Below are 48,822 nucleotides of genomic sequence, written 5' to 3'. Positions count from 1 at the left end.
ACCGGCCCAGATCCACCAGGTTTCGAGCCGGCTCCACATAACGAGGCGTCAAACACTGATTTCTCACGTATACCTTCTCATCTCGCTCAACAGGCACGCACCATCTGGCAGTACTGGCACGCCCCGCCTTTGTCAGGGCCGCTTCCCACCCAAACCCCAACACTCCCAACAGGATTCAGGCTGCCCTCAGCTTCACCAGATCGCTGCGACGACCCAGCGACGAAGGTCTCCCACCTCCGTTCGATACAACAAGCGCCTCATGGCGCACCCAGGCGCTGTGGTGGATGAGCCGATGATGGTGGTGGCACAACAGTGTCAGATTCTGGAGCGAGGTGGGGCCGCCTACGGCCCAGTGGGCGACGTGGTGTGCATGTGTCCACTTGGGACGTTTCGTGCAGTTTGGAAAGGTGCATCCGCGATCTCGCTGGTTAAGCGCGCGTCGGATGCTGCGGGGAACGACGCGGGCGGCGCGTCCGATGTCCAGTGGCGTCGAGCAGGCCTCACCCGTGCACGGCCGGCGCGGGTTCAAGCCGGGAGCCGGCGGCGTTGATCAGCAAACGGCCGCTAACGCGATAGGGCATTCGGCGTAATGCCGGCTGGTCAGATTCCAACCGGGTATGCCTTCCCGCGTCGCGTGATCGCGGCTAAGGTCTGGATCGTGGGAACTGCAGACGATGGCGATCCGGCCGGATGGTGAGCCGGGTTTCGGTTCCCAGGATAGTCGTCACGGGCAGTGGCTCCCTGGCGCGATCGGTGTGCTATTCCCTTGCCACGGAATTGACCACACCGGCAACGGTCAGCATTCTGGCGCGTGCCGGCGGTAAAGCCGCCGAGCTCGCGTTCGTCGCCAGCGTACGGGCGAGGGTGAGCGAGCGGGCGGTCGTCTTCTACGGCCGCGGCGTGGATTTTGCCGACCTGGACGGTGTGCTGGGCGAACTGGCGCCCGATCTGGTCGTGCATTGCTTGTCGCACCAGTCGCCGTGGGAGCGCGGCACGGCGCCCTCGGCATGGACGGAATTGCTCCGTATGACCGGTTTCGGCCTTACCTTGCCACTGCAGGCCGAACTCCTGATCGACGTCGCGGAATCACTGCGGCGGGTGGCGCCCGACTGTCTGCTGATCAATGCCTGCTTTCCCGATGCGGTCAATCCGGTCGCGCACGCGCTGGGTTTTCCGGTGTTTTGCGGCATTGGAAACATTTCGACCATTTCGGCCGCGATCGCCGCCACGTTGGACTGGAAAGACCATCGGTCGTTGCACCTTTTGGCTCATCATTTGCATCTGCATGCGCCGGCCGACACCGCCGACGAGGCGCGCGTCTGGTGCGAGAACGTCGAACGAGACGACGTGCGCGCGCTGCTCGCCGGCATGCGGTCCACTGCCCGCGCAGAGTTGAATCAGATCGGCGGGCATGCCGCCGCCCGGCTGATCGACAGCCTTCTCACCGGTGGCACCACCGACACCCATGTGCCGTCCCCGCTGGGGCTGCCCGGTGGCTACCCCGTGCGGATCCGGGACCGGAGCATCGAACTGCGCCTGCCCAAGGGGATCGACGCCGAGGCGGCCATCGCGTGGAACCAGCGGATGGCACTGCTCGACGGTGTCGTAGTCGACGGTGGCCAGGTCCGCTTCGCGCCGTCGGTCGGTGAGCACGTGCCGGAATTCGCCGAACCGTTTCCGGTCACCGAGATCCGTTACGCCTGCGCACGGCTGCTCGCCCTGCGCGAGCGACTCCGCGAGGTGGCGCCGTGACCCGGCGTGCCCCGCATTTCGAATCCACCGCTGACGACGAAAGAGGCGCCACCCATGCCGAACGCCACTGCCGACACCGCCCGCACGGCCACGCGCAACCTGATCCTCGACTACTACGACCGGCTGCCCGCGGTGATCGACCGGTACGTCCCGGACCCGGGGCCGGTCGAGCAGGCGGGCGCGTTCACGCCGGGCTTCGCGTTACCCGAACTGGACGACGGCGTGCGGGAGTACTTCTCGGTGGCCGGGGCGGACCTGCATCACCTCGGCGAGTACGGCGACAGCAGGCTCATGCTGCTGGACCTCATGCGCAACCCCGGCACCAACACGACCAAGACGCTGGCCTCGCTGCTGATCGTGGCGCGCGCCGTCGAGTACATCCGGCGAACCGGCAACTCCGTGCTGATCTTCTCGCCGACCTCCGCGAACAAGGGCACGGCACTGCGTGACGCCGTGTGGCGCGCGATCTCCACCGGCTTGGCCGGCCGTGAGCAGTTGCGTATCGTGACGCTGGCGCCGAAGTCCTGTGTGGACAAGCTGCGGAGTAGCCCGCTGTCGGCCGAGGACGACCTGCGGGAGCTCAATCCGGTACTGGTCTACGACGGTGCGCAGCCCGAGGACGTCAAGCTGCTGGGTAAACGGTTCGTCGAGCAGCACGGCGCGTGGCTGGCCGAACGGCACGGCAGCCGTATGTGGTTTTCCTTGGAGCTGCGCAACTACGTCATCGCAGACGCGGCGCGGGCGTTCCTGGAACAGGACATCACTCCTGCGCGCGCGGGCCAGGGGCGCGTCCACGCGCACGCCGTGTCCAGCGCGTTCGGCCTGCTCGGCTATTCGCTGGGCCGCGAAGTGTTGGAGGAGCAGGGCATCGCGCGGGCCGAGGACCGTGCCGGGTACCTGCTCGTGCAGCATCTCGGCACCCCGGACATGGTGCTCAGCCTGCACTACGGAAGCCACGACCGGTCGGCCATGCCCGAGTACACAGTGGACACCGAAACCGGGCTGTACGTGCAACACGCGTCGCCGCACTTCCCGCAGGTCACCTTCGATCCCGAGGAGGTGCTCGACCCGACCTTCTACACCCGGGCGCCGGTCACCTCGGCGGAGATGAACCCGCTGATCGAGACCTACGGCGGCGCCGGCATCGTGGTGTCGCTGGCGGAATGCCTCCGGCGCTACCCGGTGCTGCGGCCGTGGTACGCGGGCACCAGCCGGCCGCTGCCCGGCGACTTCCGTACGGTCCGCGAGTGGTCGCTGGTCATGGCGACCACCGGTGTGCTGAACGCGCTCGACCGCGGCCTGATCAAGAGCGGCGGCGAGGTCGTCGTGCACGGCTCCGGCTTCTACACCACGGCGGACTACATGCCACTGGAGCGCGAGGCGATGACCGTGGTGCGCACCGTCGACGACATCGTGGCGGCGCTGACATGACCGTCGAGGTGCCGGCGGGATCGGCGGCCGACCTCGCGGCCGCGATCGAACATCTGGTGCGCCGCTACACCGGCGGCGCCGACGTGTGGCGGCACTACGGCAAGGTGGACCTCCGCGCCGGTGGGGGCGGGGTGACGGTCGACTGCGAGGACGAGCGGCTGGAGCGGTGTTTGGCGCGCGACCTCGCCAGGGTTCTGGCCGGCGAGGCGCTTACCCGGACCACGATGGAGCCCGAGGTCGAGGAGCTGGACACCAGCACGCTCGGACAGTCCATTCCGGACCGTTTCGTGCGGGTGGCCCAGGTCTGGCCCGATCGGCCGGCCGTGCGGGCGGACGACGGCGAGCTGACCTATCACGAGCTGTATCGGATGGCGTCGGGTATCGCCGCTGCTGTCGAGGCCGCCATCGGGGGGACCGGCGGGCAGGTCGGGATCATGCTCGGCCACGGCAGGCGCACTCCCGCGGCGATCATGGGTGTGCTGTTGTCGGGCAACGCCTATGTGCCGCTTGATCCGGGTTATCCCGCGGGACGACTGCGCTACATGGCCGAGCACGCGCGGATCGGCCTAATCTTGGTCGAGCCCGGCACGGCCGGACTGGCCGCCGAACTCACCGGCGTGCCTACGGTGGACGTGACCACCGTGCAGGCACGGGACGGCGCGGGCACGGGACCGTCCACAGCGGACAGTGTCGCCTACGTGTTGTACACCTCCGGCTCCACGGGCCGCCCGAAGGGCGTGTTGCAGAGCCACCGCAATGTCCAGTTCCAGGTGCGAAACCACGTCACCCGGCACGAGATCACGGGCGACGACAAGGTGAGCGTGCTGTCGTCGTTCAGCTTCGACGCCTCGGTGACGGACCTGTTCACCGCGCTGGTGACCGGCGCGACGGCGGTCCTCGTGGACATCCGCACGCACGGCCTCGGCCATCTCGCGCGCAGACTCACCGAGACCGGCGTGACGATCTACCACTCCACGCCCACGGTCTACCGGTACCTGCTCGGCTCGCTCGGGCCGGGGGACAAGCTGCCGAGCATCCGCGTCATCCTGCTGGGCGGTGAGGAGCTGACCGCCCGCGACGTCCGGCTTTACCGGGAGCACTTCGAGCCGCACTGTGTCTTCGTCAACGGCTATGGCGCCACGGAAGTCAGTTTCGCGTGCCAGAACCATGTGACGATGGCGGGCGAGGTGCCGGACGGGGTGCTGCCGATCGGGCGGCCGCTCGACGGCGTCGAGGTCGTCCTGCTCGCGCCGGACGGTGAACGCGCCGCCTTGCACGGCGAGATCGTCGTCCGCAGCAGCCACGTTTCCGTTGGCTACTGGGAGAACGACGAGGCGAACGCCGCGAAGTTCCTCGAGGTCGACGGCGTCCGCGCTTACCGCACCGGCGACGTCGGCAGACGATTGCCGGACGGCCGGATCGTGTTCGCCGGGCGCACCGATCGGCAGGTCAAGATCCGCGGGTACCGGGTCGAACTGGGTGAGGTCGAGGCCGCGCTGGCCGATCACCCGGCGGTCGGCCAGGTGGCCGCGGTGGCCCGGCCGAAAACCGACGGCACCAGCGAGATCGTCGCGTATGTCGCACCCGCGGGTGGCCAGCAGATCGACGCGATCTTGCTACGCAAGCAGGTCGGCACGACGTTGCCGCACTTCATGGTCCCGGCCGCGGTAGTGGTGCTCGACGCCCTGCCGCTCACACCCACCGGCAAGATCGACGCCCGCGCCTTGCCCGAGCCCACGCACCGTGGCACAGCGCAGGCTCCGCGCACCGACACCGAACGGCTCGTCGCCGGCGTCTGGTGCGACGTGCTCGGCGTTCCGTCGGTGGGCCTCGACGAGAACTTCTTCGACGCGGGCGGGCACTCACTGCTGATGGCAACGGTCGCGCGACTACTGGAGGAACGGCTGGGCAGGGAGATTCCCTTGCACCGCCTGTTCCAGTACCCGACCGTCGCGAGCCTCGCCGCGCACCTCGCGGAAGAGACCGCGGCGACCGGCGGGCTGACCGCGGTGGCCGACCGGATGGCGCGCCGCCGGATTGCCCGCAAGCCCGGGAGGCAGCCGTGACCGAGTACGTGGGTGACGAGATCGCGGTCATCGGGATCGCGGCGCGGTTTCCGGGCGCGCCGGATGCGGAGACGTTCTGGCGCAACCTGCTCGATGGCGTCGATTCGATCCGCGACTACCCCGAGAACGAACTGCGCGCCGCGGGCGTCCCGGACCGCCTGCTTACCGACCCGGACTACGTCCGCTCCGCCGGACACCTTGACGACCTCGACCGGTTCGACGCCGGCTTCTTCGGTTACCCGCCGGGCGAGGCAGAGCTGCTCGACCCGCAACACCGGCTGTTCCTGCAGATCGCGTGGACCGTGCTGGAGGACGCCGGCTACGACGTGACCCGCTACGCGGGGTCGGTCGGCGTGTTCGCCGGCGCGGCGGTGAACAAGTACCTGCTGCGGCACCTGCTGCCGAACCCGGCGAAGTCGCCGCTGCGGGCCGACGGGCAACTCGATCCGGGGCACACGCCCGACTACCTGCCCACCCGCGTGTCCTACAAGCTCGGGCTGACCGGGCCGAGTGTCGCGGTGCAGACCGCCTGTTCCAGCTCGCTCGTCGCGGTCGCGTTCGCCGCGCAGGCGCTGCAGGATTTCCGCTGCGACATGGCGATCGCGGGCGGCGTGGCGGTCACGTCGACCACGCCGTCGGGCTACCTCGCCACCGAGGCGGGCGTGCTCTCCCCGGACGGCCGCTGTCGCAGCTTCGACGCGAGCGCGGCGGGAGCGGCACCGGGCAACGGTGCGGGTGCGGTGCTGCTGAAGCGTCTGACGGACGCGCGGGAAGACGGTGACCACGTCTACGCGGTGTTGCGGGGCTGGGCGGTCACCAACGAAGGCGCCGCGCGGGCCGGGTTCCTCACTCCGGGCGTGGACGGCCAAGCCGCCACCGTGACCGAGGCCCTCGCCGCGGGCGAGCTCGCGCCGGAGACGATCGGGCTGATCGAGACCAGCGGTGGCGGCACGGCGGTCGGCGATGCGATCGAGGTGGAGGCGCTCGCCCGCGCGTTCGCCGCGGCCGGCGGGGCGCCGTCACGGTGCACGCTCGGCTGCGTGAAGGCGAACGTGGGCAACCTGGATGCCGCCTCCGGTATCGCCGGGCTGATCAAGGCGGTGCTCGCGGTGCGAACCGGAACAATTCCGGCAAATCCGAATTTTGTCGTGCCGAATCCCGGCATCAATTTCACGCCGACCGGTTTTTCGGTCGCCGAGAAGACCATGGCCTGGCCCACCACGCATGCCGTTCGGCGGGCCGGTGTCAGTGCCATCGGAATGGGTGGAACGAACGCGCATGTGATCGTGGAACAACCACCGGACCGGCCGTCGTCCGCACCGCACGATTCCGTGCACGACTTGACACTGAACGGCCGAACGCCGGAGGCCGTTCGCGCCGCCGCGCGCCGGCTCGCGGCCCACCTGACGGAGCATCCGGAGCTGTCACTCGCCGATGTGGCCTACACGCTGCGGGTGGGGCGGTCCGCGTTCGCCTACCGCGCAAACGTTGTGGTATCAACGATTTCTCAGGCATGCCAGGCACTTACCGGTGAGTTGACGGTGGTTCCCGCCGGGCAGGCCGCTGCGCGGACAGAAACGACTGCGCCCGGCAGGCGGGTTCCGCTGCCGGGTTATTCGTTCGAACCCGAACGGCTCTGGGTGGAGCCGCCGTTCACCGTAGCCAGCATTGGGCCGAATGGTCCTGATGAATAGTCCTGCCGGCTATTCTGCAATCGCGTTAACCGGTGCTAACTTTATGAAGCTCCCGGTGTGTTCGGCAGGAAGATTTCGCCGGTCCGAAAGCACCTTACATGTTCGACGGAACTGGGGTTGATGCGCCTTGACCGTGCCGGACCACGCGACGCCTATTCCGGGAACTTCGTGGCTGGTCTGGCGCGCCGGCCTGCTCCGCTCCGCGGGATTCGGCGCCGACGTCATCGAGTCCTTCGCCGCGCCCTCGCTCGCCGCGGCCGCCGACGCGCTCCGGGCGGGCACCGGCAGCCGGGATGCCTTCGACGCCGCGTTCGATGAGGCATCCGCCGAACTCGGCCGCGCGGTCTACGACGTGTCGGCCGATCCGCGCTTCCGCGAGGCCATGGCGTGGCAGAATCTCGGCGCGCTCAACGCACCGGAGGCCATCGTCCGGGACGGCCCGGACGCGCCGCGCAATGCGAACCGTCGCAGACGCGAGGAACTCGTCGCGAAGTATGCCCAGCGCTACACGGTGAAGAACGACAGCATCGGTTTCTTCGGCCCGATGTGCTGGGTCACCGTCGATGCGCAGGCTCCCGCCATGACCGGTGGGCACGGCCCGTCGCTCACCCGCATGCGCAAGGTCTTCTTCGAATGGTGGGCACTGGTCGCGCTCGCCGCGAGCATCGCGGAGGACGAGGGAGTCAAGCCCTGGTTGCCGGTCGCGCTGCAGCCCCACCTGTGTGTACGGGGCCGCAGGCTGCTCGTCCCGGGCAGGCCGCCGCGTGAGCTGTCCGCCGGTGAGGCCGCCGTGCTCGAGCGCTGCGACGGGCGCCGGGTCGCCGCGGAAGTCGCGGCGGAGGCCGCCGCCGTGCCGGGGTCTGGGGTGCGCCGACCCGACGACGTGTACCCGTTGCTCAGCCGGTTCGTCGAGCAGGATGTGTTGCGCTGGGAGTTCGTCCTGCCCATGAACCTGTCCGCGGAGGACGCGCTGCGCGCGCAGGTGCGGAGGATCGAGGGTGCGGCGGGCGAGCGTGCGCGGGGCGTCTTCGACCGGCTCGTCGCCGCGCGGGACGCGCTGGCGGACGCGGACGGCGCGGAGGCCGTCGCCAAGGCCATGGAGCAGCTCAACAACGATTTCGCCGAGGTCACCGGTCGCGCGGCGCACCACCGCGACGGCCAGACCTACGCCGGGCGCACGCTGGTCCACCTCGACACCGCGCGGGACGCGGAGTTCACTTTCGGCGGCCCCGTGCTCGCGGCACTCGCGCCGATGGAACCGGTGCTGCGCTCATGCCGCTGGCTCACCAGCACGCTCGCCGAGGTATACCGCGACACCCTCCGCCGGCTCCACCAGGAGCTCGCCGCCGAACTGTCCACCGACGAGGTGCCGTTCGACCAGCTGCTGTTCATGGCGCAGACCGCGCTGTTCGGCGAAAACCTGCCCGCCGCCGAGGTGGTGGACGAGTTCGGCCGTCGCTGGGCGGACATCCTCGGCATCAACGACCTTCCGGCGGAGGCCGAGTGCGTCCGGATCTCCACCGCCGAGCTCAGCGCGGCGGTCGACGAGGCGTTCCCCGCGCCGCGACCCGGCTGGCCGATGGCCCGGTTGCACTCGCCGGACGTACACGTGTGCGCGTCGAGCGCGGAGGCGCTGGCCCGCGGCGAATTCTCCGTCGTGCTCGGCGAGCTGCATGTCGGGATGCCCACGCTGGACACTGATTTCTTCCGGGTCGGCGTCGAGCGTGAGGACGACCTGATCGCCGCCATGCGCGCGGACGTGCCCGCGGGCCGCGTGCACCCGCTGGTGCCCGACGAGTGGCCGAGGCAGTGCGCCCGTAATGCCGACTGGATGTTCGGCTGGGACGACATCGAGCTCGGCTTCACCGCCGCGCCCGGTGCGAACCCCGACCGGTTGGTGCCGATCACCGCGATCACCGTGTCCGAAGTGGACGGAGAGCTGATCGCGTTCCTGCCCGGTCACACCCGCCGCCCGCTGCTCGACCTGGTCTCGGACTTCCTGGGCATCCACGCGTTCGACACCTGGAAGCTCACCGGCGTGCGCGGGCACACACCGCGGGTCATGGTCGACGACCTGGTGCTGCTGCGCCGGTCGTGGCGGTGCACGGTGACGGAGACCGGCCTCGCCGACATCACCGGTGAACGCGAGCGCTACCTCGCGGTACGTGCCTGGGCGAGCGGCCTTGGCCTGCCGGAACGGGTCTTCGTCCGGGTGAGCACCGAGATCAAACCGTGCTATGTGGACTTCACCAGCCCGGTCTACGCCCGGGTGTTGTGCACGATGCTGCGTTCGGCGCAGCGCACGGGCGGCGGCGACGCCGGGGTGACGGTCAGCGAGATGATGCCGACGCCCGACCAGGCGTGGCTGACCGACTCCGGCGGCAAGCGCTACACCTCCGAGTTGCGGCTGCACCTGGTCGACCCGGTGGAACCGCAAGGGGCCGGCCGATGACCGTGCGCGCCGCCGGTCATCTCGTCGGGCTGCCGGGCACCGGCTGGCGGGTCTGGCGGGACGCCCTGCTGCGCACCACCGGATTCCCGGCCGAGGGGCTGGACCGGTTCGCGGCACCGGCCGCGGCCGAGGCGGCGGACGCGTTCCTGGCGGGGGCCGGCGGGCGGTCCGAGTTCGACGAGGCGTTCGCGGCCGCGGTCGCCGATGCCACCCGCACCGCTTGGGAGCTGGCCGGCGACCCGCTTTTCCGCGAGGCGGTCACCTGGCAGAACCCGGCCATGCTCGTCGCGCTGGACGGCCTGCGCAAGGCCGGGCCCGCGCCCGATCCGGCGCGGCAGAACAAGAAGTCGCGCTATCGCCAGCGGATCCGCGAGGAGCTGGTCGCGCGCTACTGGCAGCGGTACTGCGCCAAGAACGAGACCGTCGGGTTCTTCGGCCCGGTCACGTGGTTCACCCTCGACCCCGACGCCCCGGCCGCGCAGGTGAAACCGGGCTCGGGGCTCGTCCGGGAGCGCCGGGTCTGGTTCGAGCGGTGGGCGCTGGCCGCGTTCGCCGCGAAGCTCGCCGATGACCACGAGGTGCGGCCGCATCTGCCCGTGAGGTTGCGGGCGCCGCTGTCCCTGGACGGCACGCGCGTGCTGCGGCCCGCGCAACCGCCGCTGGCCGTGACGCCCACCGAGGCGGCGGCGCTCGCCCGCTGCGACGGCCGGCCGGCCGTCGCGCTGACCGCCGAGCTGGCGGACGGCCCGGATGCGGTGCTGCACAAGCAATCCGACGGGTACGTGCTGCTCGCTCAGCTGGCCGAGCGCGGGCTGGTGACCTGGGGGATCGACCTGCCGGTCAGCCCCGACGCCGAGGACGTGCTCTCCGATGCGCTGCATCGGATCGGCGAGGACACCGTCCGGCACCGAGTGCTCAGCGCGTTCGAGAGTCTGCGCGCTGCCCGCGACGAGGTCGCCGCGGCCGCGGGCCGGCCGGATCGGCTCGCCGCCGCACTGTCCACACTGGATTCGGAGTTCGTCCGCCACGCGGGCGTGCCCGCTCGGCAACGTGACGGCGAGATGTACGCGGGGCGGGCGCTCTGTTACGAGGACACCGTGCGCGACCTGGACGTCGTGCTCGGCGGTCCGGTGCTCGAGGCGCTCGCCGCGCCGATGGAACTGCTGTTGCGCTCGGTGCGCTGGCTTTCGGCCGCGATCGCCGATGCCTACCGCTACGCGTTGCGGGAGCTGTACGACGACCTGGCCACCGAACTGGGCACCGCCACGATCCCCGCCGGTCCGTTGTGGTACCTGGCGCAGGGGCCGCTGTTCGGCAGCGTGGACCGGCCCGCCGACCAGGTGACGGCCGAGTTCGTGCGCCGCTGGGCCGCGGTGTTCGCGGTGGACGCCATGGGCTCCGAAAACACCGAGCATGTCGAGTTCACCAGTGCCGAACTGGCGGCGGCGGTCGCCGAGCAGTTCCCGGCGGAGGCGCCAGGGTGGTCGGGCGCGCGGCTGCACAGCCCCGATCTCACGATCTGCGCGGCGAGTGCCGAGGCGGTGAACCGAGGCGAGTTCACCATCGTGCTCGGCGAACTGCACGCGGCGTGGGCCACCTTCAACTGCGCGGTTTTCGTGCTGGGACACGAGGATCCGCAGCGGTTACGCGCCGCGTTGCGCGACGATCTCGGGCCGGGCCGTTCCCTGCTGCTGTATCCGCCTGATTTCCCACGCCTGACCGGCCGCATCGCCCGCTACCTCGACGATGACAGCGACATCCAGCTGGCGTTCACCGACGCGCCGGGCATCGTGCCGGACCGGCTGCTGCCGTTGACCGCGCTCACGGTGTCCGATGTGGATGGTGAGTTGGTCGCCGCGGCGGCGGACGGGCGGAGCTGGCCGCTGATCGAGCTGTTCGGCGAACTGGTCGCGATGCACGCCGTGGACGCGTTCAAGCTGGTGGCCGCGGCATCGCACACGCCGCGCATCACGATCGACAAGCTGGTGGTGTCGCGCCGGACATGGCGCTGCACCGTGGCGGAGAGCGGACTGGCGCGGGCACGCGAGTTCGCCGACCGGTTCCTCGCCGCGCGGCGCTGGCGAGCGGCGCTCGGCCTGCCCGAGCGGGTGTTCGTCAAGATCGCCACCGAGACGAAGCCGGTGTACGTCGACTTCACGGCGCCGCGGTACGTGTCGTCGTTCTGTGCGATGGTCCGCGCGGCGCGCGATGCGGGCGGCGATGACGTCCTGCTGACGGTCACCGAAATGCTGCCGGCGCCGGAGGAGGCATGGGTGCCGGACGGCCAGGGCCGCCGGTACTTCTCGGAAATGCGCCTGCAGTTCCGTGATCCGGAGGCGGCGCGGTGAAGGGGGAGCCGATGTCCAAAGTGGTCCCGGCCGAGTGGATGGCCGCCGATCGCCCCGGCGTACCGGGCGGTACCGTTCCCGGTCTCATCGCACGCCACGCCGCCGAACGCCCGGACACGATCGCGGTGCGGCAATGGGACGTCCGGCTCACCTACCGGGAGCTGCTGGGGTTGGCCTCCCGTCTCGCGGAGACCTTGCGTGACAACGGAGTCGGACCGGAGAGCCGGGTCGGCGTCTGTGTCGGGCGGCACCCGTCGTTGCTCGTGGCGCTCCTCGGCACGCTGCTTTCCGGTGGCGCCTACGTGCCGCTCGACCCCGACCTACCGCCGGTGCGCCTCACCGAAATCGCCGCCGACGCGGGTGTCGTGTGTGTAGTGGCCGACGACGCCGGGCGCGCGATCTTCGCCGGCACCGGGCTGGCGCTGATCGACCTGCCCCGGGAGCGGGCCGAGCCGTTCGCCTGCCCCGTGCTCGCGGACAACGCGGCCTACGTGATCTACACGTCCGGCTCGACCGGCCGCCCCAAGGGGGTCGTCGTCTCGCACGCCAACATCGCGGCGTTCATGACCAGCATCCACGACCGCGGCCGCATCCGGCTCGGTGACCACGCGCTGGCGATCACGTCGATCGCTTTCGACGTGTCCGTGCTGGAGCTGCTGGTGGCGCTCATGGTCGGCGCGTCGATCCAGCTGGCCGCCGAGTCCGACCGGGCGGACCCGGCCCGGTTACGCCGCTTCATGGTGGAGCACGAGGTCACCTGGGCCGACCTGCCGCCCGCCCTGCTGCCCCTGCTGTCGCCGGGGGAGCTGCCGCTGCTCCGCTCGATCGTCACCGGTGCCGAGGCGCCCGGCCCCGAGCAGGTGGCCCGCTGGACCGCCGACGGACGACGGCTGATGAACGGCTACGGCCCGACCGAGACCACCGTCGCGGTGGCCGGGTTTCCCGCGTCCGGCGAGTGGACCACGCCGATCCCGATCGGCCGCCCGATGCTCAACCACCGCCTGTACGTGGTGGACGAGAACTTCGCGCTGGTGCCACAGGGGGTTCCGGGTGAACTGCTGATCGGTGGCCCGGGGGTGACCCGCGGCTATCTCGACCGGCCCGGGCTGACCGCCGCGCTGTTCGTGCCGGACCCGTTCGGCGACGAGCCCGGCGCGCGGCTCTACCGCTCGGGGGATCTCGTGAGCTGGGGCGTCGACGGTGAGCTGCGCTTCCACGGCCGGGTGGACCGGCAGGTGAAGGTTCGTGGCCAGCGGGTGGAGCTCGGCGAGATCGAGTCCGTGCTGCGCGGCCACCCTGACATAACTCACGCCGTCGTGGCCGCCGTACCGGTTCGCGATGACGTCACGCTGGCCGCGTTCGTCACGCCCGCTGACGCGCCGGACGCCGCCGCGCTGCGCGAGTACCTGTCCGAGCGGCTGCCCGCCGTCATGGTGCCATCCAGGTTCCAGCGCCTGGATGTGTTGCCCCTCAACAGTTCCGACAAGGTGGACCTGGCCACGCTCGTCGCCGGCCTGACCGTCGACGAGGAAGCGGTCGTCGACATCCCGGGCGTGCCGCGCGAGCTGGCGGTCCTGTGGTCCGAGGTGCTGGGTGCGCCCGCACGATCCGCGGCCGACGACTTCTTCGTCCATGGTGGACATTCGCTGGGCGCGATGCGCCTGGTCGCGGCGATCCGGTTCGAGCTTCGCCGCGACGTCGCGGTGGAGGACGTGTTCGCCGCGCGTACCCTGGGTGCCCTTGCCGAACGGGTCGCGCGGGCCGATGAAGTGTCCGGAGTGGACGTCGAAACCGGTCACCCACCGGCCTTGTCCGCCGCGCAGCGCCGACTGTGGTTCCTCGACCAGCTCGCCCCGGACGCCGCCGCCTACAACATCGCGCTCGCACAACGACTGCGCGGCCCGCTGGACACCGGCACGCTGGCCCGCGCGCTGACCGAGGTGGTCACCCGGCACGACGTGCTGCGCTGGCGGGTGCCGCACGAGGGCGGCCGTCCGTACGCGGTCATCGACCCGCCCGCCGAGGTGCCGATGCCGCTCGACGACCTCAGTGGCCTGGCCGCCGGGGAGCGAGACCGGGTCATGCGGGAGCGCCTGCGCACGGAGGCGACCGGACGGTTCGACCTGGCGACCGGGCATCTGCTGCGCGCCCGGCTGTTGCGTCTTGCCGAGGACGACCACGTGCTCGCGATCACCGCGCACCACGCCGTGTTCGACGGCTGGTCCGAGCGCGTCCTCTACGCCGACCTCGCCGCGGCCTACGCGGGCAAGACCCGGGAATCCGCCACGGCTGCCACGTTCGCCGACTACGTGGCCTGGCGGGAGGAGCGGGAATCCCGGCGGGGCAAGAACGACCTGGCCTGGTGGACCGAGCACCTGGCCGGCGCGCCGACGGTGCTCGACCTGCCGCGCGACCACCCACGCCCGGCCGAACAGAGTTATGCGGGCGCGTTCGCGGGCACCGAGCTGAGCGCGGCGACCGACGCCGCGATCCGCGCGCTGGCCGCCGAGCTGGGCGCGACACCGTCCACTGTGGTGCTAGCCGCGTTCGGCGACCTGCTTCGCCGGATCGCCGGGCGTGCGGAGGTCGTGATCGGCGCCCCGGTGGCCGACCGCCGGCACGCCGCGTTCGCCGACCTGATCGGCTTCTTCGTCGATATCGTGCCGTTGCGGCTCGGCAGCACCGATCAGCGGACGTTCGCCGAGGTTGTGGTCGCGTGCCGCAACGAGCTGTTCGATGCGCTGGCCCACCCGGACGCGCCGTTGGAGCGCGTGGTCGACGCGCTGGCGCTGCCGCGTGATGCGTCCCGTGGCGCGCTCGTTCAGGTGCTGTTCAACGTGTTCAACTTCGCACAGTCCACATTGGAACTTCCCGGTATCGAGGCGCGCATGGTGCCCGCCGGCCTGCCTGGTTCGCCGTTCGACCTCACCACCTATTTGGTCGAGCGCGACGGCCGGATGCGCTTCGAAGTGGTCTACAACCCCGATCTCTACACAGCGCCCCGCATCGATGCCTTGCTCGCCGCGCTGGTGTACGTGCTCGACGCGGCCGTTGCGCACCCGAGACGTGCGCTGGGCGAGATCACCCCACCGAACCTCGACACGTTGCGCGCCGGCCTGGTGGAGCCACAGCCCGTGCCGCTGAGTGACCTGCCCGCGGACGTCGTCCCTCCCTCGACCGACACCGAGCACGTGGTGGCCGCCGCGTGGTCGGCCGTGCTGGGCAAGCCCGCGGTGGGGGTCACACAGAACTTCTTCGACCTGGGCGGTACCTCGATGGACCTGGTGTCCGTCGCCGAGCAACTGCCCGGCAGGCCCAGGGTGGTGGACCTGTTCCGCTATCCGACCGTCCGCGCCCTGGCCAGGTTCCTGGACGGCGATACGGACAGCTCCGGGCTGACCAAGGCGGCACAACGCGGTGCCGCCCGGCGGGAACGCGCACGACGCCGCACCGCGACAAGACGAACCGGGTTACCAAGCCAGGAGGGTCGAGGATGACCAGCAGCGAGAGCGGGACTGCGGGCGCGGCAGCGGGCATCGAGCCGATCGCGATCATCGGCATGGCCGCCCGCGTGCCGGGTGCCCGCAACGTGCGGCAGTTCTGGCGCAACCTCGCCGATGGCGTGGAGTCGGTGCGCCGGTTCAGCCGCGAGGAGCAGGTGGCCGCGGGTGTGCCCGAGCATCTGGTCGACGACCCGAATTTCGTGCCCGCGGCACCGGTGCTGGACGACGTCGAGTACTTCGATGCCGCGTTCTTCGGCATGACCTCGCGCGAGGCGCAACTGTCCGACCCGCAGCAGCGGCTGTTCCTGGAGCTCGCGCATACCGCGCTGGAGGACGGCGGCTACGACCCGGCCCGCTACGACGGCCAGATCGGCGTTTACGGCGGCATGGGCAACGAGGACTACCGCTGGCGGCACCTGCGCAGCAACCCGAAGATCATGGCGTCGTCGGGTGCGCTGTCGGTGTCGCTGGGCAGCAGTTCGGATTTCCTTGCCACATTCACCTCCTACAAGCTGAACCTGCGCGGCCCGAGCTTCACGGTGCTGACGGCGTGCTCCACCTCGCTGGTCGCGCTGCACCTGGCGTGTGAGTCGCTGCGCAACGGCGAGTGCGACATGGCGCTCGCCGGTGGTGTCTGCATCGAGTTGCCGCTGGGTGCGGGTTATCTGGCCACCGAGGGTGGCGTGCTGGCGGTCGACGGGCACTGCCGCCCGTTCGACGCCGAGGCCACCGGCACGCTCTGGGGCAGCGGCGGCGGCGTCTTGCTGATCAAGCGGCTCTCCGACGCGTTGACCGACGGCGACGACGTTCGCGCGGTGATTCTCGGCGACGCGATCAACAACGACGGCGCCACCAAGGTCGGGTTCACCGCGCCGAGCGTCGAGGGTCAGGCGGAGGTGATCGCGCAGGCGCTGGGCATGGCGGGGGTCGACCCGCGCACGATCGGCTACGTCGAGGCGCACGGCACCGCGACCGCACTCGGTGACCCGATCGAGGTGGCGGCGCTGACCAGCGTCTTCGGTGCGGACACCGATGAACACGGTTGGTGCGCGATCGGCTCGGTGAAGTCGAACGTCGGACACCTCAGCCAGGGTGCGGGCGTCGCGGGTGTGATCAAGGCGGTGCTCGCCATGCAGCACGGGCTGATCCCGCCGACGCTGCATTTCGAGCACCCCAACCCGCGGCTCGACCTGCCGAACAGCCCGTTCTACGTCAATTCGACACTGTCCAAATGGGACGCCGAGGGAGCGCCACGGCGGGCAGGCGTCAGCTCGTTCGGCATGGGTGGCACCAACGCGCACATCGTGCTCGAAGAACCGCCCTCGCTCGACGAGCCGAGGACGCACCGGCGCCCGGCGAGCCTGTTGCGGCTCTCCGCACGCAGTGAAACGGCGCTTGCCGCGATGCTCGACCAGCTCGCCGGTCACCTCACGGACCACCCGGAGCTGGACCTCGCCGACGTCGCGCACACCTTGCGGGTCGGCCGCGCTCGGCACGCTCATCGCGTCGCGGTGGTGGCCGGCGACCCAGCGGACGCCGTGCTCGCGTTGCGCGACCGAAAGCGCCGCCAGCCGGGGATCGCGGGCACCGAGCCGCCGAAGGTGGCGTTCCTGCTGTCCGGGCAGGGCTCGCAGTACGCGGGTATGGCGGCCGAGCTATACGAACACGAGCCGGTGTTCCGGTCCGCTGTGGACGAATGCCTTGCCGCGTTCGGCGAGGTCGGCACCACCGTGCGCATCGCACTGCTGGCTACCGGCGAGCAGCGCGCCGCGGCCGAAGAGGCATTACGTGGCACGGACATCACCCAACCCGCGCTGTTCGCCGTCGAGTACGCGCTCGCGCAGCTGTGGTTCTCCTGGGGTGTGCGCCCGCAGGCCATGGTCGGGCACTCCATCGGTGAACTGGTAGCGGCGACGCTGGCCGGTGTCTTCAGCCTGGCGGACGCCGCGCGGCTCGTGGTCACCCGCGGCAGGCTGATGCAGGCGATGCCGCCGGGCACGATGCTCGCCGTCCGCGCGGATGAGTACGACGTGGCCGGCATGCTGCCCGAAGGGCTGTCGATCGCCACGGTCAACGGTCCCGGCACCTGTGTGGTGGCCGGTGCCACCGAACTGGTGGACGCCTTCGCCGAGCGGCTGAAGGAGCGGGGGATCGGGGCGAAGCGGCTGAAGACCTCACACGCCTTCCACTCACCGACCATGGAGCCGGTGCTCGAGGAGTTCGCCGCCGCGGTGGCCGCCGTGCCACGCCACGAGCCGAGGATGCCGTTCCTGTCCAACGTGACCGGCACCTGGATCACCGCTGAACAGGCGACCGATCCACACTACTGGGCGCGGCAGGTGCGCGAGACCGTCCGGTTCGGACAGTGCGTGGCGACGATGCTCGCGGACGGCGCGTGGGCACTGGTCGAGTGCGGCCCCGGAAAGCAGCTCATCGGCCTCGCCCGCATGCAGCTGCCCCGAGGCAACAAGGACGCGCTGCCGCCGCTGCCCAGCCTCCCGGCGCAAGGCGAGAAGGCTCGTGCGCTGGACCTGCTCTACACCACCGCAGGTCGGTTGTGGACGGTCGGCGTGGACCTCTCCGACGACTCCTGCGGAGCGCCCGGAAAACGGGTCTCCCTGCCCACGTATCCCTACGAGCGCAAGTACTTCTGGATCGACCCGGCGCCGGTGAACGCCGAGCCGGAGCCGCCTGCCCGGACCGGTCCGCTGCCCCTCGACGAGTGGTTCTCGGTGCCGACCTGGCGGCAGTCCATTGTGCCCGCACCGGCCGATGCGCCCGGCCGGTACCTGGTGCTGGGCACTGCTCCGGAGATCGTGACGGCCCTGCGCGACGCCGGTGCCGAGGTGATCGAGGCGGACGACCGGCGCGACTACCCGGCCTTGATCGCCGAGCTCGGTGCCGGGCTTCCCGCCCACATCGTGCACGCCCGGACGCTGGCACCCGTCGATGACGTCATGGCCGCGCAGGACAACGGGTTCTTCGACCTGCTCGCCCTGGTGAAGGCGCTGGCCGCGGCCGGCATCGAGGACAAGCTGCACCTGGACGTGGTGACCCGCGGCACCCAGGACGTCACCGGGCACGACCTGGTCAACCCCGAGCACGCGACGGTCGCCGGCATCGTGAAGGTGGTGCCGCTGGAGATCCCCACGCTGAGCGTGCGGCACATCGACCTGGACCCGGCCGGTGGTTCGCGTGCGGACAGGGACGTGGACGCAGAAATCCGGCGGGCGCCGCGGGACGAGATCGTGGCGCTGCGCGGGAGGCGGCGCTGGGTGCCGGACACCGAGAGCGTGCCGCTGCCGCCCGTGGACGACGCACTGCGCGACGAAGGCGTCTACCTGATCACCGGTGGCCTCGGCGGCATCGGCATCACCCTCGCCGAACACCTCGGCCGGCAGCACCGCGCCAAGCTGGTCCTGCTCTCCCGGTCGGGCCTGCCACCACGCGAGGAATGGGACAACCACCTCGGCCCGGACCGGGTGGGCCGCGCCATCGCGGCGATCCGGCGCACCGAGCAGGCGGGCGGCCAGGTGCTGGTCGCCGCCGCGGACGTGACCGACGTGGCCGCCCTGCGCTCGGTGCGGGAACAGGCGCTGGCGCGGTTCGGCCGCATCGACGGCATCGTGCATGCGGCCGGCGTCCCCGGCGGCGGCATGGCCGAGGTCAAGGAGCGGGACGTCGCACTGCGGGTGCTCGCCCCCAAACTGGCCGGGACGAGCGCGTTGCGCGCCGCGTTCGGCGATCTCTCCCTCGACTTCGTGGTGCTGTGCTCGTCGGTCACCGCGCTCGCGGGCGGCTTCGGCCAGGTCGACTACTGCGCCGCGAACGCGTTCCTCGACGCCTACGCCCGCGCGGCCGACGGCTGGCCGGCCCGGGTGGTCTCGGTCAACTGGGGCGGCTGGCTCGAGGTCGGCATGGCCGCCGAATCCGGCGCACCCGCCGTACTGGGCGGCCGGGCCGGCACACCGATGACGCATCCGATCCTGCGCACCGCGCACGACACGTGGTGCGAGGGCGTGATCTCGCCGGACACGCACTGGGTGCTCGCCGAGCACCGGATCTCCGGAGTGCCCGTCCTGCCGGGCGCCGCCTACCTGGAGATCGCCAGAGCGGCGGCCGAGCGACTGCTGCCCGGCTCCGGCTCGGTGGAACTGCACGACGTGGCGTTCGTCGAACCACTGTCCGTGCCGGATCACACGTCCGTCCGGCTGCGCGTGGACGTCGCGGGAGATGAGTTCACCATCAGCAGCACCGCGGGCGGCCCGGCCCGCACGCACGTGCGCGGCACCGTCACCCGCGTCGCGCCCGGCATGGAAGCCACTGTGGACATCGCCGCGGTGCGGAACCGCTGCGAGCAACGGCAAGTGGCCGGCAGCATGATGGACTCCCGCCTCACGCCCGGCGCCGACGGCCCACCGGTGCTCGGCTTCGGTGATCGCTGGCGCAGCCTCGAGAACCTCTACGTCGGCAAGGACGAGGAACTGGCCCACCTGGCCGCGCCCGGCCAGGTCGCCGGCGAGCTGGCCGACTGGGGCCTGCACCCGGCCCTGCTCGACATGGCCACCTCGTTCGGCACCCCCGGCCAGGGCGCCTACCTTCCCTTCGCCTACGGCAAGGTGACCGTGCGCGGGCCCATCCCGGCCGCCGCCTGGAGCCACCTGCGTTACCGGGGGACCGGAGCCGAGGTGGTCACCGCCGACGTGTCCGTTGTGGACGCCGACGGCCGGGAACTGTTGTCGGTCACCGAGTTGGTCCTGCGGCGGGTCGACATCGGCGCGATGACCACGACCGTGCATGAGGCGTCGGGCGAGCGGGTGCCCGACGAGATCGGTATCCGGCCGGCGGAAGGCGTCGAAGCGTTTCGGCGGGTGCTCGGCACGGACTCGGGTCCGCAGCTCGTGGTCTCGGTCAAGCCGCTGGCCGAGGTCTTCGCCCGCACCGCGGGCCTCACCACCGATTCGATCTCCGACGCCGCCGTCGAGGACACCATGGAGCGGCCACAGCGGATCGCGGGCAGCGACTACGTGCCGCCGTCGACCGAGCTGGAGGCGAAGCTCGCGGCACTCTGGCAGGAGGTGCTCGGCGCCGATCAGGTGGGCGCCGAGGACGACTTCTTCGACCTGGGCGGCAACTCGCTGGTCGCGGTGCAGTTGATCGCCCAGGTGCGCAGCGAGCTGGGAGTCAAGTTGCCCATGCAGACCCTGTTCGAGGGCGCCACGGTCGCCCGCATGGCGGCCAGGGTCGAGCAGGTACGGGCCGCCGAGCCACCTGCCGAACCGGCACCCGCCAGCACGATCAAGCGCTTGGCGCGCAACGAGTAGGGGATGGGGATGACACAGCGGTTCGCGGTCGTGATCAACGACGAGGAGCAGTACTCGATCTGGGACGCCGGGCAGGAGCCGCCCGCTGGCTGGCGGCGTACCGGCTTCACCGGCGAGAAGGACGACTGCCTCGCCCATATCGACCAGGTGTGGACGGACCTGCGGCCACGGTCGCTGCGTGAGGCGATGCGCGGCCGATGAAGGAGGTCCTCACCCACCGGGCATCGCGGGCCCAGCAGCGGCTGTGGTTCGTCGAGCAGCTGGTGCCCGGCGAGCCGGTGCACAACATCAGCTGCGAGGTCACCTTCGCCGACCGGCTCGACGAGGCCGTGCTGCGATCGGCGGTGGCGGACGTGGTGGACCGTCACGAGTCACTGCGCACGAAGCTCGTCATGCGGGACAACGACCTGTGGCAAGTAGTCCTCACACCGCCCGAGGAGCAGCCGCTGGCCTTTGTGGACCTTTCCGGCGAGGCCGAGATCGACCGGTCCTACCGCGACCTGTGCGCACGGGTCGGCACGGAGGTGTTCGACCTCGGTGCCGCACCGCTCCTGCGGATGGTGCACGCCCGGCTGGGTGGCGCCGATGCGCTGATCATCGTGCTGCATCACGCCATCGCGGACGCGGTGTCCGCGGCAATCCTCATGCGTGACCTGATCATCGCCTACGACTGCCGGATCGAGGGACGTACGCCGGACTGGCCAGACCTGCCGGTGCAGTACGCCGACTTCACCGCATGGCAGGAGGAGCGGTCCAACAGCCCGGCGGCACGCCAGGATTTGGCGTACTGGCGGGACCAACTCGCTGAGGTGTCCACACTGGACCTCACACACGGGCGGCCGCGCCCGCAACTGCTGAGCCAGCGCGGCAAGCGGATCGACGTGGTTGTCGACGAGGACACGGCGAAGACGCTCGACGCGTTCGTGCGGACCGAGCACGCCACTACCTTCATAGCCATGCTCGCCGCCTACGCGGCCGCGCTCGGCCGGGTGTTCGGCAGCGATGACGTGGCCGTGAGCAGCAGCGTCGCGGGACGTCCCCTGCCCGAGGTGCGGGAGGTCGTCGGCATGTTCGTCGACCGCGTGGTGCTGCGGCTCGACCTGTCCGAAGGCCCGACGTTCCGCGAACTCGTCGGCATGGCGCGCCGGGTGGTCGCCGAGGCGCACGACCACGGCTCGGTCACGTTCGACCAGATCATCGAAGCCGTGGCGCCGGACCGCGAGGTCGGTGTCACGCCGCTCGCGCAAGCCGCGATCAACCTGCAGCCGAAGAGTGACACGTACTCGGCGGGCACGGGCGGCATGCCGAAGAGAACGACCGGTTCGTTGATCGACACCGGCATGGTCGGCCACGACCTGTCCCTCGACATGCTCGAGGACTACGGCTATATGGGGACGGTGCGCTACCGTTCTGACATCGTCAGTGACGATGCCGCCCAGCGGGTACGCACACTGTTCCTGCGTTTCCTGCGAGATGGTCTCGCTGAACCGGACCGGCCACTGTGGACGATTGACCCCGAAGAGAAGCCGGGCGTCGAGCCACCGATCCTCGACGGCCCGGTCCTGCTGCACGAGGTCATCGGACAGTGGGCGCACCGAACCCCCGGCGCGCCGGCGCTGGTCTGGCCGGGCGGGTCGATCACCTTCGCCGATTACGGTGCGGCGGCCAACCGGCTCGCGCACGCGCTCCGGGAGCGCGGGGTGGGGCCGGAGGTGCCGGTGCTGGTCGGCATGGAGCGGTCGCCGGAGCTGTTCGTCGCGATGCTGGCCGTGCTCAAAGCGGGTGGCGTGTACGTGCCGGTGGACCCGGCGGCACCATCGGCCCACTTGTCCACTGTGGTCGATCAATGTGGAGCGAAGCTGGCGCTGGTCGGCCTTGACCCGCCGCGACTGCCGTCCTCGGTTGCGACTCTGCCCGTGACGCTGACGCGGGCCGAGGATCCGGGAGCGCCTGAGGTGCCGGTGCGCCCGGAGAACGGCGCCTACCTGCTGTTCACCTCCGGCTCGACCGGCGTGCCCAAGGGCGTGGTCGTCGAGCACCGCAACGTCGTTGCGTACCTGCGAGGCCTGCTGACCCTGTTCCCGGCCGCGGCCAGCCATGTCACCGTGCAGCCGCCGACCTTCGACTCTTCCATGACCTCGACGCTCGGCGCGCTGGCGAACGGTGGCGCTCTGCACGTCGTGGACGACGACACCGCACGCGACCGGCGGGCACTGGCCGAGTTCTTGGCCACGCACCCGGCCGACTTCATGAAGATCACGCCCTCGCACCTGGCGGCATTGCTGGCCGGCGGTGACACCGCGGGATTGCGGCCACGCAAGGCCGTGATCCTCGGCGGCGAGGCAGCCGGGTCCGCGTTGACAACGCGACTGGTCCGGGACGGCTGGGGCGTGATCGTCCACTACGGACCGACTGAGACCGCCATCGGCGTATGCGCGCAGTGGCTCGACGGCGAGACGGATTCTCCTCCGCTCGGCAGGCCGCTGCCCGGCGTTGGTGTGTATCTGCTGGACCGCTGGGGCCGTCCGGTGGCGCCGGGCTGCCTTGGCGAGGTGTACATCGGCGGGCCACAGGTCTCCCGCGGTTATCTCGGCGCGCCAGGCACGACCGCGGCCGCGTTCGTGCCGGACCCGTTCCACGGTGGGCGGATGTACCGGACGGGCGATCTCGCGCGGCGTTCGCCGGACGAAAGGCTGTGGTTCTGCGGGCGCGCCGACCGGCAGGTGAAGATCCGCGGGTTCCGGGTGGAGCCGGGTTCGGTGGAGGCCGCACTCGACACGCATCCGGACGTGCGGCACAGCGCGGTGGTCGCGCGAGATGGCAGGCTCGTCGCGTACGTCGCGCCGGCTTCCGTGTCGCCGTCGGCGCTGCTGGAGTTCGCCGCGACCGTGCTGCCCGCGCACGCCGTGCCCGCTGAGGTGGTCGCGCTGCCGGAACTGCCGATGACCCGGCACGGCAAGCTCGACGTCGCCGCTCTGCCCGACCTCCCGGCGCGGTCCGAACGCGGCCCAGAGCCGGAAACACCGGTCGAGGCGGCGCTGCTGGAGTGCTGGCGGCAGGCGTTGCCGGGCCGGAGTTTCGGCGTCACGGACGGGTTCTTCGACTTGGGTGGAGACTCGATCCGCGCGATCCACGTGATCAGCGAGGCACGGCGCCGGGACCTGCCGCTCACCCTGCGGCAGCTGTTCGGGTTGCGCACGATCCGCGCCATCGCCGCCGCGCTGGACGTGCCGGAGTCGCGCGGGTCGAAGGCCCCGCTGGGCATCACCGGCCCGACCGTCCTGCGCCTGCCCGCCGGTGCGGAGGTGACCGAGCGCCCGGGTGTGTCGGTGGCCGGCTCGATCGTCACGATCGATCCCGCGCGCGTGGACGACGCGGACATCGCGGACCTCGTGTCGGCGGACGGTGATGTCGCGGACGCGCCAGGCGTGTTGCTTCCGTCGTCCACTTTGGATGCTTTGTACGGTGAGGCGAACGAGACGTACGGTACGGCGCCGCTCGACCTGGTGGTCGCCGCGGTCATGCGTGCCCTCGACACGACGGCCTTGGCGGTTGGAGCAGGCGTGGTCCGCGCGGCCGCGTCGGCCGATGACGCGCAACTGATCAGGGACGTCAAGGCTGCCTTGCGTGCGCCGTCCGCGGAGGACGGGTCGCTGCCCGGCGTGCGGATGATCCGCCTGCCCCGCTCGGTCGCGGTGACCGAGGTCGGCGCGGCGGGGGACCGGCTGGTCATCACCGTCGCGGGTGCTCGCGTGCTGGGGCCGGCGGACGTGGCGGAGCGGGTCCGTGACCGGCTGGTGGACCTGGTCACGCATTGCCTTGGTACAGAGGCGAGTTACGCGGCCGCTGACTTTCCCGACTCTGGTCTCGACGACGAGACGATCGCGCACCTGCTGGCCGGACTCGACGACGACTCGGAGGTGACGTCGTGAGTTTTCAGAGCACCGACGTCGTGGTCAAGGAGATCCGGGCGGTCCTCGCGGGAGAGCAGGCACGCGGGTTGTTCGCCGCCGTGGCCGCCGACCGGAGCGCCGGACGCGAGCCCGATCCGCGCCCGCTCTACCGGCTCCTGGGCGATCGGGGGCTCCTGGCCGTCAACTGGCCTGCCGCCTACGGTGGCCGGGACCTGCCGGGCCGGTGCGCGGCGGCGGTCGTCGGCGAGCTGATCGCGGCCGGGGTGCCCGAGGTGCTGCACACGCTGTCGGTGCAGATCTGCGGGAACTTCATCCTCGCGTCCGGCACGGACGAACAGCGTGCCGCCCTGCTGCCCGGGCTCGCGTCGGGTGCGATCACCATGACCGTCCTCTATTCCGAGGCCGATGTCGGCTCCGACCTGTCTACTTTGGAGACTCGTGCCGAGCGCGCGGGCACCGGCTGGCGGATCACCGGCCGCAAGGTCTACAGCGTCAAGACCGCCTTCGCCGACTACGGCCTCGTTGCCGCCCGCACCAGCACGGAAGTCACGCCCTATCAAGGGATCTCGCTGTTCCTGGTCCCGCTGGACGCGCCGGGAATCACGATCGGCACGCTCGACTCGCTGGCCGATGAGGACTTCGCGGATGTCCGCCTGGACGGGGTCGAGGTGCCCTCCGTCGCGGTCGTCGGCCCGGTCGGCGGGGCATGGCCGTTGATCACCGAGGCGTTGGCGCTGGAGCGCACCGGTGTCGACTATGTGGCGAAGGCCGACCTCTGGCTGCGCACGGTGAAGGTGCCGGACGCCGCCCGCGCCGATTACGGGCGGTTACGCACGCGCGTCGCCGCCGCCCATGCGCTGGCGGCGAGATGTGTGGACCAGTTGGATTCGGGTCGTGTCGACCCGGTCGGCGCCGCGGCCACGAAGTACTGGACGAGCGAGACCGCCCGCGCCGTGGCGTGGTGGTGCACCGACGTCGGCGACCCGGCGGCGTTGCGGCCGGGCCGGTTGGACTCGGCATACCGGGAGGCGCCGGGGTTGACGCTCTCCGCCGGGACCTCGGAGATGATGCTCGAACTGGTCGCGAACTCGGGCCTGCCGGCCCCGGACGCGGACCTGCCCGCGGGCGAGGAGCCCCTTGCCGTGGAGCTGCGCAAGGCCGTCCGGGCGATCGCCACCGCCTACGACGAGCGCGACCCGGCCCGCGCGTGCTGGCCGGAGCTGGCCAAGCTCGGCGCGTTCCAACTGGGCGCGCTCGGCCTCGGGTTGCGCGCGCAGGTCGTGTGCTGCGCCGAACTGGGCCGTGAGCTGCACGACGACGGTTTCCTGGACACGCTCACCGCGCTGGACGGGGTGGACGAACCGGAAGCCGACTCGGACTTGAGTCGATTGTGGACGGACGAGCGCGAGGTGGTCCGGACTGGCCGGGACGCCGCGGCCGTGCCGGCCGCGGCGAGGATCAGGCGCGCCGCGTGGCTGTGCGGGCTCGCCGCCGGGTGCCTGGCACGGACCGTCCAGCGAGCCCGCCTCCGCGAGCAGTTCGGCCGCCCGCTGATCGCGAACCAGGATGTCGCGTTCCGCCTGGCCCGCCTCAAGATCCAGCACGATGCAGCCTGGGCACTGATCACCGAACTGGCCGGGCGCCAGGACGACGGCACACTCCAGGAGAGCCTGGCCGCGGGTGTCCTGGCCGAGGCCGGCACGCTCGCGGTGACCACGACCCGCGAGGCACTCCAACTGCACGGTGCCTTCGGCATGACGGCCCAGTCGCCGGTGAGCCGTTACTATCTGGCGGCCCCGGCCGCCGTGGCCGCCGACGCACCCGCGGCCGACCTCTACGCCGAGGCGGGGGAACAGGCATGACCAGCCTGGCGAAGTGGCGGCGCCGCCCGTTTTCGGCGGGGGTGTGGCGCAACCGCAACTTCGTCCTGCTGTGGGCGGGTCAGACGTTCTCGCAGTTCGGTGCCTACGTCAGCACCGTAGTCGTGCCATTGCTGGCGATCGAGACCCTGCACGCCGGCGCCACCGAACTCGGCGTCATCGGGTTGATGAGCAAGCTCCCCGCCCTCTTCTACGTCGTCGCGGGAGTTTGGGTGGACCGGGTGCGCAAGCGGCCGCTGCTCGTCGGCGCCACCGTGATCCGCAGCGTGCTGCTCCTGCTGATTCCCGTCGAGGTCGCGTTCGGCTTCCTCACCGTCGGGCTGCTGAGCGCGACCCTGTTCGTCTCCGCCGTGCTCACCGTCTGGTTCGACACCGCCTACATGAGCTATCTGCCCGCGCTCGTCGGCCGCGAACACCTCGTCGAGGGCAACAGCCGGATGGAGTCCGCCCGCGCCACGGCGCAGGTCACCGGCCCGAGCATCGGCGGCCTGCTGGTCCAGGCGGTCACCGCGCCGGTCGCGGTGCTCCTCGACGGCCTGTCGCTGCTCGGCTCCGCGGTCACGCTCAGCAGGATCAAGCACGCCGAACCCAAGCCGGCGCCGGACCAGCGTGGGTTCCGCGGAATCAAGGACAACCTGATCGAGGGCTTCCGCTTCCTCGCGGGCCACGCCGTCCTGCGCCCACTCGCCCTTGCCATCGCGGTCAACAACTTCGCGTGGGCGGCCGAACTCACCCTCTACGTGATTTACCTGGTCGATGTGTTGCACCTACCGGCGTCCCTGGTCGGTGTGACGCTGATCGGCAGCGGACCCGGCGCGCTGGCCGGCTCGCTCGCCGCGGCCGCCGTCGCCCGCAAGCTCGGACTCGCCGGCGCGATCGTCTCCGGTCTGACGCTGTTCTGCCTGGCCACGTTGCTGATCCCGCTCGCGCCGCCCGCGCTGGGCGCCGCCATACCGATGCTGGTCGTCGCGGGATTCCTGATGTCGGCCGGCGGGCAGGTCTGCGCGATCAACGTGCTCAGCCTGCGCCAGGGCGTGACGCCGGATCGCCTGCAGGGCCGGGTGAACGGCTCGTTCCGGTTCCTTTCGCTCGGCCTCGCCCCGCTCGGGGCCCTCGCCGGGGGCCTGCTGGGGACGTGGCTGGGCACGCGGACCGCGTTGTTCGTCTCGGTCGGCGCGATGGCCATCGGCCCCCTCGTGGTGCAGTGCTCGGCCGCCGCCCGCGCGATGCGCACGCTGCCCACCGACACGCCGACCGAAACCGAGCCGGAGGTGGCTTCTTGAGGACCAAGCGGCGGATTCGGGATATCTACCCGCTGACCGCGATGCAGCAGGGAATGCTCGTGCACGCGCTGCGCGCGCCCGGTGAACCGGTGTACCACCAGCAGTATGTACTCGCGATCAGCGGTGTCGCCGAGGAAGACGTGCTGCGCCAAGCAATTGCGGACCTCGTCGCCCGGCATATCGTGCTACGCACCGGTTTCGCGTGGGAGGGCGTCGACGCGCCCGTGCAGATCGTGTTTGCCGAGGCCACCGTCCCGTTGACCATTGTGGACGGACGGAATGAGCCGGCCGAACCCGTTGCGCGTGCGCTGGCAGCCCATCGGCGGGAACGGTTCGACCTGCGAAAGCCGCCGCTGATGCGGGCACACGCCGTGCGGGTCGCGGACGACGAGTGGCGGCTGGTCACCACCATGCACCACCTGGTCGTCGACGGCTGGAGCATGCCGACCATCCAGGCCGACCTCGCCGAGCTGTTGACCGCGCGGATCGAGCGCAGGCCACCGCGCCTGGCCCCGGCCGCGCCGTTCCGCGAGTTCGTGACCTGGTTACGCGCCAACGACAACAGTGGCGCAGCGCAGCAGCACTTCAAGCGCTTGCTCGGCGACCTGCGCCATCCGACACCGCTCGGTATCGACCGGGTCGGCCGGGTGAGCGCCGAAGCCGGCCCGGCCGGCCGCGTGGTGCGGTTCCGGGAGGTGCCAGACGATCGGCACCCGGAGCCGCTGGCACGCGCGCGCGGCCTGCTGCCGAGCACGATCGTGCACGCCGCGTGGGGTTTCCTGCTCGCGACGTGTGCGGATGCGCCGGACGCGGTGTTCGGCACCACGGTGTCCGGCAGGCCCGCGGAACTGCCCGGCGTGACCGAGCGGGTCGGCATGTTCGTCAACACGGTCCCGGTGCGGGTCTCGGTCGACGGTGAACTCCCGATCGGGCCGTGGCTGGCGGACGTGCAGGAGCAGTTGATCGCGGGGCGCGAGTTCGAGCAAACGCCGGTGTCGGTCGCGCAGCGGTGCAGCGGCGTGCCCATGGGCGAGCCGCTGTACGAGACGGTGCTCGGGTTTCAGAACTACTTCCGCGACGATCCCGGGGGAACGCCGGCCGGGCCCGTGACGGTGAGGGCGGTGGAGCAGCAGGAGCAGACGGGCCTGCCGCTCGTCGTGTCGGTGGCGTTCCCGCCCGGCGCCGTCTGGACCCGGGTCGAGTACGACCGCGGCCGCATCGACGAAGCGGTGGCCGAATGGATCGCCGAGGAGTACACGACCTTGTTGAGCGAGATCGCCGCGGCCGAAGACCGCACGCCGCTGTCGTCGCTCTCGCTCGCCGACGAATCCGAGCCGGTGACGGCCGGGGACCTGCCGGCGGATCTGCCCTTCGGCCAACGGGTTCCGATCGCCCACGCGCGGTCTATGCGGCGGGTCGACCGGCTCGGCCGGCCGGTGCCCGGCCCGGTGCCCGGCGAGGTCGTCGTCACCACCGGCGAGGGCGATGTCCACACCGGACTGTGGGCCCGCCGCCGGCCGGAAGGCACCATGGAGTTGCTCGGCGACCGGCCCGGCAGCCACGACTGGTGGATCGCGGCCCGGTTCGCCGCCGACCCGGCCGTCGCGCAGGTGGTGGTCGACGACGGACATGCCTGGATTGTCTCCGCCGACGGGCGAGACCTCGACATTCCGGCGTTGACCGCACGTCTGGGCAAGGTCGTGCCGCGCGGCCTCATGCCGGGCGAGATCCACCAGGTGCTCCGGCTCCCGCCCACGCGCGCCGCGCTGCGCGGCGCAACCAGCACCCGTCACGTGCCGGACCGGCCGCTCGCCGAACGCCTCGCCGCGCTGCCCGCCGCGCGCCGTAGCGCCTTTCTCGACGCGTTGCGCGCGGCCCAGCACGCCGTCCCGCCGATCCGGCCCGGCCGGTACACCGGCACCCCGCCGCGGTCCGTGCAGGAGGAGTTCTACGACGAGACCACCCCGCTGCGGCCGCCGCATTCCCACGTTGAACCGGCCGAGGGGCTGACCTACGCGGACTATGCCGCATGGCAGCGGGACGACCGCCGTGCCGGCGAACGCGACCGGCAGGCCGCGCACTGGCGCACCGTGCTCGCCGGGGCGCCCGCGTCCGGCATCCCGGCCGACCGGATCGCGCCCGGAGCGCCCGAGCGCGGCGAGTTGACCATCACCGTCCCGGTGGCGGGCACCCGCCCCGACTGGCTCGCCGCGGTCGCCATCACCCTCGCTCGATGCGGCCGCGACGACGACGTGGTGTTCGGCGTCGTGACGGAACCGCACCTGCCCGGCGAGTTGACCGGCGTCCCCGGCCCATTCGCCCGGATGTTGCCCCTGCGCATCCCGGTCGGTCCGGACGTGTCCCGCCGGGAAATCGCCCGTGGGGCTGAGAAAGCCCTGGACACCGCACGCCGCAATGCCGACGTGCCGTGGTCGGTGCTGCGGCCCATGCTCGCCGAGGACCCGATGGTGAGCATCGCCGTCCATGACACGCCGGGAACCCTCGCACCGCACGCCGCCGCGACCATCGGCATCGACATCGCGCCGAGCGCGCACGGCACCGATATCACCGCCGTGTTCGACGGCACCAAGGTCACCGAGCGCACGGTGACCGACCTGCTCACTCGCTGCGCCGCCGTCCTCGAACATGACCAGCCGATCACCGCCGCGGACCTGGTGTCCGGCGCCGAACACGCCGAGCTGATGGCTCTGGCGGACGGCGGCTCCACCGCCGACGAACCGTCCACAGTGCACGCTTTGGTCGCCGGATATGCCGTGCGGACGCCGGATGCCGTTGCGGTGCAAGCGATCGACGGCGAGCTGACCTACCGCGAACTCGTCGGAAAGGCCACTGCCCTCGCCGGCCACCTCGTCGCGAACGGCGTCCGCTTCGAGGACCGTGTCGCGGTCTGCCTGCCACGCACCTCCGAACTGGTTTGGGTGCCGCTCGCCGTCATGATGGCGGGCGCCGCATACGTTCCGGTCGATCCCCAGTACCCCGAGGCCCGCATCGCCGTGTTGTGCGATGGCGTCTCGGCCGTCGTCACCACCGACGAACTGGCCACCAAGTTCCCGGAGGAGTTGACCCGGATCGACCCGCATGACGCCCACGACGGCGTCTTGCCGGACGTCCGGCCGGACATGGCCGCCTACGTCATGTACACCTCGGGCAGCACCGGAAAACCCAAGGGCGTCGTCGTCGAGCATCGGTCCGTTGTGGACTTCTCCCGGCACATCGCCACGGCATACTCGATCGAGAAGGACACCCGGCTGCTGGCCTTCGCCGCCATCACCTTCGACGTGTCGGTCTTCGACCTCTGGTCCGCGCTCTGTGCGGGTGCCACGGTCGTGCTCGCCGGCGACGAGGAACGCCTTTCCGTCGACAAGCTGCAGCGCCTGCTGGAGGACCGCAAGGTCACCGTGGCCGAGTTGCCCCCGAGCCTGATGCCGCTGCTCGACCCGGGCCGCCTGCCGGATTTGCGGCTGGTCTCGGTCGGCGGCGAAGCCCCGGCCGGCGGGCTCGTCGACGACTGGGCGACACCGGCCCGCGAGTTCTGGAACGGTTACGGCCCCGCGGAGACCACGGTCGCCGTCACGCTCATGCGCTGCGAGCCCCCGTCCGGCGGCCGCGTCCCGCCGATCGGCAAGCCCATGCCGAACCACCGTGCCTACGTGCTGGACGAGCGGCTGCGACCGGTGCCGATCGGCGTGCCGGGTGAACTGTGCATCGCCGGCACCGGCCTCGCCCGCGGCTACCTGGACAACCCAGGGCAGACCGCCGACCGGTTCGTGCCCGACCCGTTCGCGACGGCGCCGGGGCAGCGGCTCTACCGCACCGGCGACCTGGTCCGGTGGGCGCCCGACGGCGTGCTGGAGTTCCTCGGCCGGGTGGATCGTCAGGTCAAGATTCGCGGGTTCCGGGTCGAGCTCGGCGAGGTCGAGACGGTGCTCGGCGCCGACCCGCGCATCCGCCAGGTCGCCGTCGAGGTGTGGGACGACGGCGAGACCAAGCACCTCACCGCCTATGTCGTGCCGAGCGGGGAAGCGCCGACCTTGGCCGAGGTACGCGAGATCGCGGCCGCGAGACTGCCGGACTACATGACGCCGACCCGCCTCGCCGTGTTGGCCGCGCTGCCGCGCACGCCGAGTGGCAAGGTCGACCGCCGTGCCCTGCCCGCCCCCGCCGCGCCCGGCGGCGGCGCCGGCTCCGACGAGGACTGGACCCCACTGGAGCGCACCATCGCGGCCGAGGTCATCGGGCCGCTGCTCCGCCTGTCCGATGTGGACCGCGAGCAGGACTTCTTCGAGCTGGGCGGCAACTCGCTGCAGGCGACGCAGGTCACCTCCCGGGTGCGCGACCGGTTCGGCGTCGAGATCGGGCTCGCCGACTTCTTCGCCGAGCCCACGGTCGTGCGGCTCGCCTCGCTCGTCGAGCAGGAACAGCGGCGCGCGGCGGTGCGTGAACGCGAGGTTTACGGGGACAAACCGGCGACGCCGACCATGAAATCGGGCACGGTCCTGCCGCAGTCCTTCCCGCAGATGGCGTTGTACCAGGCCGAGGAGGCCGATGGCGCGAACCCCCGCTACAACGCGCCGTTCGCCCTGCGCATGCGCGGCCCGCTCGACCTCGGTGCGCTGCGTAAGGCGTTCGCCTCCATGCTGCGCCGCCACCCGACGTTGCGCGTGTCGCTGCGACGCGATGGCGACAACTACGTGCAGCAGGTCCGGGACGACTGTGACCCGCCGTTCGTACTGTCCGATGTGGACGGCGAAACGATCGAGGACCGGTTGCGGACCGTGCGCAGGCTGGTCCGTGAGGAGGGCGAAGGCGGCTTCGACCTGGCCAGCGGGCCCCTGATCCGGGTCCGGGTACACCGGCTCGCCCAGGACGATCACGTCGTCCAGTGGACGGTCCACCACCTCGCCACCGACGGCTGGTCCATCGGCGTCCAACTGCACGAAATCGGCACCGCCTATCACGCCTACGCCCAAGGTAGCGAGCCCGAGCTTGAGCCGCTCGACGGCGACTACGCCGAGTTCGTCGCCTGGCATCGCGAGTACGTGGCGAGCCCGCGGTACCCGGAGCACATCGCGTGGTGGCGTGACCAACTGCGCGGCGCCTCGGGAATCTTCTTGCCCACCAAGGCCGAACGGGCGGGGCACACGTACCGCCCCGGCTATCTGAACCTGCGCATCGAGCCGGACCTGGCCGCCCGGGTGCACGCGCTCGGCAAACAGGTCGGCACGTCGCTCTACATGACCACGTTCGCCGCTTATGCCACGGTGCTCGCCGCTTTCTCCGGCCGCGACGACATTGCCGTCGTGACGCCGAACGCGCTGCGGGTGCGCTCGGCGTGGGAACGTCTGGTCGGCTGGTTCGTCAACCGGGTGATCGTGCGGGTACGGATCGAGGACGGCGCCACCTTCGCCGACCTGTTGCGCGCCACCAGGCAGGCGAGCACCGCCGCGTTCGCCCACCAGGCCGTGCCGTTCGAGTCGCTGCGCGCCGAACTCGCGCTGCCGGACGACGTGCTCGCCGCGTGCTTCTCCGTGCAGAACGCGCCGATGGCCGGCGGGGCCTTCCGGTCGAGCGAGTTCGACATGGACGTGGTCGGCGACGACAGTGGCCTTGACTTCACCCCGATCGGGGAGGTGTACGCGCCGCTTCGGCTGCGCTACGAGAGCTCGGTCGTACTGCGGCAGCGCGAGGATGGCGCGGTCGCGGGCGGCTGGGAGTACGACGCCGCGCTGTTCCCCGAGGACACCGCGCGGCGCTGGAGCTCCGGATTCCTTGCCGTGCTCAGCCGCGCGGCCGAGAACCCGGAGGTCGGAGTGCGTGAACTGCGCACCATCGCGGCGGAGACCCCGCCGCAACAAACTGTCGGATGGGCCGATTCGTGAAGGAGTCGCCGATGACTCAGCTGGAAGTTGACCCCACCACCGTGTCCGCACCGGCCGGGCTGGCCGGTCTCGTTCGCTCGTGGGGTGCCGACCCGTCGGCCGACACCCTGCACGAGCTGACCCGCCGCGCCGACGAGATCATCCCGCTGGCGTTCGAGCAGGGTGACGACGCCGCCGAGCTGGAGGCGCAGCGGTTCCTGTACGAGGTGCACGCGCACCGGATCCTGCCGCCGTGGTCGCCGCACTGGCGCGACTACGAGCACCCCACGATCGTGGACGTGCACCGCAGGGCCGGCGACGCTTGGTTGGCGAGGGACCGCCGGGCCTACGGCGCGGACCTGGAGGTACCGACCACGCCGAAGGGTTTCGGCGAGTGGGCCACCGAGGTGTGCGAGGGTCACGCGTCCGGCGTGACCCACCCGCTGTTCGATTTCCTCGCCGAGAAGGCGACGTTCGATCAGCTGGCTTCCTTCCTGGGCCAGGAGACGCCGTTCGACATCCACTTCGGTGATCTGGTCGCGCTGCTGCTGCCCGGCATTCACGGTGGCCAGAAGATCGAGCTGGCACACAACTTCTGGGACGAGATGGGCAACGGCGCGGTGGAACGCACCCACCGCCGGCTGCGGCTGGACATGATGGCCAGGGTGGGTATCCACGGCGAGGCGTATCTGTCCGATGTGGACGGATACTGGGTCGAGGAACTGCGCATGGCCAACATGTACTTCCAGACCTCGTCGGCGCGCAGCCTCGCCCCACAGTCGATCGGCATGCTGCAGGCCACGGAACTGGTGGTCCCGGGCAGGCTCGAGCGGCAGATCGAGGGCTGGCGGCGGGTCGGCCTGGCCGACCAGGAAATGGTGTACCTGCTGGAGCACGTGACCGTGGACGTGGAACATGCCGAAGGCTGGCTGAACCATGTCATCGCCCCGCTCGCCGCGGAGCGGCCGGACATGCTGCTCGAGGTCGGCATCGGCATCATGCGCCGCCTCGACTGCGCGCTCGCCGTGTGCGACCGCGCGATGCGCGAACTGCCCTGAGCCAGGTGGTGGGTCCGTGAGTGACGCCCACGTCACTCACGGACTCATTGCGCCTCGGGCAGTCACCATGACGGCCTGCCGCGTTCTCGCCGACCAGACAGCGAACTCGGTCAGCGCGTCGAACGCCAGGCAGCGATTCGATCCTGTCAACGGCCGGATGGTTCATGGTGCTTCGAACCTCCCGTACTCCGCGTCGACGTGCAAACGCGAGAAACCGGGCCACCGCATCCTGCTTGGTGAGCCATTTCATTGCCCTGATCCCAGGTAATGCTGTTCTTGAACAACTCGGCAGGGTGTTCATCTTGCCCGCCAGCCGACGCGCCACCTGCTCGGCTGTCCGGCTCCCAGGAACACGCGCGGTCGCCGCTGGACACGGCCCCGCCGCAGGCCCTCCCGCACCTCCGACCGCAACGTCCCCTTCGCCTGGATGAACAACGTCCGATAAATCGTTTCGTGCGACACCCACCAAGAATCATCCTCGACCACGCCCCACCAGCCAACTCCTCCCACCCACAATCAAGATCATCTTCTCAGGCGGTGCACTACCAGTTGAACCTGCCCGAAACCACTCGAACGTGTATCGAACGTACGTCTGAAAATAAGTTAGTATGGTGGCATGTCCGAGCCGAATCTCGCTTCCCGGTTGTGGCAGGTTCCCGATGGGGACCTGGCCGCGATCGGGTTGGTGTGTGAGGAAAAGCTGCGGATCGCCTATGCGGAGATGCTCGAGTTCGTGGCCGAGAGCGAGCAGCGCGGACTGGGGAAGTCTCTGGGGTTCAAGGACACGTCGGCGTTCCTGACCGATACGTTGCGGATTTCCGCGCGGGAAGCCAGACAACGCATCGAGCATGCCGCGGCCACCATGGCGTCCTCGTCGCTGACCGGGGTGCCGCAGCCCCCTCCGCAGGCCGCCACCGGTGAAGCCCTCTCCGCCGGGGACATCAACGCAGAACACGTCCATGCGATCACCACGACTCTGCAGGCGTGCCCGGCCGGGATTCCGGTTGAGCAGCGCGAGGCGGATGAGCGGATTCTGGTGGAGCTGGCTCGACAGGCCGGACCGGAGGCGGTGCGCAAAGCCGGCCGCAGACTGTGCGCGCTCTGGGAGCAGGACACGGCGCCACCGGCGGACAAGGAACGCGAGCAGGCCCATCCGCTGCGGCGGTTGGACATCACGCGCCGCAAAGACGGCAGCATCCGCTTCAGTGGTGAGCTGGACGCCGAAACCGCCGAGGAACTTGACGGTCTGCTCGGGCCGCTGGCGAAACCACACAAGAACCCCGAGACCGGCGAACACGATACCCGCTCCGCCGCCGAACGCGCCGGAGACGCGCTGGCCGAGATCATCGCCCTGGCCGCCCGGTGCGATGAGTTGGCGACCCAGGGCGGTGAGCGCGCGGTGATGATCGTGTCCGTCACCCTGGCCGAGTTGGAGAACCGTGCCCGGCAAGCGTTCCTCGACATCCCCGGGATATCGAGTGTGGACGGGCTTCGCCGTCTGGCGTGTGAGTCGAAGGTTGTGCCCGCGATCTTCGGCAACAACGCCGCACCCCTCTACGTAGGCGATGCTTCCCGGTTCGCCACCCCGGCCCAACGCCGCTATCTGGCCGCGCGAGACGGCGGATGTGCGTTTCCCGGCTGCACTCGCGGTCCTAAATGGACGACACCACACCATGTCGTGCTGTGGTCGATGGACAAACGCACCGACGCCGACAATCTCGTGCTCCTGTGCGCCCGGCATCACCGGGTGATTCACCACACGCAGTGGGAGATAAGGATGAACGGGCATCTGCCCGAATTCATCCCACCACCCTGGATTGACCGCGAGCGAAAACCCATGCGCAACCTCGCGCACACCACCCCGCCCCGGTACCAACAAGCCGCATAACCCCACAGCGTCAGCACCTGGACACACCGCACCGTCGCCCGGGCGCTGACCCTGCCATGCGGCTCGGCTCGCACCGAATCAAGGGGCGCCAGACCCCGAATCATGACAAGGTCAAAGTTCGGCTGCCGGACTGGGTGTTGCGGGTCGTGACGTTGGTTAACCGCTACCGCATGCATGGGGAGTTCGGGTTGGTCGATCGCACGCCGACCCCGCGTCGACAGCCCACCGCCACATCAGCCGAGGTCGTGGCGCGGACCGAGACCATGCGGCGGGAACATAAGTGACCAGCGGCCGGCGTCGCGTCGGAGTTGCAGGCCGAGGGCGTGCAGGTCAGTCGCGCACCGTGGCGTCCTACAACTACCATCGGCCCCACGCTGCCGCCGGAAACAAAGCCCAGCCACATTGCTGGCATCTTCCTCTGGTCCGACCTGTGATCCGTTAGCTCAAGTGATGTTGTGCCCAATCGGAGACGCGGCTCAGCCGGGCGGCGGCTTTGGCAGGGTCACCGGTGCGGGTCGGCTGGTCCACCTCAAAATCGTGCCCGGTCAATCCGCTTTCGTCCTCGACGATGCGAGCGATGCGATAGGCCAGTTCCATCACTTCCAACGCCGCCGGACCCGAGTAGCGGTAAGTGACCTCGATGTGGGCTGTGTCCCCGTAGTAGCTGAGGTGCACGCGTCCCGGCGGACCAACCGTGTCAAGGGTGAGGCTGTACAGGTACTCCTCAGATTCGACTGTACCAATGTCCCGCGAGACTCGGCGCAGGATCCGGTCCCACTCGTTCCATTGCGCGTCGGTAAGTCGCAGCAGCGGCAGGTCGGCATCGGGATCAAAGCCGGCGTTGAGGCGGTCGAGCGTTTCCTGAAGCGTCAGGCCCGGCTGCACCCGCACGAGCACGATGTCGTAGGTCACCGGGTGAATCTACGCAACCTTCCGCACCTCGGCGACGGAATTAACCCAGCTTCCAGGCCTGACTCGCTCGTGGTGATCCATACGAGATCGCCTGGTCGTGCCGCAGGGCGACTATCCCGAACGCTGGGGCCAGGCGATGGTGGCGAAGAACTCGTCGTACTGGGCGTTAACGAGTTCGCGGGCCTCTTCGAGTACTTTTTCGGTCAATTCGTGGACACGCTCGGCGGCGTCGGGCGGGGCTGCACCAGAGATCCGGATCACGCCGAGTTCCCACCGCGTCAGCAGAGCGGTCATGGCCGTGTCCTGGGACCGGTACAGGCGCCACCGGCGATCCCACAGGTAAAAGGCCCGTAGCGCCGAGAGCCCGGCGATCAGTGACGCCAGCGTCGTGATCAGCACATTACGGGCCGGGATGTCGATATTCGTCACCGCCGGCAGCGCGATGCTGAAGACGATAACCGCCATTCCGGAGGTGCGGAACCATATCCGGTGCCGATAGGCCAGCCTTCGGCACCGGTCGCGATGCGTTCGTAACTCACGGTCGACAAGCTTCGCGTACTCCTGATAACGGCCGCTGCCGGTGTTGCTCCGGTCGCTATCCGGCGTGTGATTCATGTCAACACCGTAGAGCACCCGGGAGTGATCGGAGGCGCGTTCGTAAGCTTTCCGGAGTTGATCGGCTACCGGATACTTCGACGACGTTCGGGTCGCCGGCCGCCCCGTTACCGAACGTGCCGGGGCCGGGACTTTTGGGGTGGTCCGTCGATGGCCCGCCGGAAGAGGTCCTCGACCTCCTCATAGGATGGTGGCGGGTAGGCGACGGCTGCCTGCAGCAGCAGGCCGCAGAACAGGCCGGCCAGGAGCCGTCCGGTGAGTTCATCGGTGCGGGAACTGAATAACGAGATCAACGCGCCGTCCCATGCGCTGCTCGCGGCGCGTAGTCGCGGCCGGTGCAGGGCGGCGACGTAGAGGTCGTACTCGACAACGGTGTGTGGGTGCTCCTCCTGCACGTAGCGCATCACCAGTTCGGCGAGGGCGGCGGCGAAATCCGCGTCCGGCGCGAGGCTGCGTTCCCATTCGCGCAAGTGGCTGACATTGTCGTCGGCGGCTTGCTGTAAAGCGACTTCGAGCAGGTCGTCGAGTGTGGTGAAGTGGTAGGTCATCGATCCCAGCGGGACCCCGGCAATGGCGGCGACGGCGCGGTGGGTGAGTCCGTCAATCCCGTGTTTGGCGACTACCTCGATTGCGGCGTGGGCGATCCGGCTACGGCGGTCCGGATCATTGCGCCGCGCCCGCCGGGACCCGGCGTTCTGTTGTGTCGCCATTACTCAGCACACCTCGTTCACCAGCGTATTCGTTGATCTTCACCGGATCTTACTCAAACCGGGGTCAGTGTGGACAAACGTACGCACTTGTTGTACAAATGTACGCACTTTGCACGCGCCGGGCGCCACAATTTGTGACGACCTGCATCGAAGCTGCACAGGAAGGGCTGGATGAAAGACCTCTACATCGACGGGATCTGGACCGAAGGGCATGGCGGAGGCCGGACCGAGGTCCGCAATCCCTACGACGCCTCCCTGCTGCAGACGGTCGCATTGGCAGGCCCGGAGGATGTCGACGCGGCGGTGAAGGCGGCTCGGCGTGCTTTTCGCACTGGGCCGTGGCGGGCGACCAGTTCGACGGACCGCGCGGCAATCCTCGGGCGCATCGCCGACCTGCTTGCCCGCGACCGGGAGGACCTGGCGCGGATCGAGAGCCTTGACACCGGCAAGACCCTCACCGAGGGCGGGATCGACGTCGACGACGTCATCAGCGTGTTTCGCTACTACGCCGCGTCGATCGCACATGACTCGGGACGGGTGGTCGATACGGCCAATCCGAGCACGATCAGCCGGATCGTGCACGAGCCGGTCGGGGTGTGCGCCCTGATCGCGCCGTGGAACTACCCGCTTCTGCAGATGTGCTGGAAGCTCGCCCCGGCGCTGGCCGCGGGCAACACCATGGTGCTCAAGCCGAGTGAGGTCACTCCACTGTCGACCATCCGGCTCGTTGCGATCGCCGAGGAAGCGGGCGTGCCGGCCGGCGTGGTCAACCTCCTGCTGGGGCCGGGCAACGTCGGCGCGGCGATGGTCGAGCATCCCGGGGTCGACCTGGTGTCGTTCACCGGCGGCCTGGCCACCGGTGAAAAGATCATGGCGGCCGCGGCGCACGGCGTGCGACGGGTCGCGCTCGAACTCGGTGGCAAGAACCCCAATGTGGTCTTCGATGACGCCGACTTCGACACGGCTCTGGACTTCGCCCTCAGCGCGGCCTTCGTCCATTCCGGACAGGTTTGTTCGGCCGGCGCCCGGCTTATCCTGCAGGACGGGATCCACGACCGGTTCGTCGATGAACTCGCCGCGCGCGCGGACCGGATTCGCCTCGGAAACGGCCTCGACCCCGAGACGGAAACCGGTCCACTGGTTTCCGAGCAGCACCGCGCGAAGGTGGAAAACCACATCGCCCAGGCGATCGCCGCCGGCGCGACCCTTCGCTCGGGCGGTCACCGCCCCACGGAGCCCGAGTTGCAGAAGGGGTTCTTTCTGCGGCCCACCGTTTTCAGCGACTGCACCCGGGACATGGCGGTGGTCCGCGAGGAGGTCTTCGGCCCGGTCGTAACGGTCGAGCGGTTCACCACCGAGGCCGAGGCGATCGAACTCGCCAACGACACCGAATACGGGCTCGCGGGCGCGGTATGGACCACTGATGCCGGACGGGCACAGCGCGTGGCCGGAGCACTCCGCCATGGCACCGTCTGGATCAACGACTATCACCCGTACCTGCCCCAGGCGGAGTGGGGCGGCTTCGGCAAGTCCGGCATCGGACGCGAACTCGGGCCCTCCGGCCTCGACGAGTACCGCGAGGCCAAGCACATCTACCAGAACATCGATCCGAGCCCGCAGCGCTGGTTCAAGGGCTGACCCGGCCGGGTGCAGAACATTCATTTCGTGCCGCGGCACTGGTTCAATGCTGATCACACCAGGAGGTGAACGTGCGCGACAGCGACCACGATCATGGGCTTTCCGAATTCGGATACCGGCAGTCACTGGACCGCGGCATCGGCAAATTCGCCAGCTTCGCGGCCGGCGTGAGTTATATTTCCATTCTCACCGGCACCTTCCAGTTGTTCTATGTCGGCTTCGGCTTTGGGGGACCGGCATACTGGTGGTCCTGGCCGATGGTGTTCGCCGGTCAGCTCACCGTGGCGCTGTGCTTCGCCGAACTCGCCGCCCGTTATCCGGTCGCCGGATCGGTTTACAACTGGTCGAAGCGCCTTGCCGGCCCCAATACATCCTGGCTGGCCGGCTGGATGATGTTCACCGCCTCGGTGGTCACCCTCGCCGGAGTGGTGCTGGCATACCAGGTCACGCTGCCCCAGTTGTGGTCTGGTTTCCAGTTGGTGGGTGACGGCAGCGGTGCGCTCGATTTCGGGATTAGCGCGGTGATCTGGGGCGGTGTGTTGATCGTTTTCACTACCTTGGTCAACGCGTTCGGGCTCAAGCTGATGGCCCGTGTCAACAGCATCGGTGTGTTCATCGAGTTGGCCGCCGCGATCCTGCTCATCGTCATTCTCGGGGTGAATGTGGTGCGCGGTCCCAGCGTCTTGCTGGATACTCATGCGCTGAACGAAAGTCATGGCAGCGCCGGATACCTGGGTGCGTTTCTGGTGGCTTCGATCGCGTCCGCCTACGTCATGTACGGCTTCGACACGGCCAGTTCGCTGGGGGAGGAGACGGCGAAGCCGCGTCGCACCGCTCCTGTCGCCATCCTGCGCGCGGTGATCGCGTCGTTCGTGATCGGCGGACTGATCCTGTTGTTCGGCATCATGGCCGCGCCCGATCTGTCCGACCCGAGGCTCGGCACCTCGGTCGGCGGCCTTCAGTTGATCATCTTGCAGGTGCTCGGCGGACCGCTGGGCAAGGTGTTCCTGGTCTGCATCCTCGTCGCGATCACTGTGTGCGCGCTCGCCGTGCACACCGCCGCTATCCGGCTGATGTTCGCAATGGCCCGTGACAACGCGTTGCCCCAGGGCGCCCGGCTGGCTCGGATCAACAAGAAGACCGGCACCCCCGTGATCCCGGCGATGGTGACCGGGGCGGTGGCGCTGCTCATCCTGCTCGTGAACATCGGCACGCCGGAGATCTTCACGGCGGTCACCAGCGTCGCCGTGATCATGATCTACCTGGCTTACCTGCTGGTCACCGTTCCGATGCTCATCTCCCGGTTCCGCGGTGACTGGCCGGGGCCCGGCGCCAAGAAGGACGGCTATTTCTCGCTCGGCCGGCTGGGGTTGCCGCTCAACGTGGTCGCGGTGCTTTGGGGCGCCGGAATGATGACCAACCTGGCCTGGCCGCGCGAAGAGATCTACGGTAACGGTCCGCTGCGGTGGATAGCCTTCATCTTCATCGGGGCAGTCGCCCTCGTGGGACTCGTGTGGTTCCGGCTCAAGGGCCGCCACGGGCTGGGCATTTTGCCCGAGCACCGGGCCGCACGCGCTGACCAACTGGCCGAACAACTTTCGTGAGAGCGGCGTCAACCGCCGCGGACAAGCCGGAATCCGGCACAGCAAGGAGGAAACATCGTGAGCACCGAGATCTACGACTACATCATCGTCGGCGGCGGATCCGCAGGCTGCGCGCTTGCCAACCGGTTGTCCGCCGACCCGGCGGTCAAGGTGCTCGTGCTGGAGGCCGGGCGGTCCGACTCGAAGTGGGATGTGTTCGTGCACATGCCCGCCGCACTCACCTTCCCGATCGGTAGCCGGTTTTACGACTGGAAATACCGCAGCGAGCCCGAGCCCTACATGAACCGGCGGCGCATCTACCACGCCCGCGGGAAGATCCTGGGCGGGTCGAGCAGCATCAACGGAATGATCTTCCAGCGCGGCAATCCGATGGATTTCGAGCGGTGGGCCGCCGACCCCGGCATGAAGAACTGGGACTACGCCCATTGCCTGCCCTATTTCCAGCGCATGGAGAACTGTCTCGCCGACGCTCCGGACGGAAAATGGCGAGGGCACGACGGGCCGCTGGAACTGGAACGCGGCCCCGCGACCAACCCGCTCTTCGAGGCGTTCTTCGAGGCCGCCGAGCAGGCCGGGTACCCGCGTACCGACGACGTCAACGGTTATCGGCAAGAAGGATTTGCCCCGTTCGACCGCAACGTACGCCGCGGCCGACGGCTGTCTGCTGCCCGCGCGTACCTGCACCCGGTTCGGCACCGTCCCAACCTGACCGTGCAGACGCGTTCGTTCGTGTCCCAGATCCTGTTCCGCGGCACCAGGGCCGTCGGTGTGGAGTACACCCGCGGCCGTGGCCTGCCGCGCGAGGCTTACGGCAAGGAGATCGTCCTGTGCGGCGGCGCGATCAACACGCCGCAACTGCTCCAGCTTTCGGGCATCGGCAATGCCGCCGAACTCGAGCGGCTCGGTATCGACGTGGTCCGCGACCTTCCGGGTGTCGGCGAGAACCTCCAGGACCACCTCGAGGTGTACATCCAGTACGCATGCAAGAAACCCGTGTCGATGCAGCCTCATCTCGCGAACTGGAGGCGCCCGCTCATCGGCGCCCAGTGGCTGTTCCTCCGGTCCGGGCCTGGCGCGACGAACCACTTCGAAGGCGGTGGTTTCGTCCGCAGCAACGACGAGGTCGCCTACCCGAACCTGATGTTCCACTTCCTGCCGATCGCGATCCGCTACGACGGCTCGGCGCCCTCTGGCGGACACGGGTACCAGGTGCATGTGGGGCCGATGTACGCCGACACCCGTGGCACCGTGAAGATCACTTCGACGGATCCGCGCAAGCATCCGGCGCTGAAGTTCAACTACCTTTCCACCGACACCGACCGGCGTGAGTGGGTGGAGGCGGTGCGCGTGGCCCGTTCGATTCTCGGCCAGCCGGCACTCGCCCCCTACAACGGTGGCGAGATCTCGCCGGGACCCGGCGTGAGCAGCGACGAGGAGATCCTCGACTGGGTCGCCAAGGACGCCGAGACAGCGCTACACCCGTCGTGCACGGCGAAGATGGGTGTGGACGAGATGTCCGTTGTGGACCCGGAGACGATGCAGGTTCACGGAACCCATGGGCTGCGCGTCGTGGATGCGTCCGTGATGCCGTACATCACCAACGGCAACATCTACGCGCCGGTGATGATGACCGCGGAAAAGGCGGCGGACCTGATCCTCGGGAACACCCCGCTCGAACCGATCAAGGAGCCCTTCTACCGGCACAATGTTTCCTGACCGGACCGGCCACGGCTGATCACCCGTGTGCGGTCTCCCCGGCCTGCGCGGCGCCCGGCTCGGCGGCAGGTCGTTGGTGATGCGGGATACCGCGCACGGCGTGGTCGGCGTATCCGAGCGCCTGGGCGACCAGGTCGGTGAGGTGGTCGCTGGTGATCCGGTACAGCATCCGCCGCCCGTCCCGCCGCACCCGCACGAGCCCGGCCAGCCGTAACCGGGCCAGGTGCTGCGAAACCGAGGAGCGGGACGCGGCCACCTGCGCGGTGAGCGTGCTGACGTCCTGCTCGGTGACCAGCAGCCGCAGCAGATGCAGACGAGTCGGGTCGGCCAGGTGGCCGAGCACCTCGGCCGCCACGGCCAGCTGCTCGTGATCCACCCGGGCCGGGTGCAACTCGTCGTTATGTGCGCGCATGCTTGCATAATACCGCTGACAAGGGCATTCTGGCACCCATCGACACGCGCGATGGGAGGACCAGCGGGATGGCCCAGGCACCCGACCACCCGACCGGACAGGGCACCGGCCACGGGCATGGACACGCGCATGGACACGGACATGGACACAGCGCGCGGCGGACCTCGCTGTGGTCGCGAGTACGGCATGCCGTCACGCCGCACAGCCACGACAGTGCCGACCGGTTCGACAACGCGCTGGAAACCAGCAAACGCGGCATGCGCACGCTGGTGTGGTCGTTCGTCGCCCTGTTCATAACCGCGGCGGTCCAACTCGTGATCGTGGCGTTCACGGACTCGGTGGCACTGCTCGGCGATACCATTCACAACTTCGCCGACGGGCTCACCGCGGTCCCGATCGGCATCGCGTTCCTCCTCGGCCGCCGGGCGGCGACCCGCCGCTACACCTATGGCCTTGGCCGGGCCGAGGATCTCGCCGGCGTGGTGGTCGTGCTGATCATCGCCGCATCGGCGGGGTTGGCCGGCTACGAGGCGGTGCTCAGGTTGATCCATCCGCAACCGGTCACGCATCTGTGGGTCGTCGCCATCGCCGGTGTCGTGGGATTCGCCGGAAACGAGCTCGTCGCACGCTGGCGCATCACGGTCGGGCGGCAGATCGGATCGGCCGCGCTGGTCGCGGACGGGCTGCACGCCCGCACCGACGGGTTCACCTCGCTGGCCGTGGTACTCGGCGCCGCCGGCGTCGCCCTCGGATTCCCCTATGCCGACCCGATCATCGGTCTCGTGATCACCGTGGCCATTCTGTTCGTCCTGCGTGACGCGGCAAAAGAGGTGTTCCGGCGCCTGATGGACGCCGTCGACCCGGACACCGTCGGCCTCGCCGAGCGCACCGCCGCCAGCGTCGCGGGCGTGCTCAAGGCGGGCGACGTGCGGATGCGCTGGATAGGACACAGCCTGCGCGCCGAACTCGCCGTCACCGTGGATTCCGCCCTCACCGTCGAACAGGCACACCATCTCGCCCACGAGGTCGAACACCACCTCGTGCGCACCGTGCCCCGGCTCACCGCCGTGGTCGTCCACACCGAACCCGCCACGGGAGCCGGAAAGGCCCACGAGTTGGTCAGTCGATAGATGGCCGATGGCCAGCGGTTGCAGTAGACGTGGCGGTAGTCGTGGATTGCGCTGTGTAGCTACGCAACTTGACAGCCCCGTTGGATCGCGGCGATGGCGGCCGCGAGGCTCGGGTCGTCCGACTCGCCGGCGGGTGCGGGAACGACGACGCCGTCGGCGACTCCGCCGAAACGCCGGAGGACGATCTCGGGCAACTGGTCATACCGGCCACAGGTGAGCACCACGTCGAGGACGTCGTCGGTGAGCACCGCCGGAAGTTCTTCCCAACGCTCGGCGCGCACCAATGCGCGCAAGCGCTCCGGCAGGTCCGCCCAACCGTGCCGTTCGAGCGTCGGCCGGTAGGAGGGAGTCGTGTAGAGGAACGCCAGCAGGCGCCGTTGTTTCTCCCGTGCTTGGGCGACGGCGCTGTCGTCGCCGCCCGTCGCCAGCGTTGTGGCCGCGATGATCAACGGCTCATCCGGCCGCCGCGCCCGCTCCGCGCCCAGACGGAGGGCGGGGCGCACGACCTCGTCGAGGTAGGCGGGATCGGAATTGGTCGAATGCGTGATCACACCGGCCGCGGCCTCGCCCGCGACCTCGCACATCCTGCGGTTGACGGCACCCAGGAACACCGGTGGCGCGCCACATTCGGCCGGCCCCGGATTGAAGTAGGGCTGTAGCCGCGTCAGGCGGTAGGTGTCGCCTTCGAAGTGGACGGAATCGCCGGACTCGAATGCCGCGAAGAGCGCCCGTAACGCCTCGATGTACTCCCGCATTCGAGCGGTCGGTTCGCTCCAGGGCATCGCGAACCGGCCTTCGATGTTTTGCCGGATCTGTGAGCCCAGGCCCAACTCGAAACGCCCGTTCGACAGCTTGGCGAGGTCCCACGCCGCGTAGGCCACGAGCGTCGGGCTGCGTACGAACGCCAGCGTCACGGACGTGCGGACCGTGATGCGGTTCGTGTGCTCGACCGCGAGGAGCGCGACCGCCAGCGAGTCATGGATGGTTTCCGGGATGTGGATGCCGTCGAACCCGAGCGCTTCGAGGCGCCGGGTGTGGGCGGGAACCTCCGACAGCGGCAGCCGTGGATCCAGGGACGCGTATACCTTCATTGCGGCCACGCTAAACCAATCGGTTCAACTGCGGTGTCCGGCCGCCTGCGGCAGGACGCGGGCGGCACCGAAAACCGGACCGCCTTCGCCCAGTTCTTCCTCGGCGGCAATCCGGCCGAAACGAAGTGAGTTCTCAAGCGGGCCTGTCCAGGTCCCGGGTCAGGAGTCCACGCGCCAGCAGCGCCGCTCCCGCGCCGGCTCCGTGTTCCCCGAGTTCCGCCAGGGCCAGCCGGGGTTCGGGCTGCCAGCTCAGGCGCCGGCGCACCTGCTCGCGCAGCGGTTCCAGCAGCGTCGAGCCGGCCAGGGAGACGCCACCACCGAGAACGATCAGCTCGGGAGCGAGCAGGCCGATGTAGATGGTCAGCGCGTCGGCCAGCGCCGCGATCGCCTCAGCCCACACGCGGGCCGCGACCTCGTCTCCCTGTCGCAGGGCCGATACGACCTGGGCGGCTCCCCGCACGCGCCGCCCGGTGGCCCGGCCGTACCGGCGGGCGATGGCGGCGCCGGACGCGATCGCCTCCAGGCAGCCGGTGGCACCGCAAGCGCACGGCTCGTCCCCGCACACCGGCAGGTGCCCGATCTCGCCGGCGTAAGGGTTTCGCACCTGCCGGCCCGCCACGAACATCGCGCCGGAGATCCCGGTTCCGATGGGCAGCACGAGCGCGTCCCGGGCTTCGCGAGCCGCGCCCAGCGCACGCTCGGCCAGACCGCAGCTGCGTACGTCGTGGCCGAACGCCACCGGCAGGCCGGTGCGCTCCGCCACGAGTCGCCGTAACGGCACGTCGCGCCAGCGAATGTTTTCGGAATAGGTGGCGACGCCGCGCTGCTCGTCCACGAAGCCGGGCACGACCAGACCGACCGCGTCCACCCGGTCCCCGGCCGACGCGACGAGGTCGTCCGCCGCGTTCAGCACGGCCTCGACCACCGCATCCGGGCCGTCCTCGCGCGGCGTCGGCCACCGGCCGGCGGTGACCAGTTGGCCGTCCGGCCGGGCGATGAGGCCCTTCATCGTGGTGCCACCGACATCCAGAGCGACCACAGTGGACATTGACGGCGGGAACACGCCGGTCATCAGTGCCTCCCTGCGCCAAGCCGATCCGGCACCGCGGGACTATGGCATGTGCCGGGGTCACCGGTCAACCGGCGGTGCACGTAACATTCATCGATGTGCGCGAAACGTGATCTGAACTCGGCTCAAGCGCACAGTTTCCGCGCAATATAAGCAACATGTGCGCACTTTGATTGTGCATGAGTTACTCTCCGGCTCATGCGACGCACCCAACGTCTGAACCAAATCCTGTCCACAGTGGTCGCCCACGGATCGATGGAAGTCCCCGAACTGGCCGAGCAGTTCGCTGTGTCGCACGCGACCATCCGGCGTGATCTCGAACTGCTCGAACAGCAGCGCCTGGTCAGCCGGACCCGGGGCGGCGCGACCATCCACGCCGCGTTCAACGACCTGCCGCTGAGCTACAAGACCACCCAGGACCTGGCCGAGAAGCGCAGGATCGCGCACGAGGCGCGCAAGCATCTGGCCGGGGCCAGGGTGATCGGCATGACCGGCGGCACCACGGTCACCGAGTTCGCGCGCCTGCTGCTCGACCACGAGGGCCTCACCGTCGTGACCAACGCCCTCAACGTCGCGGTGCACCTGCTGGACAACCCGCGGCTGCGCGTGTTCGCCGCGGGCGGCGACATACGCAGCAGCAGCCAGGAGGCGGTGGGGCACAGTGCCGAGGCGTTCCTCTCGGAGTACAACCTCGACGTGGCCTTTGTCGGCGTGGACGGGGTGGACGCGGTGGCGGGCTGCACGAACTACGACCCCGCGGGCGCCCGGGTCAACGCCGTGATGCGCGGGCGGGCCCGCCGGACCATCGTGCTGGCCGACGCCACGAAGATCGGCCGGGTCGCACTCGCGCAGGTCTGCGCCATGCCCGATGCCGACATGCTGATCACCGACGGGCGCGCGGACGGGGACCAGGTCGACCGGATCAGGGCGCGCGGCTGCGAAGTAGCGCTCGTCTGATCATACGCGCAGAAATACACGAAAAGTTGCGCGTTTGAGGCGCATCTATTGTTTGTTTCTCGTGCGAAGTGTCATAGTTCGAGCATGACCAAAGGTTGCGTTCATCGGGGCACGCGGCTTGGGTGCACCCGGAAGCCGGCTCACGACGCCCGCCGGTTCGGCGCTGACCTGGTCGGTTCAGGTGTCCGAAGTAGACATTCTCACCGCGGGGTTCCATGCCTGCCGTGCTGTGCGAACCCGTGAAGGCCGAAAGGGCAGCGAATGTCAGTGCAGCCACATGTCATCCGTGAGATTCGTCGCCAGCCCGAGTCATGGTGCCAGGCGCTGCGCCTGCTTCCCGGCGTGCGGGACGCCTTGCCCCGCGACGGCGAGCGTGTGGCCGTTCTGGGCTGTGGGACGTCCTGGTTCATGGCCGTCGCCTACGCCGCTCTGCGGGAGGCGGCCGGTGCGGGGGAGACGGACGCGTTCCCCGCCAGCCAGTTCCCGGCCGCGCGAC

28 protein-coding genes and 1 pseudogene (1 of these 29 running past the window's edge) are annotated in these 48,822 nt (G+C 69.7%); 21 read left to right on the top strand and 8 right to left on the bottom strand.

The window, feature by feature from the left end:
* Positions 1-175: 175 nt before the first annotated feature.
* Positions 176-529 carry an HNH endonuclease signature motif containing protein gene (locus tag A3CU_RS55695; RefSeq protein WP_425388268.1) on the bottom strand — a complete coding sequence of 118 codons (354 nt, stop codon included), beginning with the start codon at positions 527-529 and terminating at the stop codon, positions 176-178.
* Between the two features lie 161 nt (positions 530-690).
* Between A3CU_RS55695 and A3CU_RS0120625 the strand changes: the two genes are divergently transcribed.
* The 14 genes from A3CU_RS0120625 (at position 691) to A3CU_RS45755 (ending at position 34,584) form a co-directional block, all read left to right on the top strand.
* Complete coding sequence (locus tag A3CU_RS0120625; RefSeq protein WP_043841843.1) at positions 691-1,752, top strand: Rossmann-fold NAD(P)-binding domain-containing protein; 1,062 nt, start codon at positions 691-693, stop codon at positions 1,750-1,752.
* 54 nt (positions 1,753-1,806) lie between these two features.
* The gene (locus A3CU_RS0120620) at positions 1,807-3,183 is read left to right on the top strand and encodes a DUF6002 family protein (RefSeq protein WP_027943912.1); all 1,377 of its coding nucleotides are present in this window, start codon (positions 1,807-1,809) and stop codon (positions 3,181-3,183) included.
* Entirely contained in the window at positions 3,180-5,249 is a 2,070-nt protein-coding gene (locus tag A3CU_RS45775) for a non-ribosomal peptide synthetase (protein ID WP_052371915.1), read from the top strand. The genes A3CU_RS0120620 and A3CU_RS45775 overlap by 4 nt, the downstream gene beginning before the upstream one ends.
* Entirely contained in the window at positions 5,246-6,943 is a 1,698-nt protein-coding gene (locus A3CU_RS45770) for a beta-ketoacyl synthase N-terminal-like domain-containing protein (protein WP_052371914.1), read from the top strand. Before A3CU_RS45775 ends, A3CU_RS45770 begins: the two co-directional genes overlap by 4 nt.
* Positions 6,944-7,076: 133 nt before the next feature.
* The gene (locus tag A3CU_RS0120605; RefSeq protein ID WP_027943911.1) at positions 7,077-9,395 is read left to right on the top strand and encodes a lantibiotic dehydratase; all 2,319 of its coding nucleotides are present in this window, start codon (positions 7,077-7,079) and stop codon (positions 9,393-9,395) included.
* Entirely contained in the window at positions 9,392-11,743 is a 2,352-nt protein-coding gene (locus A3CU_RS0120600; protein WP_027943910.1) for a lantibiotic dehydratase, read from the top strand. Before A3CU_RS0120605 ends, A3CU_RS0120600 begins: the two co-directional genes overlap by 4 nt.
* An 11-nt stretch (positions 11,744-11,754) precedes the next feature.
* Positions 11,755-15,240 carry a non-ribosomal peptide synthetase gene (locus A3CU_RS0120595; RefSeq protein ID WP_052371919.1) on the top strand — a complete coding sequence of 1,162 codons (3,486 nt, stop codon included), beginning with the start codon at positions 11,755-11,757 and terminating at the stop codon, positions 15,238-15,240.
* Positions 15,237-20,570: a type I polyketide synthase gene (locus tag A3CU_RS0120590; RefSeq protein WP_052371913.1), complete on the top strand. Its 5,334-nt coding sequence runs from the start codon at positions 15,237-15,239 to the stop codon at positions 20,568-20,570. The genes A3CU_RS0120595 and A3CU_RS0120590 overlap by 4 nt, the downstream gene beginning before the upstream one ends.
* 3 nt (positions 20,571-20,573) lie before the next feature.
* Positions 20,574-20,771: an MbtH family protein gene (locus tag A3CU_RS0120585; protein WP_027943907.1), complete on the top strand. Its 198-nt coding sequence runs from the start codon at positions 20,574-20,576 to the stop codon at positions 20,769-20,771.
* Positions 20,768-24,502, top strand: a complete 3,735-nt coding sequence (locus A3CU_RS0120580) for a non-ribosomal peptide synthetase (RefSeq protein ID WP_027943906.1) — start codon at positions 20,768-20,770, stop codon at positions 24,500-24,502. The genes A3CU_RS0120585 and A3CU_RS0120580 overlap by 4 nt, the downstream gene beginning before the upstream one ends.
* Positions 24,499-26,346, top strand: a complete 1,848-nt coding sequence (locus tag A3CU_RS49895) for an acyl-CoA dehydrogenase family protein (protein WP_052371912.1) — start codon at positions 24,499-24,501, stop codon at positions 26,344-26,346. Before A3CU_RS0120580 ends, A3CU_RS49895 begins: the two co-directional genes overlap by 4 nt.
* Entirely contained in the window at positions 26,343-27,647 is a 1,305-nt protein-coding gene (locus A3CU_RS0120570) for an MFS transporter (RefSeq protein ID WP_052371911.1), read from the top strand. The genes A3CU_RS49895 and A3CU_RS0120570 overlap by 4 nt, the downstream gene beginning before the upstream one ends.
* Positions 27,644-33,547: a non-ribosomal peptide synthetase gene (locus A3CU_RS49890; RefSeq protein ID WP_156960447.1), complete on the top strand. Its 5,904-nt coding sequence runs from the start codon at positions 27,644-27,646 to the stop codon at positions 33,545-33,547. The genes A3CU_RS0120570 and A3CU_RS49890 overlap by 4 nt, the downstream gene beginning before the upstream one ends.
* 11 nt (positions 33,548-33,558) lie before the next feature.
* The gene (locus A3CU_RS45755) at positions 33,559-34,584 is read left to right on the top strand and encodes an iron-containing redox enzyme family protein (protein ID WP_052371910.1); all 1,026 of its coding nucleotides are present in this window, start codon (positions 33,559-33,561) and stop codon (positions 34,582-34,584) included.
* Positions 34,585-34,938: 354 nt separating this feature from the next.
* On the opposite strand, the pseudogene A3CU_RS54590 reads toward A3CU_RS45755, so the two are convergent.
* Positions 34,939-35,046: pseudogene (locus tag A3CU_RS54590) on the bottom strand (IS30 family transposase); the annotation flags it as partial.
* Between the two features lie 154 nt (positions 35,047-35,200).
* Between A3CU_RS54590 and A3CU_RS0120555 the strand changes: the two are divergent.
* Positions 35,201-36,472, top strand: coding sequence for an HNH endonuclease signature motif containing protein (locus A3CU_RS0120555; protein WP_027943903.1), 1,272 nt, complete (start codon positions 35,201-35,203; stop codon positions 36,470-36,472).
* A 438-nt stretch (positions 36,473-36,910) separates the two neighbouring features.
* On the opposite strand, the gene A3CU_RS0120545 is transcribed toward A3CU_RS0120555, so the two are convergent.
* From A3CU_RS0120545 to A3CU_RS0120535, 3 genes are all read right to left on the bottom strand, one after another.
* Complete coding sequence (locus A3CU_RS0120545; protein WP_027943901.1) at positions 36,911-37,384, bottom strand: hypothetical protein; 474 nt, start codon at positions 37,382-37,384, stop codon at positions 36,911-36,913.
* Positions 37,385-37,495: 111 nt separating this feature from the next.
* Positions 37,496-37,999 (bottom strand): SLATT domain-containing protein, encoded by a 504-nt coding sequence (locus A3CU_RS0120540; protein WP_027943900.1) that lies wholly within the window; start codon positions 37,997-37,999, stop codon positions 37,496-37,498.
* A gap of 107 nt (positions 38,000-38,106) precedes the next feature.
* A complete protein-coding gene (locus A3CU_RS0120535) occupies positions 38,107-38,709 on the bottom strand; it encodes a TetR/AcrR family transcriptional regulator (RefSeq protein ID WP_027943899.1) in 603 nt (200 codons plus the stop codon).
* Positions 38,710-38,880: 171 nt separating this feature from the next.
* Here A3CU_RS0120535 and A3CU_RS0120530 point away from each other — a divergent pair, with 171 nt between their 5' ends.
* The 3 genes from A3CU_RS0120530 to betA all read left to right on the top strand — a co-directional run bounded on the left by A3CU_RS0120530 (position 38,881) and on the right by betA (position 43,667).
* A complete protein-coding gene (locus tag A3CU_RS0120530) occupies positions 38,881-40,347 on the top strand; it encodes an aldehyde dehydrogenase family protein (protein ID WP_027943898.1) in 1,467 nt (488 codons plus the stop codon).
* A gap of 71 nt (positions 40,348-40,418) precedes the next feature.
* Positions 40,419-41,951: an APC family permease gene (locus tag A3CU_RS0120525; protein WP_084143473.1), complete on the top strand. Its 1,533-nt coding sequence runs from the start codon at positions 40,419-40,421 to the stop codon at positions 41,949-41,951.
* A gap of 57 nt (positions 41,952-42,008) precedes the next feature.
* Positions 42,009-43,667 (top strand): choline dehydrogenase, encoded by a 1,659-nt coding sequence (gene betA / locus A3CU_RS0120520; protein WP_027943896.1) that lies wholly within the window; start codon positions 42,009-42,011, stop codon positions 43,665-43,667.
* A gap of 19 nt (positions 43,668-43,686) precedes the next feature.
* Here the strand turns inward: betA and A3CU_RS45750 are convergent, their stop codons facing one another.
* Positions 43,687-44,079, bottom strand: a complete 393-nt coding sequence (locus A3CU_RS45750; protein ID WP_052371909.1) for an ArsR/SmtB family transcription factor — start codon at positions 44,077-44,079, stop codon at positions 43,687-43,689.
* Positions 44,080-44,147: 68 nt separating this feature from the next.
* Between A3CU_RS45750 and A3CU_RS0120510 the strand changes: the two genes are divergently transcribed.
* Positions 44,148-45,209 carry a cation diffusion facilitator family transporter gene (locus A3CU_RS0120510; RefSeq protein ID WP_084143471.1) on the top strand — a complete coding sequence of 354 codons (1,062 nt, stop codon included), beginning with the start codon at positions 44,148-44,150 and terminating at the stop codon, positions 45,207-45,209.
* Between the two features lie 59 nt (positions 45,210-45,268).
* Here the strand turns inward: A3CU_RS0120510 and A3CU_RS0120505 are convergent, their stop codons facing one another.
* Together A3CU_RS0120505 and A3CU_RS0120495 are read right to left on the bottom strand one after the other, a co-directional pair.
* On the bottom strand, positions 45,269-46,300 hold the full coding sequence (locus tag A3CU_RS0120505; RefSeq protein ID WP_027943894.1) for a TIGR03617 family F420-dependent LLM class oxidoreductase: 1,032 nt from the start codon (positions 46,298-46,300) through the stop codon (positions 45,269-45,271).
* Positions 46,301-46,433: 133 nt separating this feature from the next.
* Entirely contained in the window at positions 46,434-47,372 is a 939-nt protein-coding gene (locus A3CU_RS0120495; protein ID WP_245617228.1) for an ROK family protein, read from the bottom strand.
* A gap of 195 nt (positions 47,373-47,567) precedes the next feature.
* On the opposite strand from A3CU_RS0120495, the gene A3CU_RS0120490 reads away from it, so the two are divergent.
* Positions 47,568-48,326 carry a DeoR/GlpR family DNA-binding transcription regulator gene (locus A3CU_RS0120490; RefSeq protein ID WP_027943892.1) on the top strand — a complete coding sequence of 253 codons (759 nt, stop codon included), beginning with the start codon at positions 47,568-47,570 and terminating at the stop codon, positions 48,324-48,326.
* A gap of 261 nt (positions 48,327-48,587) precedes the next feature.
* A protein-coding gene (locus A3CU_RS0120485) for an SIS domain-containing protein (RefSeq protein ID WP_027943891.1) crosses the window boundary here: on the top strand, positions 48,588-48,822 show its 5' portion. It continues 662 nt past the right edge of the window; the window shows 235 of its 897 coding nt (coding positions 1-235); the start codon lies at positions 48,588-48,590; its stop codon lies off the right edge, out of view.

Source organism: Amycolatopsis taiwanensis DSM 45107, assembly GCF_000519205.1.
Classification (GTDB): Bacteria; Actinomycetota; Actinomycetes; order Mycobacteriales; family Pseudonocardiaceae; genus Amycolatopsis_E; species Amycolatopsis_E taiwanensis.
Note: the sequence above shows the minus strand (reverse complement) of the source record. Positions and strands in the feature narration are given on the sequence as shown.

Bases quoted from the DNA above. Each gene is read 5' to 3' on its own strand.
- A3CU_RS0120625 (WP_043841843.1), top strand. From the start codon at position 691: ATGGTGAGCCGGGTTTCGGTTCCCAGGATAGTCGTCACGGGCAGTGGC.
- A3CU_RS0120620 (WP_027943912.1), top strand. From the start codon at position 1,807: ATGCCGAACGCCACTGCCGACACCGCCCGCACGGCCACGCGCAACCTG.
- A3CU_RS45775 (WP_052371915.1), top strand. From the start codon at position 3,180: ATGACCGTCGAGGTGCCGGCGGGATCGGCGGCCGACCTCGCGGCCGCG.
- A3CU_RS0120600 (WP_027943910.1), top strand. From the start codon at position 9,392: ATGACCGTGCGCGCCGCCGGTCATCTCGTCGGGCTGCCGGGCACCGGC.
- A3CU_RS0120595 (WP_052371919.1), top strand. From the start codon at position 11,755: ATGTCCAAAGTGGTCCCGGCCGAGTGGATGGCCGCCGATCGCCCCGGC.
- A3CU_RS0120590 (WP_052371913.1), top strand. From the start codon at position 15,237: ATGACCAGCAGCGAGAGCGGGACTGCGGGCGCGGCAGCGGGCATCGAG.
- A3CU_RS0120585 (WP_027943907.1), top strand. From the start codon at position 20,574: ATGGGGATGACACAGCGGTTCGCGGTCGTGATCAACGACGAGGAGCAG.
- A3CU_RS0120580 (WP_027943906.1), top strand. From the start codon at position 20,768: ATGAAGGAGGTCCTCACCCACCGGGCATCGCGGGCCCAGCAGCGGCTG.
- A3CU_RS0120570 (WP_052371911.1), top strand. From the start codon at position 26,343: ATGACCAGCCTGGCGAAGTGGCGGCGCCGCCCGTTTTCGGCGGGGGTG.
- A3CU_RS45755 (WP_052371910.1), top strand. From the start codon at position 33,559: ATGACTCAGCTGGAAGTTGACCCCACCACCGTGTCCGCACCGGCCGGG.
- A3CU_RS0120555 (WP_027943903.1), top strand. From the start codon at position 35,201: ATGTCCGAGCCGAATCTCGCTTCCCGGTTGTGGCAGGTTCCCGATGGG.
- A3CU_RS0120540 (WP_027943900.1), bottom strand. From the start codon at position 37,999: ATGAATCACACGCCGGATAGCGACCGGAGCAACACCGGCAGCGGCCGT.
- A3CU_RS0120535 (WP_027943899.1), bottom strand. From the start codon at position 38,709: ATGGCGACACAACAGAACGCCGGGTCCCGGCGGGCGCGGCGCAATGAT.
- A3CU_RS0120530 (WP_027943898.1), top strand. From the start codon at position 38,881: ATGAAAGACCTCTACATCGACGGGATCTGGACCGAAGGGCATGGCGGA.
- A3CU_RS45750 (WP_052371909.1), bottom strand. From the start codon at position 44,079: ATGCGCGCACATAACGACGAGTTGCACCCGGCCCGGGTGGATCACGAG.
- A3CU_RS0120510 (WP_084143471.1), top strand. From the start codon at position 44,148: ATGGCCCAGGCACCCGACCACCCGACCGGACAGGGCACCGGCCACGGG.
- A3CU_RS0120505 (WP_027943894.1), bottom strand. From the start codon at position 46,300: ATGAAGGTATACGCGTCCCTGGATCCACGGCTGCCGCTGTCGGAGGTT.
- A3CU_RS0120495 (WP_245617228.1), bottom strand. From the start codon at position 47,372: ATGACCGGCGTGTTCCCGCCGTCAATGTCCACTGTGGTCGCTCTGGAT.
- A3CU_RS0120490 (WP_027943892.1), top strand. From the start codon at position 47,568: ATGCGACGCACCCAACGTCTGAACCAAATCCTGTCCACAGTGGTCGCC.